At 70.0% G+C, this 57,671-nt stretch carries 41 protein-coding genes and 1 pseudogene (2 of these 42 only partly in view); 22 read left to right on the forward strand and 20 right to left on the reverse strand.

Features of this window, described 5'->3' with window-relative positions:
• The 5 genes from JGU66_11675 to JGU66_11695 all read right to left on the reverse strand — a co-directional run.
• On the reverse strand, window positions 1-789 hold the 5' portion of the coding sequence (locus JGU66_11675) for a symporter (protein ID MBJ6761426.1). Its footprint begins 123 nt before the window's first position; 789 of the gene's 912 nt are visible here — the first part of the coding sequence; its start codon is at window positions 787-789; the stop codon falls past the left edge of the window.
• Complete coding sequence (locus tag JGU66_11680; protein ID MBJ6761427.1) at window positions 786-1,784, reverse strand: haloacid dehalogenase-like hydrolase; 999 nt, start codon at window positions 1,782-1,784, stop codon at window positions 786-788. The genes JGU66_11675 and JGU66_11680 overlap by 4 nt, the downstream gene beginning before the upstream one ends.
• Window positions 1,785-2,011: 227 nt before the next feature.
• Entirely contained in the window at window positions 2,012-3,571 is a 1,560-nt protein-coding gene (locus JGU66_11685) for a hypothetical protein (protein MBJ6761428.1), read from the reverse strand.
• 99 nt (window positions 3,572-3,670) lie between these two features.
• Window positions 3,671-4,396, reverse strand: a complete 726-nt coding sequence (locus tag JGU66_11690; GenBank protein ID MBJ6761429.1) for a 1-acyl-sn-glycerol-3-phosphate acyltransferase — start codon at window positions 4,394-4,396, stop codon at window positions 3,671-3,673.
• 11 nt (window positions 4,397-4,407) lie between these two features.
• A complete protein-coding gene (locus tag JGU66_11695; protein ID MBJ6761430.1) occupies window positions 4,408-5,205 on the reverse strand; it encodes an SDR family oxidoreductase in 798 nt (265 codons plus the stop codon).
• A 196-nt stretch (window positions 5,206-5,401) separates the two neighbouring features.
• Here JGU66_11695 and zwf point away from each other — a divergent pair, with 196 nt between their 5' ends.
• From zwf to JGU66_11715, 4 genes are all read left to right on the forward strand, one after another.
• Window positions 5,402-6,943, forward strand: a complete 1,542-nt coding sequence (zwf, locus tag JGU66_11700; protein MBJ6761431.1) for a glucose-6-phosphate dehydrogenase — start codon at window positions 5,402-5,404, stop codon at window positions 6,941-6,943.
• Complete coding sequence (gene pgl, locus JGU66_11705) at window positions 6,940-7,605, forward strand: 6-phosphogluconolactonase (protein MBJ6761432.1); 666 nt, start codon at window positions 6,940-6,942, stop codon at window positions 7,603-7,605. The genes zwf and pgl overlap by 4 nt, the downstream gene beginning before the upstream one ends.
• A 34-nt stretch (window positions 7,606-7,639) precedes the next feature.
• The gene (gndA, locus tag JGU66_11710) at window positions 7,640-9,076 is read left to right on the forward strand and encodes an NADP-dependent phosphogluconate dehydrogenase (protein MBJ6761433.1); all 1,437 of its coding nucleotides are present in this window, start codon (window positions 7,640-7,642) and stop codon (window positions 9,074-9,076) included.
• Between the two features lie 184 nt (window positions 9,077-9,260).
• Window positions 9,261-10,430, forward strand: coding sequence for an acyl-CoA dehydrogenase family protein (locus JGU66_11715; GenBank protein MBJ6761434.1), 1,170 nt, complete (start codon window positions 9,261-9,263; stop codon window positions 10,428-10,430).
• Window positions 10,431-10,442: 12 nt separating this feature from the next.
• Here JGU66_11715 and JGU66_11720 read toward each other — a convergent pair whose 3' ends face one another.
• The 3 genes from JGU66_11720 to JGU66_11730 are packed head-to-tail and all read right to left on the reverse strand — an operon-like array spanning window position 10,443 to window position 13,537.
• Window positions 10,443-12,077 (reverse strand): AMP-binding protein, encoded by a 1,635-nt coding sequence (locus JGU66_11720; GenBank protein ID MBJ6761435.1) that lies wholly within the window; start codon window positions 12,075-12,077, stop codon window positions 10,443-10,445.
• A gap of 51 nt (window positions 12,078-12,128) precedes the next feature.
• Window positions 12,129-12,983: a tetratricopeptide repeat protein gene (locus JGU66_11725; protein MBJ6761436.1), complete on the reverse strand. Its 855-nt coding sequence runs from the start codon at window positions 12,981-12,983 to the stop codon at window positions 12,129-12,131.
• Complete coding sequence (locus tag JGU66_11730; GenBank protein MBJ6761437.1) at window positions 12,980-13,537, reverse strand: RNA polymerase sigma factor; 558 nt, start codon at window positions 13,535-13,537, stop codon at window positions 12,980-12,982. The genes JGU66_11725 and JGU66_11730 overlap by 4 nt, the downstream gene beginning before the upstream one ends.
• A gap of 433 nt (window positions 13,538-13,970) precedes the next feature.
• Here JGU66_11730 and JGU66_11735 point away from each other — a divergent pair, with 433 nt between their 5' ends.
• On the forward strand, window positions 13,971-14,978 hold the full coding sequence (locus tag JGU66_11735; protein ID MBJ6761438.1) for a cupin-like domain-containing protein: 1,008 nt from the start codon (window positions 13,971-13,973) through the stop codon (window positions 14,976-14,978).
• A gap of 37 nt (window positions 14,979-15,015) precedes the next feature.
• Here the strand turns inward: JGU66_11735 and JGU66_11740 are convergent, their stop codons facing one another.
• On the reverse strand, window positions 15,016-17,757 hold the full coding sequence (locus JGU66_11740) for a CHAT domain-containing protein (protein MBJ6761439.1): 2,742 nt from the start codon (window positions 17,755-17,757) through the stop codon (window positions 15,016-15,018).
• Window positions 17,758-18,249: 492 nt separating this feature from the next.
• Between JGU66_11740 and JGU66_11745 the strand changes: the two genes are divergently transcribed.
• Together JGU66_11745 and JGU66_11750 are read left to right on the forward strand one after the other, a co-directional pair.
• The gene (locus JGU66_11745) at window positions 18,250-19,266 is read left to right on the forward strand and encodes a polysaccharide lyase (GenBank protein ID MBJ6761440.1); all 1,017 of its coding nucleotides are present in this window, start codon (window positions 18,250-18,252) and stop codon (window positions 19,264-19,266) included.
• A gap of 428 nt (window positions 19,267-19,694) precedes the next feature.
• Window positions 19,695-21,533 (forward strand): DUF262 domain-containing protein, encoded by a 1,839-nt coding sequence (locus JGU66_11750; GenBank protein MBJ6761441.1) that lies wholly within the window; start codon window positions 19,695-19,697, stop codon window positions 21,531-21,533.
• Between the two features lie 301 nt (window positions 21,534-21,834).
• On the opposite strand, the gene JGU66_11755 is transcribed toward JGU66_11750, so the two are convergent.
• The 4 genes from JGU66_11755 to JGU66_11770 all read right to left on the reverse strand — a co-directional run bounded on the left by JGU66_11755 (window position 21,835) and on the right by JGU66_11770 (window position 27,857).
• Complete coding sequence (locus tag JGU66_11755) at window positions 21,835-23,328, reverse strand: DHA2 family efflux MFS transporter permease subunit (GenBank protein MBJ6761442.1); 1,494 nt, start codon at window positions 23,326-23,328, stop codon at window positions 21,835-21,837.
• 56 nt (window positions 23,329-23,384) lie between these two features.
• The gene (locus JGU66_11760) at window positions 23,385-24,668 is read right to left on the reverse strand and encodes an HlyD family secretion protein (GenBank protein ID MBJ6761443.1); all 1,284 of its coding nucleotides are present in this window, start codon (window positions 24,666-24,668) and stop codon (window positions 23,385-23,387) included.
• 48 nt (window positions 24,669-24,716) lie between these two features.
• On the reverse strand, window positions 24,717-25,235 hold the full coding sequence (locus JGU66_11765) for a MarR family transcriptional regulator (protein ID MBJ6761444.1): 519 nt from the start codon (window positions 25,233-25,235) through the stop codon (window positions 24,717-24,719).
• Window positions 25,236-25,382: 147 nt separating this feature from the next.
• Entirely contained in the window at window positions 25,383-27,857 is a 2,475-nt protein-coding gene (locus tag JGU66_11770) for an esterase-like activity of phytase family protein (GenBank protein MBJ6761445.1), read from the reverse strand.
• Between the two features lie 96 nt (window positions 27,858-27,953).
• Between JGU66_11770 and JGU66_11775 the strand changes: the two genes are divergently transcribed.
• Window positions 27,954-28,199, forward strand: coding sequence for a hypothetical protein (locus JGU66_11775; protein MBJ6761446.1), 246 nt, complete (start codon window positions 27,954-27,956; stop codon window positions 28,197-28,199).
• Window positions 28,200-28,232: 33 nt separating this feature from the next.
• Window positions 28,233-28,766 (forward strand): metal-dependent hydrolase, encoded by a 534-nt coding sequence (locus JGU66_11780; GenBank protein MBJ6761447.1) that lies wholly within the window; start codon window positions 28,233-28,235, stop codon window positions 28,764-28,766.
• Between the two features lie 7 nt (window positions 28,767-28,773).
• Here the strand turns inward: JGU66_11780 and JGU66_11785 are convergent, their stop codons facing one another.
• From JGU66_11785 to JGU66_11800, 4 genes are all read right to left on the reverse strand, one after another.
• A complete protein-coding gene (locus tag JGU66_11785; GenBank protein MBJ6761448.1) occupies window positions 28,774-29,580 on the reverse strand; it encodes a glutaminyl-peptide cyclotransferase in 807 nt (268 codons plus the stop codon).
• Window positions 29,581-29,612: 32 nt separating this feature from the next.
• Entirely contained in the window at window positions 29,613-31,145 is a 1,533-nt protein-coding gene (locus JGU66_11790; GenBank protein ID MBJ6761449.1) for a virulence factor family protein, read from the reverse strand.
• 212 nt (window positions 31,146-31,357) lie between these two features.
• Window positions 31,358-33,904: a bifunctional lysylphosphatidylglycerol flippase/synthetase MprF gene (gene mprF, locus JGU66_11795; GenBank protein ID MBJ6761450.1), complete on the reverse strand. Its 2,547-nt coding sequence runs from the start codon at window positions 33,902-33,904 to the stop codon at window positions 31,358-31,360.
• A 13-nt stretch (window positions 33,905-33,917) separates the two neighbouring features.
• Window positions 33,918-34,355: a response regulator gene (locus JGU66_11800; protein ID MBJ6761451.1), complete on the reverse strand. Its 438-nt coding sequence runs from the start codon at window positions 34,353-34,355 to the stop codon at window positions 33,918-33,920.
• A gap of 402 nt (window positions 34,356-34,757) precedes the next feature.
• On the opposite strand from JGU66_11800, the gene JGU66_11805 reads away from it, so the two are divergent.
• Both JGU66_11805 and JGU66_11810 read left to right on the forward strand, forming a co-directional pair.
• Window positions 34,758-36,275, forward strand: coding sequence for a trypsin-like peptidase domain-containing protein (locus JGU66_11805; GenBank protein ID MBJ6761452.1), 1,518 nt, complete (start codon window positions 34,758-34,760; stop codon window positions 36,273-36,275).
• Window positions 36,276-36,466: 191 nt separating this feature from the next.
• Window positions 36,467-40,492: a protein kinase gene (locus JGU66_11810; GenBank protein ID MBJ6761453.1), complete on the forward strand. Its 4,026-nt coding sequence runs from the start codon at window positions 36,467-36,469 to the stop codon at window positions 40,490-40,492.
• Here JGU66_11810 and JGU66_11815 read toward each other — a convergent pair.
• Together JGU66_11815 and JGU66_11820 are read right to left on the reverse strand one after the other, a co-directional pair.
• Window positions 40,476-42,338 (reverse strand): OPT/YSL family transporter, encoded by a 1,863-nt coding sequence (locus tag JGU66_11815; GenBank protein MBJ6761454.1) that lies wholly within the window; start codon window positions 42,336-42,338, stop codon window positions 40,476-40,478. The genes JGU66_11810 and JGU66_11815 overlap by 17 nt on opposite strands.
• Window positions 42,335-44,602 carry a PAS domain S-box protein gene (locus JGU66_11820; GenBank protein MBJ6761455.1) on the reverse strand — a complete coding sequence of 756 codons (2,268 nt, stop codon included), beginning with the start codon at window positions 44,600-44,602 and terminating at the stop codon, window positions 42,335-42,337. Before JGU66_11820 ends, JGU66_11815 begins: the two co-directional genes overlap by 4 nt.
• Before the next feature lie 229 nt (window positions 44,603-44,831).
• On the opposite strand from JGU66_11820, the gene JGU66_11825 reads away from it, so the two are divergent.
• The 5 genes and pseudogenes from JGU66_11825 (at window position 44,832) to JGU66_11845 (ending at window position 51,653) form a co-directional block, all read left to right on the forward strand.
• On the forward strand, window positions 44,832-46,241 hold the full coding sequence (locus tag JGU66_11825) for a serine/threonine protein kinase (GenBank protein MBJ6761456.1): 1,410 nt from the start codon (window positions 44,832-44,834) through the stop codon (window positions 46,239-46,241).
• A gap of 249 nt (window positions 46,242-46,490) precedes the next feature.
• Window positions 46,491-47,504, forward strand: coding sequence for a hypothetical protein (locus JGU66_11830; GenBank protein MBJ6761457.1), 1,014 nt, complete (start codon window positions 46,491-46,493; stop codon window positions 47,502-47,504).
• Window positions 47,505-47,717: 213 nt separating this feature from the next.
• Window positions 47,718-48,698, forward strand: a complete 981-nt coding sequence (locus tag JGU66_11835) for a histidine kinase (GenBank protein MBJ6761458.1) — start codon at window positions 47,718-47,720, stop codon at window positions 48,696-48,698.
• 22 nt (window positions 48,699-48,720) lie between these two features.
• Window positions 48,721-50,241 (forward strand): annotated as a pseudogene (locus JGU66_11840) (FAD/NAD(P)-binding protein).
• A 119-nt stretch (window positions 50,242-50,360) separates the two neighbouring features.
• Window positions 50,361-51,653, forward strand: coding sequence for a hypothetical protein (locus JGU66_11845; GenBank protein MBJ6761459.1), 1,293 nt, complete (start codon window positions 50,361-50,363; stop codon window positions 51,651-51,653).
• A gap of 10 nt (window positions 51,654-51,663) precedes the next feature.
• Here JGU66_11845 and JGU66_11850 read toward each other — a convergent pair whose 3' ends face one another.
• Entirely contained in the window at window positions 51,664-52,455 is a 792-nt protein-coding gene (locus tag JGU66_11850; GenBank protein MBJ6761460.1) for a fumarylacetoacetate hydrolase family protein, read from the reverse strand.
• Between the two features lie 244 nt (window positions 52,456-52,699).
• Here JGU66_11850 and JGU66_11855 point away from each other — a divergent pair, with 244 nt between their 5' ends.
• The 6 genes from JGU66_11855 to kynU all read left to right on the forward strand — a co-directional run.
• On the forward strand, window positions 52,700-53,254 hold the full coding sequence (locus tag JGU66_11855; GenBank protein ID MBJ6761461.1) for a Uma2 family endonuclease: 555 nt from the start codon (window positions 52,700-52,702) through the stop codon (window positions 53,252-53,254).
• A gap of 184 nt (window positions 53,255-53,438) precedes the next feature.
• Window positions 53,439-54,881 (forward strand): aldehyde dehydrogenase, encoded by a 1,443-nt coding sequence (locus JGU66_11860; GenBank protein ID MBJ6761462.1) that lies wholly within the window; start codon window positions 53,439-53,441, stop codon window positions 54,879-54,881.
• A 22-nt stretch (window positions 54,882-54,903) separates the two neighbouring features.
• Window positions 54,904-55,332 carry a RidA family protein gene (locus tag JGU66_11865; protein MBJ6761463.1) on the forward strand — a complete coding sequence of 143 codons (429 nt, stop codon included), beginning with the start codon at window positions 54,904-54,906 and terminating at the stop codon, window positions 55,330-55,332.
• Window position 55,333: 1 nt separating this feature from the next.
• The gene (nbaC, locus tag JGU66_11870) at window positions 55,334-55,861 is read left to right on the forward strand and encodes a 3-hydroxyanthranilate 3,4-dioxygenase (protein MBJ6761464.1); all 528 of its coding nucleotides are present in this window, start codon (window positions 55,334-55,336) and stop codon (window positions 55,859-55,861) included.
• Window positions 55,858-56,874 (forward strand): amidohydrolase, encoded by a 1,017-nt coding sequence (locus JGU66_11875; GenBank protein MBJ6761465.1) that lies wholly within the window; start codon window positions 55,858-55,860, stop codon window positions 56,872-56,874. The genes nbaC and JGU66_11875 overlap by 4 nt, the downstream gene beginning before the upstream one ends.
• Window positions 56,871-57,671, forward strand: the 5' portion of a protein-coding gene (kynU, locus tag JGU66_11880; protein ID MBJ6761466.1) for a kynureninase. Its footprint extends 477 nt past the window's final position; 801 of the gene's 1,278 nt are visible here — the first part of the coding sequence; it begins with the start codon at window positions 56,871-56,873; its stop codon lies off the right edge, out of view. The genes JGU66_11875 and kynU overlap by 4 nt, the downstream gene beginning before the upstream one ends.

Consider the following 57,671-nt stretch of genomic DNA (forward strand, 5'->3'; position numbering starts at 1 on the left):
GAGGTAGATGCCGATGACCCCCAGCAGCCGCTGCATGGGGTACGTGGTGCCCGCCGCGCACAGGGCGAGCGCCGGGTTGCCGAACACCGCCGAGATGGCGACTGTCACCCGGTCCGGATCCCGAGGCCCGCCCAGGAAGTGCCCCAGGAACGCCGAGCCCAGGGTCACGAACAGCATGGCGACCACACCCCAGACCTGCAGACGCTTGAGCATCGGGATGCCGGCGAGGATGAGCAGCACGGCGGCGGCGAACAGCGTGATTTTGAAGAACACCGCCACGGGCTTGCGCAGCCACTGCGCGAACTCGGGCTCCCAGTGCTGGAGCGCCAACCCCACACCGAACCCCACCAGGAAGGGCAGCAGCGCCTTCGCGAAGAGCACGCGGAACGGCGGCGCCTCGATGGAACCGGGGAACAGCTGACCGAGCAGCGACAACGAGAGGGGCAGCAGCACGATGGCCGCCAGCGACAGCGTGATGGACAACGCCAGCCCCAAGGGCAGGTTGCCCTTCTGTCGCGCGATGGATGGCAGTGCCATGGGGAGCCCCGGACAGAACGCCATCAGCGCGATGACGCCTCCGGCCAACGGATGCAGCGGCAACACCCGCGTGACGAGCAGGGCCCACAGCGGCACCAGCACCAGGCAGACGAGCATCCCTCTCACGTAGACGGGCTGTCGTATCCCCTGCCCCAGCTCACTCAGCCGCCACGCCAGCCCCTGTCCCAGCCCCATGGCCACGATGAAGCCCGGCATCAGGAGCAGTCCCACCCAGTGAGCCAGCTCCATCACGGCGCCCCCCCGAAGACGGTCTTCCAATCCGAGCGCATGCTCACCACCGTCCACCCACCCGCTCGCGCGGCCCGCAGCGAGGCCCCGTCCTTCTCCGCGTAGGCGAACTCGCGCTGGGCATCATCGTGGTTGATGAGGAGCTGGAACACGGGCCCCGAGCCCTGCTGCGTCGAGCGCAACATCGCGATGTCTCCGCCGTTGCGGACGTTGCCCGCCACGAAGACGGGCTGCTTGCCAATGTGCAGGTCATTGCCCACCGGCTTGCCTTCCTTGTCGTTCACGTGGTCCACGCGCGGCTCGCGCCACAGCACCTCGTGGCCATCGCGCCGCTCGTACTTCTCCACCACGCTGCTGCCGATGACCTGCTGCGGTGGAATCCCATACATCTGCTCGGCGAACGCGCGGACGAAGTCGATGCCGCCCCCCGTGCTGATCCACGTCTGGAACCCATGGGCGCGCAGGAACGTCAGCAGCTCCCGCATGGGCTGGTAGCCCAGCTGCGTGTACGGCACGCCCAGCTTGGGATGGCGCGCGGTGCGCAAGAAGCCTCGCACCTCGTCCATGAACTGCGCCTGCGTGAGGTTCGAGTGGGTGGCCGCGAGCAGCTCCATCAACTCCGCTTCACTGGCCTCCATGAGCGTGGCGACGTCGCCTTCGAGCACCGCCTTGTAGGGCTGCTGGTTGCGCAGCGCGGGGTCCTTCTCCACCGCCTCACGCACCCGCGCCACGAGGAAGGCGCCCTGCACGAGGGGCTTCTCCTGCCAGAGCGTTCCGTCGTTGTCGAAGACCGCGATGCGGTCCGCCACCGGCACGAAGTCCGGGCCGCCCTCCTTCGTCACGCGCGCCACGAAGTCGAGGATGGATTGCTTCGCCGGCCCGTCGTTCCACGAGGGCAACGGGTCCGCCCGCGCGAGCACCGCGAGAGGCCCCCCTGCCACCAGCATGACCGCGAGCACCTTCGCGTGACGAATCCATCCCTGCCGGAGCCCGACCATCGCTGCCTCCGCCGCCCGCCTGGCCTGGATGCAGCGCGCCCCGAGCGGCTGTCCCTCAATCTGGTCGCGAAGAGGGGCGCGTCAACGCTCGCGAACAGTGGCCTGCCCCGTTGGACGCCCGCGCCGCGCCGCCGTCCGCTCGGGAGCAAGCCTGACCCGGACGAGCACGCGGCAGCCCGCCCGCCTCCTCACGGACACTAAGAGAGGCGGGCTAGGGACCGCGGTCGCTAATACCCAGGCGGGTACGGCGGCGGGCGCGTGGGCCCGATGGGACCGGTGGGGACCTCGCGCTTGCGGACGCGGGGCACCGGATCAATGGCGGGCTGCGAGGCCGTGAGCCGGCCCACGGTGAGCTGTCCCTGGAAGCCCTCCGACGTGGGCTTCTCATACAGCTTCAGGTAGGGCTGAGACAGCGGCCCCGACTGGGTGCGCGGCGTGGGCGTGGCTCCCACGACGCCACACTGCAGCTTGCTGTTCCGGTCCAGGTCACAGCCCCAGCGCCGTCCCGCCGCGAAGCCCACTTCCAAGACGAGCAGCGACTTCACCTGACGGAGGTACTGCGCCATGGGCGTGAAGTCCTGGTCCCAAGGAACGCCCGTCACCGTGCGCACGTGCGTGTTGCCCGCGAGCACCACCTGCATCTCGTCCGGCCGCGCCGCGTGGCGCTTCAACCAGACCTCCGCCAGCGCCGCGTCTCGCTCGCCCCCGTTCAGCAGGTCCGTGTCATACGCCACCACCGAGACCTTCAACCCCTGCGCGCGCATGGCCCGCACCTGGTCGATGAGGTCGAAGATGGCTCGGCTGCTTCGGCCATCCTGATACGGCCGACGCCAGAAGCGCCCATCCAACAGCGCGTCCTGGTCCAACGGCGCGCCGGGGCTGCCCAGGTACGCGTCGATGCGCTGCTGCTCCGTCGACGGAATCGACAGCCCCAGCGCCACCGGGATGCTGCGCTCGGCGGACTGCCGGACCAGGACGCCCACCGCCGCGGGCACCTGCGCCGAGCCGAGCTGCTCGCCAATGAGCAGCATCCGCCCCGCGTGGATGACCGCCTCCAGGCCATACACGCGCGACTCCATTTCGGGCGAGAACCCCGAAGGCGCGTCCGGCACCTGGTCCCTCCAGCGCGTGAGATAGAACTCCGGCGTCCGCACGGGCACGGGCACCTGCTCGTTCACGTTGCCGCTGAGCGTCTCAATCGAGGGCGTGGACTCCAGGCGCAGCGCGAGCGCGCGCTCCAGCTCCATGTCCCGCAGCCCGTACTGGGCCCCATCCAGTCCGGTGAAGTGCTCGGTCATGTCGTAGTTGCCATCGCTGGTCCGGAGCCGGAAGAGGTTCGCCACGGCGATGTTGAGCGTGTTCGACGCGGGCCGCAGTGACGTCCCATCCTCCGCCTGGTCGCGGAGCGCGTCCTTGTCCACCTGCCCGCGAATCTCCGCGTCATTGCCCACCACATTGACGCTCATGCGGAAGATGCGAACCACCGACTCGCGCGAGGACACCGCCAGCCCCGTCACCAGGTAGCGGGTGAACGTGCCGTCGCCCGTGTTCCAGTTCATCGGGCCGCGCCAGGTGGTGAAGAACTGGCTGGGGTCCACCGCGCCCCGCTCGTCGTCAATCTTGAAGCCCCGCTCCACCAACAGCCGGCGCGTCTCGTCGAGCGCGACTTCCACGGGCTTCGCGAAGACATGTTCGTACTGCGGAAACTCCGGGTGCGCCGGGCCGTGCAGACAACCCGTGAGCCCCAATGCCAGACAGAGTCCGAGAACCCACCGTGCCAAATTCATGATGCAACTGGGTAACACAAGTCACCGGGCATTTCCCGATACGCCCGTCTCGCAGGGAAATGTCCTTCAATCCGCAACCATCGCGGCCCGAACGCGGGGCTACCGGGAAGATCCGAGGGCCCGCAGGTACTGCTCGCGCACCCGCGTGGCGAGGTCGACGGGGTCGGGTCCGAAGGCCTCGGGCGGCACGGGGGGCAGCACGCGCACGCGAATGGACGCGCGGGGGCTCAGCCAGGGACCGTCTCCCTCCACCAACCCCGTGGTGCCCTCCACCACGATGGGCACCACGGGCACGTGCTCCTCCAGCGCGAGCTGGAACGCGCCGCGCTTGAACGGGAGCAGCTGACCGTTGGTGGAGTAGGTGCCCTCGGGGAAGATGAACACCGGCATGCCCCGGCGCAGCCAGGCGCGGCATGGGTCCAACAGCTGGTGCAGCGACGTGGAGGTGCCGCGCACGACGGGCACGTGCCCCAGCAGCGTCATCATCCAGCCCACCAGCGGCAGCCGGAACAGCGACGCCTTGGCCACGAACTTGAACGGCGTGAACAGGCCCATCACCGCGAGGATGTCCATGGCGGACTGGTGATTGGCCACCAGCACACAGGGGCCGCGCGGCAGCAGCTCACGCCCCTCGATGCGCGTGCGCCAGCCGGGCGAGGCGTGCAGCCACACCCAGAAGCAGACGTTGCAGACCAGCGCATGCAACGCATTGCGGTTTCGGTCCACCGGATACGAGACGAGGAACAGCACCGCGCCGAGCGTGAACAACACCGGCGCGACGACGAGGAACAGCAGCCAGAACCACACCGAGACGACGAACCGCATGCGCAGGACCGTCAGCGCTGCGCGGGCGGCGTCATCCGCGCCGCGAAGTTCATCGCGTAGTTGACCTCCAGGCCGCCGTCGACGACGAGCGTCTGGCCATTCACGTACTCGGAGCCCTCCGAGCACAGCCACTCGATGGGCCGGGCAATCTCATCCGGGCTGGCCACATGGCCCGAGGGCACCTGCTCCTTCACGGTGGCCTCCAGGCCCGCCCACGCATCGCCCATGTAGAAGCGGCTGGAGTCCGTGTCGATGTAGCCCGGGTTGACCGCGTTGACTCGGATGCCCGTGCCGGACAGCTCCGCGGCCAGGTACTTCACCATGATCTCCATGGCGCCCTTCATGGCCCCCAGGAGCCCGTGGAACGGCAGGGGCATGCGCGAGTCCATGCCCGACACCGCGACGATGCGCCCCTTGCGGCCCTCCATCAGCGGCACCGCGCGCTGCGCGCCCAACAGGAAGCTCTTCACCGTGACGTTGAACGTCTTGTCCATCTGGTGGAGCTTCGTCTGCATCAGCGGCGTGAAGACGGTGGAGGCCGCGTTGGCCACGAAGACATCCAGGCCGTGGAACTCTTCCTGGATGGTGTCGAAGACGCTGTGGAGGCTGGCGGGCTCCAGCTGATCCGCCACCAGCACGCGGCAGCGGCGCCCCAGCGCCTCCACTTCCTGGCACAGCGCCTGGGCCTGCTCGGCGTCACGTCGATACGTGGAGACGATGTCATAGCCGGCCTTGGCCAGCCGCAGGGACACAGCGCGGCCCACGCCGCGCGAACCACCGGTGATGAGCGCCACGGGAGATGTCGTCATGGTGCCCCAGGGCATACCACCTTCCCGCCCCTCCCGGACGTCCTCCACCCTGAGCCGGGCCCCTCTCCGGGCATGGGTCCCGCGTCCTGGCCGATGACACTCGGGACGTCGCCCCGGCGTCACTCGGGTTCTTATGCGCTTGCGGCCTCGGCGCGTTACGAACTTAGGTGCCCGGTCGAATGCGAGGAGACGCCGAATGGATGTGAAGGGTGTGCACGTCGAGACCCATCCCCGAGAGGGAGAACCGCTCGTCCGCGCCGGACGTCCGGATCCCTGCACCGTGGTGCTCTTCGGCGCCACGGGAGACCTCGCCCAGCGCAAGCTGTTCCCCGCCCTCTTCGAGCTGGACCGCGCGGGCCTGCTCCCCGAGCACTTCGCCGTCGTCGCCTTCAGCCGCTCCACGTTGGACGACACCGCGTTCCGCGCGCACGTGAAGGCGGGCCTCGAGAAGTTCGCCCGCACGCAGCCCCTGGACGAGGCCACCTGGAAGCGCTTCGCCCCGCGCCTCGAAGGCGTCTCCGGCGCCTATGATGATCCGCAGTCCTTCGTCCGCCTGCGCGAGCGGCTCGCCACGGTCTCCCAGAAGCAGAAGACCGGCGACAACCAGCTCTATTACCTGGCCACGCCCGCCTCCACCTTCCCCCAGATTCTCAAGGGGCTCGCGGACGCGGGGCTGCTGACGCGCCAGACGGATCCAGGCCACCACCCGTGGCGCAGGCTCGTCATCGAGAAGCCCTTCGGCCACGACCTGGAGAGCGCCAAGGCCCTCAACCGCGAGCTGTTCTCGGTGCTGGACGAGCGGCAGATCTTCCGCATCGACCACTACCTGGGCAAGGAGACGGTGCAGAACATCCTCGTGTTCCGCTTCGCCAACGCCATCTTCGAGCCATTGTGGAACCGCCAGCACATCGACCACGTGGAGATCACCGCGGCGGAGACGATTGGCGTGGAGGGGCGCGGCGGCTTCTACGACGAGACGGGCGTCATCCGGGACATGGTGCAGAACCACCTGCTCCAGGTGCTCGCGCTGTGCGCCATGGAGCCGCCAGTGTCCTTTGGCGCGGAGGACATCCGCGACGAGAAGAACAAGGTGTTCCGCGCGCTGCGCCCCGTGGAGGGCGCCGACGTCGCGGACCACGTCGTGGTGGGCCAGTACAAGGGCTACGCGCAGGAGAAGGGCGTCAAGCCGGGCTCGCGCACGCCCACGTACGTCGCGCTGCGCATGCACGTGGACTCGTGGCGCTGGCAGGGCGTGCCCTTCTACGTGCGCGCGGGAAAGAACCTGAAGCGGCGCATGACGGAGGTGTCCATCCACTTCAAGTCCGTGCCCGTGGGCCTCTTCAGCGGCGAGGGCGCCACGTGCCAGCGGCTGCAGCCCAACGTGCTCACGCTGCGCATCCAGCCGCGCGAGGGCATCGCCCTCTCCTTCGAGTCCAAGGTCCCCGGTGAGGACGTCAACATCGCGGGCGTCACCATGGACTTCAACTACGCGGAGAGCTTCGCCAAGCCCGTGCCGGAGGCCTACGAGCGGCTGCTGCTGGACTGCATGCGCGGCAACGCCACGCTCTTCGCGCGACAGGACAGCGTGGAGCAGGCCTGGGCCTATGTGACGCCCATCCTGCGCGCCATCGAGACCGGCGAGGGCGGCACCGTGCACACGTACGAGCCCGGGACGGCGGGTCCGGAGGCCGCCGCCTCGCTGCTGGCCCGCAGCGGACGTCGGTGGACGCCGCTATGAGCGAGCCCCTCGTCGTCGCCCCCGAGCACCTGGCGCGACAGGCCGCCGAGTGGCTGGCGCGCGCGCTCCAGGACGCCCTGAGCCATCAGCCCCGCGTCAGCCTCGCGCTGTCGGGGGGCTCGACGCCCGCGCCCACGTATCGCGCGCTGGCGGGGATGACGCTGCCCTGGGCCCGCGTGGACGTGTACTTCGTGGACGAGCGCTTCGTGCCGCCCGACCATGCCCAGAGCAACTACCGGCTGGTGGAGGACACGCTCCTGCGCCCGCTGCGGCTGCCGTCCTCGCAGGTGTTCCGCATGGAGGGCGAGCGCGAGGACCGCGAGCAGGCCGCGCGCGACTACGAGGCCCGGCTCCCCGCCGCGCTGGACGTGGTGCTCCTGGGCATGGGCGAGGACGGCCACACGGCCAGCCTGTTCCCCGGCAGTCCCGCGCTCGAAGAGCACGAGCGGCGGGTGCTCGCGGTGGTGGGCCCCAAGCCCCCACCGTGGCGCATGACGTTGACGTTCCCGGTGCTGCAAGGCGCGCGGGCCGTGCTGGGGTTGGTGGCGGGCGCGGGCAAGCAGGACGCGGTGCGCCGGGTGTTGGCTGGAGACGCGGCCCTGCCCGCGGCCCGCGTGACTCGCGCGCAGTGGATGATGGACCCCGCCGCTGCGGGACAGTGACGAGATTTCCCAAGGAAGCTTCTGAGGAGGCAGCATGACTGCGGCAAGCAGCCCTCCAAAGCCGGCGCAGTTCGGCGTGGCGGGCATGGGCGTGATGGGCGCGAGCCTGGCCCTCAACATCGCGGACCACGGCTTCCGCGTGGCGGTGTGGGACCGGCATGCGGAGCGCATCGATGAGATGCATCAGAAGTACGGACACCCGGAGATAGGTGGCACGGCGTCGCTCGAGGAGTTCGTGAAGCGACTGGAGCGCCCGCGCCGCATCCTGCTGATGGTGACGGCGGGCGAGGCGGTGGACTCCATGCTGGAGCGCCTGTTCCCGCTCTTGTCGCCCGGCGACGTGGTGATGGACGCAGGCAACTCCTGGTACGAGGACACGCGCCGGCGCGAGCGCCTCTGCCACGACAAGGGCTTCCACTTCCTGGGCGTGGGCGTGTCTGGCGGCGAGGAGGGCGCGCGCCACGGGCCCTCCATCATGCCCGGCGGCCCGGCGGACGCGTACGCGCTGGTGCGCCCCGTGCTGGAGGCCATCGCCGCGCGCACCGAGGCGGGCCTGTGCGTCACCCACGTGGGGCCGGATGGCGCGGGCCACTTCGTGAAGATGGTGCACAACGGCATCGAGTACGCGGACATGCAGCTGCTCGCGGAGACGTACGACGTGCTGCGCCGCGGCCTGGGCATGGACGCCACGTCCCTGGCGGACCTGTTCTCGCGCTGGAACGAGGGCATCGCCGAGTCCTTCCTGCTGGAGACCACCATCAAGGTGCTCCGAAAGAAGGACGAGAAGACCGGACGTCCACTGGTGGACATGGTGTTGGACAAGGCCGGCCAGAAGGGCACCGGCAAGTGGACGGTGCAGGTGGCGCTCAACAAGGGCGTGCCCGTGCCCTCCATCGCCTCCGCGTTGGATGCGCGCAACCTGTCCTCGCTCAAGGACGAGCGCGTGGCGGCCTCGCGCGTGCTCAAGGGGCCGCACGAGTCGCTGTCCACCGAGGAGCGCCAGAACCTGGCGCAGTGGGCGCATGACGCGCTCTACGCCGCGCGCGTGGTGACGTATGCGCAGGGCATGCGGCTCATCCAGGTGGCGTCACGGGAGTATGGCTGGAATGTGTCGCTGGCGGAGATGGCGCGCATCTGGCGCGGCGGCTGTATCATCCGCGCCAAGCTCCTCACCCCGCTGCGCGAGGCCTTCACGCAGCAGCCGGAGCTGCCCAACCTGATGGTCTCCGATGCCTTCGCCCCGGTGCTGGACGGGCTGGCGCCCTCGTGGCGCAAGTTCCTCGGCTCGGCGACGCGGCTGGGCATCCCTGTGCCGGTGTTCAGCTCCAGCCTGGCGTACATGGACAGCTACCGCAGCCCGGAGCTGCCCCAGAATCTCACCCAGGCCCAGCGCGACGCCTTCGGCGCCCACACCTACCAGCGCCGAGACACCCCCGACGCAGGCTTCGTGCACAGCGATTGGAACGCGTGACGCAGCAGGTTGAGACCCGCGCCCAGGTATCACACCTGGGTGCGTGTCACCCCTGTGCCCCTGTCGCAAGGGAAGGCCCCCGCCGTGACGCAGTGAAACAACGTCGGGGGTCCCTCCCCGAAAGTCAGCTCTCTCTGGTTAGCTGGAGGACACCGTTCGGGAACCACCACACCAGGGGTCATCCATGTCGACTGAACCGGGAGCGAAGGTCCTTCAAGAAGTGAGGGCTCTGGCGCCGGAGATCGCCGCCCAGAGCGCGGCCATCGAGGAGGCGCGGACCCTTCCGCCAGACGTCGTCACACGGCTCAAGAACGCGGGCCTCTTCCGGATGTTCGCGCCTCGGAACGTGGGCGGCACCGAGTTGGATCTCGTCTCGGGGCTGGAGGTGCTGGAGGAGCTGTCTCGCGCGGACGGTGCCACGGGTTGGGCCACCATGATTGCCTCGGAGAGCGCGCACATGTTCGTGCTGCTCCCGCGCGAGCAACTGAACGCCATCTACGCGCCCAGCCCCGACGTCACCATGGGCGGCGCCTTCAACGCGCAGGGCACCGCGCGCGAGGTGGACGGCGGCTACCAGGTCACCGGCCGGTGGAACTTCGCCACGGGCTGCAAGCACTCGGACTGGCTGTTCGGCAACTGCGTGCTGTTGGGAGACGACGGCAAGCCGCTGCCCGGCCCCGCGCCCGGGACGGTGCGCACGCGCGGCATGCTGGTGCCCGCGGGCGAGGGGCGCATCATGGACAACTGGTCCGTGCTCGGCCTGCGCGGCACGGGCAGCCACGACGTCGTCATCGAGGCGTTCGTCCCGCACGCGCGCAGCTTCGACATCTTCATGGGCACGCCCAACGTGGAGGGCCCCACGTACGTGGTGCCGGTGCTGCACTGCGCGCTGCACATGGGCGCGGTGGCGCTGGGCATCGCGCAGGGCGCGGTGGATGACCTGATGGCGCTGGCGCTCACTGGCAAGAAGCGGCTGTACGCGCGCCACGCGCTGGTGGACTCGCCCGTGTTCCGCAACCGCCTGGGCCGCGCGGACACCGCCGTGCGAGGCGCGCGCGCCGCGTTGCGCGACCTGGGCCGCCAATACTGGGAGGCGTGCAACACGTCTCCGGCGGTCGCCTTCGGCCTGGCGCCGCAGGTGTCCGCCACGCTCACGTGGGTGACGGAGACGGCCGCGCAGGTGGTGACCAGCTGCTACCACTCGGGCGGCGCGTCCTCCATCCGCGACGGCGCCACGCTGCAGCGCCGCTTCCGAGACATCCACACGCTCATGCAACACGCCTCGGTGGCCGAGGGCTGGTTCACCCAGATGGGCGCCGCGCTCCTCGGCTTCCCCGTCCTCTTCGAGGCGTGAGCGACACGGGCCCTACTTGCGCGACGATGCGCGCAGCTCCGCGCGGCGAATCTTCCCGCTCACCGTCTTGGGCAGCTCGGTGACGAACTCGATTTCGCGCGGATACTTGTAGGGCGCCGTCGTCTTCTTCACGTGCTCCTGGAGCTCCTGCATGAGCTGCGGGGAGCCCACGTGGCCAGGCGAGAGCAGGACATACGCCTTGATGCGCTGTCCGAGCTTCTCGTCGGGAACGCCCACCACCGCGGACTCCGCCACCGCGGGGTGCTCGAGCAGCGCGGACTCCACTTCAAAGGGCCCCACGCGATAGCCCGAGGTCTTGATGACGTCGTCCGCGCGGCCCACGAACCAGAAGTAGCCTTCCGCGTCGCGCACGGCGCGGTCTCCCGTGACGTACCAGTCGCCGCGCCGGCACGCGCGGTTGGCCGCGTCGTCCTGGAGGTAGCCGTGGAACAGGCCCACGGGGCGCTCGGGCGCCACGCGCACGGCGATGTCGCCCTCCCCGCCATCGGCCACCTCGCGGCCCTGCTCGTCGATGACCGACACCGTGAAGCCCGGAGACGGCTTGCCCATGGAGCCCGGGCGTGGCGGCAGCGAGGGGAACATTCCCACCAACACCACCGTCTCCGTCTGACCGTAGCCCTCGCGGATGTGCAGCCCCGTGGCGTCGTGCCACGTCTCGATGACCTCGGGATTGAGCGGCTCGCCCGCGCTCACCACGTGGCGCAGGGATGACAAGTCATGGGCCTTCAGGTCCTGGAGCACCAGCGCACGCCACGCGGTGGGCGGCGCGCAGAACGTGGTCAGCCGCTCGCGCGCGATCACCTTCAGCAGCCCCTCGGCGTCGAAGCGGCCTCGGAAGTCATGCACGACGTTGCACGCGCCCTGGCTCCATGGCCCGAAGAGCTTGCCCCAGGCGCACTTGGCCCAGCCCGTGTCGCTGAGCGTCAGGTGCCGGTCCTCCGGGCCCAGGTCCAGCCAGTAGCGCCCCGTCACCGCGTGGCCCAGGCCGTAGCTGGCGTGCGTGTGCAGCACCATCTTCGGCATGCCCGTGGTGCCGGACGTGAAGTAGATCAGCAGCGGCTCCTCCGCGCGCGTCGGCGCGAATGCGTCCCCGCCGCTGGGCGCGGCCTCGGCCGGCACGTAGCGCCGCCAGGGCGCGGGCGCGTCCCCCACCGCGACCCAGGCCTTCACGCCGCCGGTGCCCACGACTCCCTCGAACCGCTCCAGGCAGCTCGCCTCGGAGAGGACGGCGACCGCGCCCGAGACCTCCAGCCGATAGCGGATGTCCTTCGCCGTCAGCATGGGCGTGCCCGGCATGAACACGATGCCGGCCCGGATGCAGCCCAGCACCAGGAACCACCACTCCGGCACGCGCGGCATCATCACGAAGACGCGATCACCCCGGCCGAGCCCCAGGTCCGTGAGGAAGCGCGCGGCGTGCAGCGAATGCGCCCGCAGTTGCGCGAACGTGAAGCGGCGGGAGTCCCCGGAGTCATCGGACCACTGGAGGGCGACCGCATCGGGCCGCTCCCTCGCGTGGCGATCCATCACATCCGTGGCGAAGTTGAAGAACTCGGGCCGCTCCCACCGGAAGTCCCGGTGGGTGGCCGCATGGTCATTCATGTTGCGCGAAGCGGAACGGGGCATGTCCTGGCTCCTGGGGCGCGAATGTCCCCGGAGCCTGCCACGCCCTCGCGACTACTTCGACGCCTTGCCGTGCAGCGCGCGAAGCCGCTCGGCCTCCTGACGGGCCTCCTGGCTCCAGCCCTGCTCACCCAGCTGGGCCACCTGCTCGAACGAGTCCGCCGCGCGATCCAACAAATCCAGCTCGCGCAGGACGAGGCCGCGGTTCCACAGCGCCTGCGGATGACGCGGCTCGGCACGCAGCGCGCGGTTGAGCAGCTCCAGCGCCTGGGTGAGCGAGCGCTGCTTCAGCGCCACGACCGCCAGGTCGTTGTCGCGATCCGCCGAGGGCTTCTCGCGCTCGAGGAAGGCCTCGGCCTGGCGCAGGTCGCCCCGGAGCAGGTAGGCCGCGGCCACGCCGCGCAGGTCCTCGCGCTCCTCCAGGTCCGCCAGGGGGCGCAGCGGCAGCGCCTCCACGGTGGACTCGGAGCCGCGCATGGGGCCATAGGGCCGCCAGTGGTCGGCGCGCGGATGGCTCAGGCGCTCTTCCAGGCCGCGCGTGCCCATGTCCTCCAGGAACACCACGCCGGGCACATCCGAGGGCGCCTGCCGGTACACGAAGATGGCGGAGAGGCACGCGGCCATGGCCAGCGGGATGGCGGCCTGGTACGCGCGCCTGGCCCAGGGGCGCAGCGGCACCACCTTCGTCTCCGGCTTCTGAGGCGAGGGCGAAGGCGCGGGCGCGGCGGCCTCGGCCTCCAGGGCCGCGCCTCCGAGCGCGCGGGCGGCGAGCATCTCGAGCTGGAGCAGGTCCTTCAGCCCTTCCTCGCAGGCGGGGCAGCGCGGCAGGTGGCTGCGAAACGCCTCGGCCTCCGCGTCACCCAGCTCTCCGTCGATGAAGAGGTGCAGCCTGGTGCAGTTCGCGTTCATGAAAGGACTCCCCGCTCTTGGGCCACCGCCACACTCGGCTGCAGCAGCTCCTTGAGGTCCCTGCGCGCCAGGGTGAGCCAACTGCCCACGGTGCCCACGGGAACGTTGAAATGCTCGGCAATGGCCTGGTAGCGGCGCCCCTCGGCGTGCAGCCGGTAGGCGTCTCGCAGGTGCGGCTTCAGCCGCTCGATGGCCGCATGGAAGGCGTCGTTGCTCACCAGCTCCCAGCTCTCCTGGGGTGTGTCCAGTGAGACCATCGAGTCCTGGACGAGCGCCAGGTGTGGCAGGCCCCGGTTCTCGGTGCGCTGACGCCGGCAGTAGTCCAGGAAGCGGTTGGTCATGGTGGTGCAGAGCCAGGCCGCGGCGGCCGGGTCTGTCCGGTCCTTCAGGTGCTCGTACTCGGGGAGCGCGCGCTCGAAGGCCTCTTGGACGAGGTCTTCCGGGTCCAGGCCCCCCCGAGCGCACAGCCGGCGAGCCACGGCCAGAAGGCTGGGCCGATGTCGCCGGATGAACGCTTCGAAGTGGCGCCGCTCCCGGTTGAAGAGATTGGCCATGAGGCCCACGCTCACAGTACGAGTGGTTTCCCTGACAAAGACGCCCAGCGTCCCAAATCTTGAGCAAAAAAATGCCCGGCGGGGCCAGGTGCCTACCGGGCAGGATGGGTTCAGCGCGACTCAGAGCCGCCATTCCACGGAGGGGCCGTCTCCCCCAGGGGGGGAACGACCGGGGGCGGGGACGGACGCCGCCGGCGCTGCGTCTGCTCGCACGTGGGATAGTTGCTCTTCACGTGGGGCTCGCTGTAGTCGGGCTCAAAGGCGCCGGGTCGGGTGGAATAGGCATCACCGGGCGTCATAGGCGCTCACTCCTCGGGCTGGGGTGAAACTCGAACGGGTAGAAAACGACAGCCATGGCATTCCATAGCATGCCGGACTGCCACTGCCTGCATCGGGTCTTTGGCATCGAATCAGGGAATTCATGGAGTTCCTAATGGGCATGGATGAGTCTCGCCTCCAGGCGGAGTGGCAGGTGTGGCTGGCGGAGAACCTGGCGTTGGGGGTGCCGGAGGAGGACGTGCTGCAGGTGCTGGCCGAAGCAGGCGTGGAGCCCGGCTTGGCGCGACGGGAGCTGGAGTCCATGGGCACGCACCCTGCCTTCCAGGCATGCCAACGGCTGGCCCGTCACTACGGGGGGCTGGAAGCGCTGCTGGACCTCTACAGCGACCTGCGGCGGGGGGACGGGGGTTGGTCGCTGGAGCGGCGCAAGGACTTGAGCGCCGAGGAGTTCTTCGCGCGCTACTACTTCGGGCATCGGCCCGTGGTGCTGCAAGGAATGATGGAGGACTGGCCGGCGCGCACGCAGTGGACGCTGAAGAGCTTGAGGGAGCGCTTCGGGCACGTGGTCATCGAGGTGATGACGGGGCGTGACGCGAACCCGGATCACGCCTCGCAATACGAGCGGCATCGCACCCAGATGACCTTCGCGGAGTACGTGCGCCGCGTGGAGGCAGGGGGCGAGACGAACGACCACTACATGGTCCCTCGCAATGACAACTGGCGGCGCGAGGGATTGCAGGCGTTGACCAAGGACGTGCGTGCGCCGCGTGGCATCATCGACCCGGCGTTGAACCCAGACATGTTGACGTTGCTGTTGGGTCCGGCGGGGACCGTCACCCCGCTGCACCATGACAACCTGAATGTCTTGCTGTGCCAGGTGATGGGACGCAAGCACGTGAAGCTGGTGCCCTCCTTCGAGCGGCACCGGGTCTACCCTCGCAAGGGGACCTTCAGTCACGTGGACGCGGCCCGCCCCGATCTGGAGCGCCACGCGCTGTACTCCGAGGCCACGGTCTTGGAGACCGTGCTGGAGCCCGGTGAGATGGTCTTCATTCCCGTGGGATGGTGGCACTGGGTGCGCGCCCTGGATGTGAGCGCGTCCGTGACGTTCCACCAGTTCCAAGTTCCCGGCGGCAATACACATCTGTCTCCCCCCCCCTGAACAGCGGCCCCTCGCGGGGCTGCTACTCCTCAGACTCTCAGTCTCCCGTCTCCACCAACAACACGAAGCGCGTCCAATCCGCGCGGGCATCCCGTGCGAGCCACTTCTGGCGCTCGTCGCGCAGGGCAATGGCGGGCGGGGCTCCCGCGCGGATCCGCTGACGGACCCCATCGAAGAAACGTCCCGCAGCGTCCGGGATATCCACGGTGGACGCGAGCACCGCGCGTGCCCCCGCGTCGATGAACGCCGCGGGCAGGCTGAAGGGCTCGTGCGTCGCGTTGGTGGTGAGCCGACCCGCGCTGCACGCGGCCAGGAACACCGTGGGCGAGCCATTCAGCTTCTGCTTGCGGACCACATCCGCGGTGAGGGCATAACGGCCGTTGTCCTCGGGAGACAACACCACCAGCGAGGCATCCGACAACGTCGGGTCCACGATGCCGTGCGCGTGGATTTCAATCTCGGTGGCGTCTGTCATCCCGGCCAGCACGCGGGTGGGCGTGGCGTCCGCCCCAGTCAGCAACTCCATCGCGCCCGCCTCGGAATCGGCGGCGGGCATCCACGCCGGCAGCCGGGGAAGCTGGAGCAGCGAGGGCGTCTCCACGCTGGAGACCACGAGCCGTCTGGGATTGGGTGAAGTCATCCGGCCGCCCCCTCGGCCCACGCGGAAGCTCCAGGCCATGTCCGGCGGCAGGATTTCCGTGCGGCCGAACACCGGCGGCCAGGCCAGCACCTCCACCTGATCACAGCTCCGGACGGATTGCAGGAGCGCGGGCGGGATGAGCGTCGAGGAGTCCATCCGCGCAAAGGCCTCCGCGCGCGCGGGCTCGTAGAACCCGCGCACGGTCCCCTGCGCATCCACGGCGACGACCACGGTTCGCTCGTAGTGCACCGCCGCGGCCAGCGCACATCGCTTCGGTACGGGGGCACCCAACTGGCGGGCCAGCAGCTCCAGGGCACGACCGAACTCCTGCGCGCGCCCCGCGTCCACTGCGAGCGAGGAGTAGCTGTAGGCCCAGGCCTCGCGCCCTAGCATGTCGCCATGGGGCAGCTTCTCAGCCTCGTCAATCACACGCGTCAGCATGGCCTGCCCGTGGACACGGTCACTGTCCAGGACGAAGCGGCCCTCAAGGTAGTGACCGTAGACGACGTCCCCGGGAAAGACATTGGGCCCCGAGGACGCGGAGTCCACCGCCTTGCGGACCCACTCGGCGTCCCCCGGCCGAGTCCCCAGCCGCGCCAGCTCCACCATCGTGGCACCGAACATCAGGTCCGCGTTGACGTCGGGGCACTTCGCCGCGATGTCCAGCTCCCGCCGCGCGTCCTCGGGATGCTGATCCAGGTAGTGGATGTGCGCGAGGTTGACGTGGGGCCAGTAGCAGAAGGCGTCGCGGCCCGTGCGCGCGATCCACTCCTCCAGATAGGCACGCGCGCTGGCGAAGTCGCTCCGCGAGCGCGTCAGGTGGACGAGCATCTCCAGCGACTGCGATTCGAGGTTCCACTCGCGGAGCTGACGCGCCCAGGCCCACGCGATGCGTGCATGGCGCTCCGCCTCGGTGACGCGCTGGAGCTCCACGTACAGCCGCCCCAGCTTCACCTCCAGGTCCACGCAGCGGGCGGACAGCGCGCCCTCTCGGCAGACCTTCAGGGCCCTGAAGAGCCGCTGCTCGGCCTTCCACCACTCACCGTCAGCGTGCTCCTTGCGAGCCAGCTCGCTCTCCGCGATGAGGTTGAACCAAGGGTCGGACTGCTTCTTCGCCCGAGCCAGGAACTCCGCGAAGTGTCGCTGCGCGCCCCCCGGGCGTATCAATGCCGCGCCCATGAAGAGGTCGTCGTCCGCCGTGGCCTTGAACTTGTCCAGCACCGCATCCGGCGGAGTGCCCGTGCGCACCATCTCCGCATAGGCGTTCGCGAGCGGCGCGCGACGGCTGAAGTCCAGGGTGGATACGCGCTTCACGTAGTCCACGAGCGAGGTGCCGCCCTGCAGTCGATCCAACTCCTGCGCCAGGGGCATCAACGCGAGGGCGCGCTGTTTGGAAGGCGCCGCGCGGAGCGCTTCATACAATCCCTGCCGGACGGTGCTGGGCAGACTGCGCGCCTCGGCGAGCGGGAGGGGCGCCTGGTCATTCTCCATCCACGCCCGCATGCTCGCGGTCGCGGCCTTCCACTCCCGAGCGCGCTCCAGTGTGCTCTCCCGCAGCCCGATGCCTTGCGCGTGGGCCTCGCGGCTCCAGCCCTGCTCCTTGAGCGCCGCCACCTGCTCGAACGTCTCGGAGGCGCGCAGCGTGAGGCCCATCTCACGCAACACCAGGGCCCGGTTCCACAGGGCCTGCGCGTGCTGCGGCTTCTGCGCGAGCGCGCCATCCAACAGGCGCAACGCTTGCTCGTAGTTGCCTCGCGACAGATAGACGGCGCCCAGGTCGCTGTCTCGATCCGGTGACGCGGGCAGGCGCTCCAGGAAGGACGCCGCCTGGTTCCACTCACCTTGGAGCGCGTACGCGGCCGCGATGCCCGCCCAGTCTCCCTGCTCCTCCATCTTCGCCAGGTCGCGCAGCGGGATGGGCTCGGGAGGAACGGGACAGCCTCCCGCAGTGGCTCGGGTCCGGTAGCGGTCCGCCTCGGGATGACTGAGTCGCGCCTCGATGCGTGCCGCGGCGCGGCGCTCGGCCCAGAACTCCTCGGGGACACCTCGCGGCGGCATGCGCACCACCGCGACCGCGACGGCAATCACGAGCGCGGCCAGCGCCAGGGCCCAGAGCTTGTCGTACGGCGGCTTCAACATGCTGCCCCCTCGGGCACGGACCCCAGAGTGCTGCCCATCCGCGCCCTTCTACACCAACATCCACTCACCGCCGACCTCCGGGCCTACCCACCCCATCCGAAACCCCGTGGCTTGGACTCGGCACCCCAAGCTCCCCACGCGCCCGATCCCTACAACGCTCAGGGCCGCCGTTCTTGAGGGCGCTCGTCACGCCCGCCTCCTTCTCGGGCCGGTTCGTGAGCCCTCCGCCGCAGGCTCGTGCCACGAGCGGACACGACCTTGCGCGTCTTGCGCACCGCGTGGCGAGGCACCGATGGCCCGCATCCAACGGGAATCATTGGTCTCGCGGGCTCGCATGAGGAGCAGGCGACGAACTGTCGTCCCCGAGTGACAACACGGTGGGCATGCGGACAGGGGCCTGCGTGCGCGCCCCTTGGCGACAGGCCGGGGGCGGGAAGGACTCGGCGCCGCGAAATGTCTTCTTCATTCAACCCGGAAACGAAAGGACTTCGTTTGAAGCAACTCCTACGACTCGTCGCCGTGGTGCCCTTTTTGCCGCTGCTCGCCTCCGCCAACCCGCTGTGGAAGGGCGACTTCGAGACGGGCAATACGTCGCAATGGACCCGCGAGCAGAGCGTCTCCGCCAGCCGCCTTCAGGTGGTGACGGACGTCGTTCGCGAGGGCCGCTATGCGCTGAAAGCCACCGTCCAGAAGGGCGATGACCCCATCAACGGCAGCGGCAACCGCAACGAGTTGCTGTACCTGAGCCAAGAGACCCAGGGCGACGAGTACTTCTACAAGTGGAGCACGCTCTTCCCGAACAACTACCCGAGCGCGGACTCGTGGCAGGTGTTCACGCAGTGGCACCAGGAAGGGTGCTGCGGCTCTCCCCCGCTCGAGTTCTTCGTGCGCGGTGAGCAGATGAACATGCGCGTGGGTGGCGTGAACGGGCCCATCCTGTGGAAGGCGCCCATCGATCGCGGCAACTGGCACGACTTCGTGCTGCACGTGAAGTGGTCGCCGAATCCGAAGGAAGGCTTCGTCGAGCTGTACCACAACGGGACGCTCGTGGTTCCGAAGACCTTCGGCGCCAACCAGTTCGGCAGCGACAAGAACTACCTGAAGCAGGGCCTGTATCGCGACGCTGCCATCGGGCCCGAGGCGTACGTCTACCATGATGGTTTCGTCATGGGCACGTCGCTGGAAGACGTGATGCCCGCGGGGACGCAGCAGACGCCCGCGGCGGATGCCGGTTCGTCTCAGACGCCCGCGACCTCCACGCCGGACACCAGCACGACGCCTCCGGCCACGCTGACCCAGCCGGGCCAGGGGACGACCGCGACGCCCGTCAGCACGCTCGTGCCTGGGGGCACGAACAGCAACGTGATGAATGACGGCGCGCAGGGGCAGGGATGCAGCGCCACGGGCGGAGCGGCGGGAATGCCGGCGCTCGCCGCGGCGGGGCTCTTCACCACCGCGTTGTTCCGGCGCCGCCGTCCGGCGCTCGCGAAGAACATCACGCGTCGCTAACCGAGACTCACGCATGAAGCATCACAAGGCCCGGTGCGCCCCATGGCGCGCCGGGCCTTTTCGTTTGTGTCGGACGGGCTCACGCACCGAGCACCGCACGTCTTCGTGACAGCGTGCACAGTCCATCCATCAAGCACTGCCACGCGTTCGGATCCACTCAACCGCCGGAGAGAGCAAACAGACGAATTCAGGAGTCCGAGGGCCACACCTGGAGCCGTGGAGACAGCGTGGATCTACTCCTATCCATGCCGACTGCATCCGGCCGCCGGGGCCAAGCGCGGCCTCCGGGGTGAATGTGACTGCGTTCGCCAAGCCGCCCCGCAATGCACGATTGGACGCACTCTCGCACAGACATTCGCGGGTGCCGCTGGAACATCCCGTGGGATATCGTCGAATGCTCGCGGCGGGCTCTTCCGCGCTCGGTGCCCATGTCCACTTTCGACTCGACCAAGACCCTGCTCAGCGACCTCCTCACCAAGGTCGTCAAAGGGAAGCTCCAACTCCCTGACTTCCAACGCGGATGGGTCTGGGATGACAAGCACATCCAGTCCCTGCTCGTGAGCATCGCGCGGTCGTTCCCGATCGGCGCCGTGATGCTTCTCGAGACGGGCGGCGAGACTCGATTCCAGGTGCGCCCCGTCGAGGGCGTCGACCTGCCGCCCAACACGAGCCCGGAGGAGCTGATCCTTGACGGGCAGCAGCGGCTCACATCGCTCACACAGGTTCTAAAGCTCGATAAGCCGGTCGCTACGCGTGACGCCAAGAAGCGAGAACTCAAGCTTCACTACTACTTCGATATCGAGACGGCGCTCCGGGGTCCGCAGGAGCTGGAGGAGGCGATCGTCACCGTCGACGAGCAGCGCACCCAGCGAGAGAACTTCGGCCGCGATGTGAAGCTCGACCTGAGCACGCGCGAGAAGGAGCTCGAGGCGTTCCACTTTCCGTGCAACCAGATCCTTGATTCGAGCCAGTGGGAGTACGCGCTCGTCCAAGCGGACCCTAAGAAGTTCACGCGGTTCATGGAGTTCCGACAGAAGGTCCTTGAGCCGTTCCGCAACTATGCGCTGCCAGTCATCAGTCTGAAGAAAGAGACCTCGAAGGAGGCTGTCTGCCTCGTGTTCGAGAAGGTGAACACGGGCGGCGTTCCGCTCTCCGTCTTCGAACTCATCACGGCAACGTGGGCCGCCGATGGCTTCAATCTGCGCGACGACTGGTTCGGAGGAGGGAGCAAGCACGGGCGCCAGGCTCGCCTCGGCAAGAAGCCGCTGCTTCGGGATCTCCAGCCGACAGACTTCCTCCAGGGTGTCTCTCTGCTGCACTCGCTCGAGAAACGCACGCAGGATCTCGCCGCCGGACGGTCCGGCAAGGAGGCCACGGGCGTCACAGCCAAGCGCGAGCACATCCTCGAAATGCCGCTCAGCGCATTCACGAAGTGGGCTGACACGCTCACCAAGGGACTTGAGGAAACCGAGCGCTTTCTGCGCAGCGAGGGCTTCCACCACCCGAAATTCCTTCCGTACCGCACCCAACTCACGCCACTGGGCGCCGTCCTAGCGCATCTCGGTGAGCGCTGGCTCGAGCCACAGATCAAGACGAAGCTCGCGCGCTGGTTCTGGTGCGGCGTTCTGGGCGAACTCTATGGTGGCGCCGTCGAGACGCGCATCGCGCTCGACGTGCAGCAGCTTCTCGCGTGGATCCATGAGCCTTCGGCTCCAGAGCCTTCCACCATTCAAGCCGCAGGCTTCAACCCCAATCGCCTCGACACACTCCGTTCACGCACCAGCGCCGCGTACCGAGGCCTCTACGTGCTCTTGCAACGTGAAGGCGCGTGCGACTTCTTCTGGAAGACGCGCATGGTCGATCTCGACCGCGACGACGCAAGGCTCGACATTCACCACATCTTCCCCAAAAAGTGGTGCGAGGAGCACGACATCTCTCCGCGCATCTACAACGCGATCGTCAACAAGACAGCCATCTCGTACAAAGCGAACCGGATGATCGGCGGCAGCGCGCCGTCGAAGTATCTCGAGCAACTCCAGAAGCACGAGCAGGTGCAGTTGAATGACGTCGAGATGGACGCCATTTTGAAGAGCCACGTCATCGACCCGGCACAGTTGCGAAGCGACGCGTTCAAGTCGTTCTACACGACCCGGAAGGCGGCGTTGTTGGCCATCGTCGAGCGCGCGATGGGCAAGGTCTCGGCCGAAGTCTCGGGCATTGTCGCGGATGACGACGAGGACGCAGACGAAGAGAGCGAGGCCGCGTGAAGATGCGCACGAAGGACGTGCCGCACTCTTGTCAGCGTTCGCAACGTTCCTCGCACCCGCGCACTTCGTGCCGCGGGCAACATCGTGTCGCCTGACCACGAGCGCAAACCTCTCGGAACCGTGGGCAGCAGTGAATCCCTCCCTGGGGCTTCGATTCAACCGAGGTCGACGCTCTCTGACAGCAAGAGCGCGATAGCGCGCGGGTCCGCCAGTCAATGCTCCAGGGTCCAGACATGCGAAGGCCCGGCGTGCCTTGGGGCACACCGGGCCTCGTTCGCAGGGTCGGTCCTTCGGAGGCCGCTTAGTGCGCGCCTTCGACCTTCACCGTCGGGTCCGGCTTCTGGAGCATGAAGACCAGCAGCAGGGAGGCCGCGAAGATGGCCGTGAGAATCACGAAGTTGGCGTTGAAGGCTCGCACCAGCGCCTGCGCGTTGATGCGCATGTTGAGCAGGCCATAGGCCGCTCCACCGGGATCCAAGATGCCTCGCCCCGCCATCATCGCCTTCGCGGTGGCGAGCTGGTCCTGCGCCGTCTGCCCGTACACATCCACGTGCGAGGTCAGCGCCGTCACGTTCGCCTGCGTGCTCCGGCTGAGCGCGCTGCTCATCCACGCCGTGCCGATGGAGCCACCCAGCTCGCGCGTCAGGTTGAAGAGACCCGCCGCGTTGCCGCGCTGCTCCGGCTTCAGGTTGCTGAGCGCCAATACCGACAACGGCACGAACACGAAGCCCAGCGAGCAGGCTCGAATGAACACGGGTGCAATCAGCGCCGCCTCATCCACCGAGGACGTCATGTGCCCGTTGGTCCACAGCGACAGGCTCATGCCGCAGATGCCGAAGGCAATCAGCATGCGCCCGTCCACCTTGTTGCCGAACTTCCCGATGATGGGCATCAGCAGGATCTGGATGGCGCTGCCCTTGAGGAACACGAGCCCGATGTCGAGCGCCGAGTACCGCATCACCGTGCCGCAGAAGAGGCTGAACAGGAACGAGCCCGAGAACAGCGCCGTTCCGATGAGGAAGTTCACCCCCGTGGCCGCCGCGTAGGAGCGGTTGAGGAACACCCTCAAGTCCACCACGGGCTGGGGTGTCTCCAGTTCGTGGACGATGAAGGTGATGAGCGCCACGCCCGCGATGACCGCCAGGAAGGTGATGGTGCGGCTCTCGAACCAGTCCTCGCGGTTGCCCTCCTCCAGCACGTACTGGAGCGCCGCCATGCCCACCGCGAGCAGCGCGATGCCATTGCGGTCCACCTTCTCCAGCGAGACCTCGAAGTGCGGCTGCTCGATGTGCCGCCACGCCATGTACGCGGCGAAGATGCCCACCGGCAGGTTGATGAGGAAGATCCAGTGCCAGCTCGCCGCCTCGATGAGCATGCCGCCCACCGTGGGCCCGAGCAGCGGCCCCGTCACCGCGCCGAGCGCGAACAGCGCGCCCGCCATCGAGTGCTCATTGCGCGGATAGCGCGCGAAGAGGATGGCCTGCGACGTAGGGATGATGGCGCCGCCGCCCATGCCCTGGAGGATGCGGAAGACGACCAGGGACGGGAGGTTCCACGCCAGGCCGCACAGCACGCTGGCCGCGGTGAACATCAGGATGGAGAAGGTGAAGTACCGCCGATAGCCAAAGCGGCGCTGGAGCCATCCCGTCATCGGGATGACCACCACGTTGGCCATCATGTAGCCCGTGGACACCCAGGCGATCTGATCCAACGGCGTGCCGAAGCTCGCGCGGATGTCGCTCAGGGCCACGTTGACGATGGAGATGTCCAGCACGGACATCAGCGCCGCGGCCATGGCGGCAATGGTGATGCCGGCCTTTGAGCCGGTGATGACGTCGCGCTGGTCCACGGTCAATCCACCTTCTTCGACGCGTCCACGGAGGCACGCTCGGCATGCGTGCCCTGGGCCGGCGTCACGCGCGTGTCCACCGTCACGACCGTGCTCATGCCCGGCTTGACGGGCAGGTCCTTGAAGTCCTCATCGAAGCGGATGAGCACGGGGATGCGCTGCACCACCTTCACGAAGTTGCCGGACGCGTTGTCCGGGGGCAGCAGCGCGAAGCGAGCGCCGCTGGCGCCGGCCAGGCTGTCCACGTGGCCGTGGAAGACATGCCCGCCAAAGGCATCCACCTTCACGGACACCGGCTGACCCGGGCGCATCTCGCCGACCTGGTCCTCCTTGAAGTTGGCCACCACCCAGATGTCGTTCTGCGGAACGACGGCCATCAGCGGACGCTCCGGGCCCACCATCTGCCCGACCTCGACCGTGCGACGGCTGATGACGCCCGACACCGGGGCGCGCACCTGCGAGTACGACGCCGCCAGCTCCGCCAGCGTCAGCGCCGCGCGCGTCTGCTTCAGCCGCGCCTCGGCCAGCTTCAGCGCCGCCTGCGCGGACTGCACCTGCACGGGGCCCGTCTGCGCGGCCACCAGCTTGCCCTGCGCCACCTCCAGGCCACCCGACGAGTTGGTGATGCCCGCCTCGGTGGACGTCAGCCGGGCGCGCGACTGATCCAACGCCGCCTTGGACGTGTCATAGCCCGCCTGCTTCGAGTCCAGGTCCGCCTGCGACAGCGCCCCCTGCTCGTGCAGCGACTTCACGCGGTTCAGGTCCGTCTCCGCCAGCCGGAAGCGCGCCTCGGACGAGGCCACATCCGCGCGCGCCTGCTCCAGCGCCGCCTTGGAAGAGTTGATGCCGCTGGAGGCCTGGGTGACGCCGGCCTGCGCCTGGCGCAGGTTCGCGCCCGCGTTGGCCTCGGTGATGGAGAGCTGGGCCTGGGCGTTGGCCAGCCCCGCCTCGGCGCTCAGCACGTCCGCGTGCGCGACCTCGACCTTGGCGTCCAGGTCCGCGCGGTCCAGCTCCACCAGGATGTCACCGGCCTGGACCAGCTGGTTGTCCTTCACGAGCACCCGCGCCACCTGTCCCGCCACGCGCGGAGACACGTTCGCGATGCGGCCCTCGACCTGGGCGTCGTCCGTGGACTCGCGGCCATGGGTCATGAGGAAGTGGGTGCCGCCGCCCAGCACCGCCACGCCCAGCAGCGCGGGGAGCACCATCTTCGCGCGCGAGCGCGGAGCGGGCTTGGAGCCAGTGTCATTGGGAGCGTTCTCGACTGCTGCGATCCGGGTCGTCATAAGGCGTTGCTCGGTGTTGCGGTGAAGAAGAAGGTGGGGAGAGGGGCGTCAGGGGTCTCGGAGCGCGGGGATTCCCGAGGACACTTTCGCCAACAGGTGTTGAAGGGTGGTGCGCTCGTCCATGCTCAGGGGCGCCATGAGCGCGGCGATGCGGCTGTAATGGTCGGGCAGCATGCCCTGGAGGACGTCACGCCCCTTGGGCGTCAGGTGGACCGTGTACATCCGGCGGTCCTCGGGGTGGTCCTGCCGCGACACCAGCGCGTCCTTCTCCAGCGTGTCGAGCAGGCCCGTCATCGTCGCGCGGCTGCAGCCAGACAGGTCCGCCAGCTCCGCGGGGGACAGCCCGTGCGTCTCCTCGCTCTCCTCCGCGAGGAAGAGCTGGATGAGGACGACGAAGCGTCCCTGGGACAGCCCATGCCGCGTGAAGTGCGTGTCGTACGCGTCCGACATGTCGTGGGCCAGGCGCAGCATCGTCAAGCACGTCTCGATGGCACTCGGGTCCAACTGAGGGAAGCGCTTGGCGAGCCGGTGGAGCCGCTCGTAACGCGGCACCGTTGGAAGACTCATCAGGACTCGCGATTTCGGTAGCAAAGCGCCGCATCTAGTAAGGGGCCTAACGATTTTGCGCAAGATGATTTGCGACCCCGCGGAGCGGGTGCGCGTGAGGGCAGAAAGGCGTCTCCATCGCACCGTGTGCGCCTCGGGGGCGCGGCGCTACAGGCCTCCCAGCGGCTCTCCCAGCTCCAGGCGGACGAACTCGCTGTCGTCCGGCCGGCCGCTGCCCAGGTGACGCCCCACACTGAAAGGGAAGTTGTTGTCGTTGAGGAGGCCCACGTGCCGCGGGTCGAAGACAAGCACGGCCTCGGTGGTGATGAAGGGGAAGGCGAACCGGTCTCCGAGCCCCAGGTCCCCCACTTCCGGGTGCGTGAGGTGGAAGGGATTGGCGATGTTCAGCAGGTCCACCGCGAGCCGCTTCTTCACGGGCTGTCCGTCCCCGGTGAGGCGGACTTCGTACAGGGCCTTGTAGCCCGCGAGGTCTCCCTGGGTGTTGTCCCGCTCCAGCATCACGCCTCGGTCCTTGTCGAAGAGGACGAAGTCCGTGGCGGACGTGCCTCGCGGCGCCAGCGCATAGCGATGCGTCACGCCGGTGTAACGGCGATGGGCCAGGTCGAACTCGTGGATGAGGAGCGTGCCGCTCGTGTCGTCCGCCAGGGGCTTCTCCAGGACGGGCAGGAGCGTGGCGCCGTCCCGACTCAGGGCCATGGCCTCGAAGCCGCCGCTGGCGCGCACGCGGAAGGGGTGCTCCTTCGCGGTGACGCGATAGGGCCACGGCAGCCCGCCGAGCCACGGCGTCGTGCCCGTGCCCTCGGGCTGGAGGTTGCCGCCATCGTCCGAGCCGGCGACGGTGGGGTCCGCGTAGACGGGGAAGTCTCCCACGAGGCACACGGTGCGCACCGAGGGGAAGCGCTCGTGCACGCGCAGCAGCGTGCGGAAGTCGAAGCTCTGCACGTCCGCGCGCGCGGCCAGCCCCGAGGCGAGGATGGCGCCCGCCACCGCGTCCGCGAAGGGCTCGGGCCCCACCGTGCGAGCGGCGAACTCGTGGCGCGGGTTGAGCTTCGTCTCGATGTTGAAGCGCACGCGCTCCGCGTTGCGCGCGCGCTTCATCGCGTCCGGATGCGTGGAGCCGGCACCCGCGCGGTAGTAGTCCGCATAGAAGTCCACGAGCGCGAACACCTGCCGCAGCGTGGGCGGCACATAGGCATCGCGCAATCCGTGGCGCTTCGCGAAGGCCACCGACACGGGGGACAGCTTCTTGTCATTCGTCTGCGCGGGCTGGCTCGGCAGGAGCTTGTCGCAGACGAAGGTGGACTGGAGCTTCGCGACGGTGAGCGTGCGGATGAGGACCTGCGTTCCGGGCGTGTATGGCGGACCGTTCGCGCGGCGGCACTTCTCCGCGGAGAGGAACGGGTCGTGCTCCAGCACGGGAACACCGTCCGACGTGATGCCGGTGTCCAGCTCCAGCGTCGTCATCAAATTGTCGAGCGCCGCCTCCATCGCGGGCAGCGTGTTCTCCGGACGAAGGCCTCGCGCGCCCCGGTGGCCCTGGGCATCGAAGCGGCTCGCGTCCAGCAGCCCCTCCGGCGTGAGCAGGTCTCCCGGGACGCCATCCTGGTTCGCGTCGTACGCGCGCACCGCCTGCCACAAGAGGTCCGGCCGGTCGCTGATGAGACCGTCCACGCCGCGCTTCAGCAGCGCCTGCATCGCCTCCGATGCGTTCACCGTCCAGGGCACCACGGCGTAGCCCGCTTGCTGGAGCTTCTTCACATCGAAGAGGTCACTGGCCGCCGCGGAGAGCCCCGAGCCTGGTGGCGGAGCCAACCGGTCCGATGTGCCCGTCGCGCTATCGCCGTCATCCAACAAGTGCCAGTCCGGAGAGAAGACAGGCGCGCGGCGCTCGCCGTGAGCGAACGCATGCGCGCGCATCGCGTTCATCACCCGCACGGCGGAAGCCTCCTCCACGAGAGGGTTCTGGGGCGTGCGCAGCGCACCACCTTGCTGGAAGTCAGGCAGCGGGATGGGCGCTTCCAAAAGATGGCCCTGCGCGTCCGCGTGCAGCAGGAAGGGACCGAACTCGTCGCCGAACCAGAGCGTGCCGTCGGCAGCGCGCTGCATGGATTCGATGTCGAAGTCCGCGCCGGTCAGCACGCGCTCGGGGGTGAAGAAGTTCGTGAGCGCGAAGCCCGCGTGGTGGTTCGGGTCGCTCAGCTCGATGAAGCCTTCCACCGCGAGCTTGCCCGTTCCTCCTTCGTGCGTCTGGAAGTCGGGGCGCAGCGTGTAGACGCGCAGATTGAAATCCGCCGAGTTCTCCAAGCTGCCGTAGCCGTTGTCCAACATGGCGAGGAACGAGCCATCGCCGTTGTCGAGCACCGCCGAGAACCCCTGCACGGGCTGCCGCTCCATGAAGGGCACGGTGATGCCGTTCTGGGGCGAGGGCCCGATGTACCGCCCGGACGTCGGACCGGGCGCCCACGTGGCGGCCTCCAGGACCGCGCGCCCCACCAGCGTCGGCTCGGGGACGCGCTCGGGTGGGGCGGGCCTGCCTCGCGCGCACGCGGTGGCGAGGGACAACGCGAGCACGGACGTGAACAACGACGTGCGCTGCAGGCGGCGACGCGAGGACACGGACATGGCGGCACCCTGCCCCACCGCGCGACGCAGGGCCAGCGTCCAGACAACCCCACTCGCGAGGTCGCGCCCCGCGCGCGGGCGGGTTACATCGGGAGCGTGCTCGAGGTGAAGGACCCCACGGTGCAAGCAGCGCTGCTCCGCGCCTGCGAGGAGGCCGGACTCCCGACGGCCTACCGAGGCTGTGTCCAGCCGCTGCTGCGCGACCCGGAGGGCGAGTGGCCCCCTTGCTGTGGCGAGGGCTGTCTTCCCTGCGCGGCCACGCTCGCGGATGTCGCGGTGCGCACCCTGGCGTTGCTCGGCACGCCTCGGCGCTCGCCCGTGTCCAACGCGGGCGCGTCATGACGCGCGGGGCCCGCGGCTCGTACGCTCGCGGGCATGAACCCCATCGTCCATGCCGAGCTGTCCTGGCTCGTGGGTCAGGGCCTCCGCGAGCGTCGCGACCGCGTCCTCGTCACCTGCGCGGGGCTGGCTCCGGACCTGGATGGGCTGTCATTGCTCGGCGGGGGTGAGGCCTACACGCGCTATCACCACGTGCTCTTCCATGGGTACGCGGGCGCATTGCTCACCGCCGGCGTCTGCGTGGCGCTCGCACGGCAACGCGGTCGCATGGCCCTGCTCGCACTCGCGGCCTTCCACCTGCATCTCGTGTGTGACCTGGCGGGGAGCGGGCCTGGGTGGCCCATCTTCTACTTCTGGCCCACGAGCCACGTGGAGTGGTTCTGGAGTGGCCAGTGGGGCCTCGCGTCGTGGCAGAACACGCTCATCGGCGCGGTCGCGACGGTGGCGTGTCTGGTCTGCGCGGTGCCGCTGCGGCGCACGGCGGTGGAGCTGCTGTCTCCTCGCTGGGATGCGGAGGTGACGCGCACCGTGCGACGCCGCCTGCTGGGGGAGCTGCCTCCGTCCCGCTGACGGCGCATCACGGATTGGCCGCGGGCTCCAGCTTCACCTCGAAGATGCTCGGCCACAGCTTGCCCGTCAGGAACATGCGCCCCGTGCCGGGCTCCAGCGCGATGCCGTTGAGCACCGCCTCGTAGCTGCTCACCCGCCCCTTCACCGCGCGCGCCAGGGCCGAGGCGTCGATGACGGCCAGCACGTTGCCCGTCGCGTAGTCGATCTTCAGGATGTACGTGCTGTGCCAGACGTTGGCGTAGACCGCGTCGTCCGCGCACTCCAGCTCGTTGAGCTGGTCCTGCGCCACGCCGTACATCGTCACGCGGACCGAGGACAGCTCATGGAAGTCGCTCGGGTCATGGAAGCGAAGCAGGGCACTGCCGTCGCTGCGCACCAGCTTGCCCTGCCAGTAGCACAGGCCCCAGCCCTCGCCGCTGTAGCTGAGCGTGCGCTCGCGCGTGGGCTGCGGGCCATTCCAGACGTACATCTTCTCGTCGCGCCACGTGAGCTGGTACAGGCGCTGTCCATCACTGGCCAGCCCCTCGGGGAAGACGCCTTCGAGCCGCTCACTCCACAGCGGCGAGGCCTGGTCCAACGTGATGCGGCGCAGGTCGCCTTCCTCGCCGGTGCTCTCGAACAGTTGTCCCTGGTGGAACTGGAGTCCCTCGGTGAAGGCCCCCGTGTCATGGGGCCACGCCTTGACGATGCGGGCCACGAGCATCTGTGGGGCGGGGTCCGGGTTTCCGGCATCCGGCGTGTTGTGATGCGAGGGCGCGCAGCCCGCCACGAGCCACCCGACGAACAAGACCGCGGACCGGACGACAGCGCGCATGCGACTCCTCGAGGCTCCAGGACGGGCGGACCTTAGCGTGCCCAGGCGGCCAGTGCCTCGGTGATGATGCGCGCTAGGTTCGCGTAGTCCCCGTCGAAGTGGTGCCCGCCCTTGAGCGCCTCGATGTGCACGTTCGTCCTGCCAAGCAGCTGGGGGCACACGCTCTCGTCCGCCTCCTCGGCGCTGTAGAGGCACAGCACGGGAAGGCTCCCCAGCGATTGGAGATCCGGCAGCACCGCGTGCGAGGGATTGCCCTTCCCGCCGAAGATGTCCGTGACGTGCACCTCGAACTCGGCTTCGCGCGCGGGCGCGATGAGCGCCAGCATCCGCACCTGCGTGCGCAGGTCCGGAGGGAAGCCCGCGGCGATGGCCGGCACCACGTCCGCGCCGCGCGAGTATCCCAACAGGAGCACCCGCTGCTTGCCCCACGCGGACAGGTAATAGCGTGCCGCTCGCGCGACATCGGTCGCGGTCTCCCCGGGCGTGCGGCGCTTCCAGAAATAGCGCAGCGAGTTCCACCCCACCACGGGGATGCCCTGCTCGGACAGCGCGCGCGCCACTTCCTTGTCCAGGTTCGCCCAGCCACCGTCGCCCGTGACGAGCAGCGCCAGCGTGTCGCCGCCCGGCTTCACCGCGGGGACCTCAATCAATGGCAAGTCACTCACGGACTCCGGCGAGGGAGCGCGCACCGACACGGTGGACGCATCGGGCACGAGCCCCGCGTCCGCGCCACCCAGCGGCGTCGCGGGCGGCGGCAGGCGCTCGGACTCCAGCGGCGCGGCGACAGCGTCGTAGGCAGTTCCCAGCGCCGGCTTCCAAGACTCGACGGGCGCACGGTGCAGGCTCGTCGTGCCCGGGACGATCATCACCTGCGCGCCCTTCATGTCTCGGGTGTAGTCCTGGAGGACTTGGACGGGGTGAGCTGCATCCTTCTGGGCGACCAGCACCACCCATGGCTCGGCGAGGCCCCGCGCGGGCTCGAAGTGCTCACGTGAGCCGCCACCGGGGCGCGTGTGCACCAACCCCGAGCCCGAGCAGAAGGCCGCCGACGTCTCCAGGTCCGACGCGAAGTCGATGCTCACCGCGCCGCGAAAGGTCCCCGGAGGAGCCTGCGCCAGCGCCGCGTAGGCGACGGCCGCGCCGGGGCCCTCGCCCACCACGATGGGGTGGAGGTATTCGGGCAGGGCCGCGTGCTGTTGATAGCCCTGGCTCAGCACCTCCAGGTCTCCTGCGGGATATGCACAGCGTCTGCTCTTCTCCACCGTGCGCACGTACGCATTCGCGTCCACGCCGAGCACGAGCGCGCCCCTCGCGGCCAGCGCGCTCGCGAGCTCCGCGCCACGTCCCTGCTCGGGTGAGCCATCCACGAGCAGCAGCGCCACCGTGCGCGGTGCGCCCTCCGAGGGACGGACGACCGTCACGCGTCCGAAGCGCCCCCCCACTTGAAGTGTCTCGCCCAGACCGCGCGCGCCTCCATCCGGAGTCCCCGCGTCCAACCCCTTCGCGCCCGCATCGCTGCCGCTGGTCACGCCTCCGTCATTGGCCTTCCGCGCCGCGGCCAGCATTCCCGAGTCGACACCTCCATCCGAGATGGAAGCCACGCCCGCGTCGATGGGCTTTCGCGCCTCGGACCGTTTCCCCGCGTCAGCGCCCGCGCTCGCTGTGCCCGCGTCCGCGGATCCACCGTTCGCCGGCACGGGGGCGCGGTCTGACAGGGATTGCGCGCTGGCGACCATGGCCAGCACACACCCCACGATGAACCCCAGCGCTCGGTTCCTCATCTCGCCACCACGCCGCCCAGGCCCCGCGACACCAGCGAGGCGACTCCGGTGAGCACTCGCGGCAGCGCGAGCCCTCCCGGTGAGGCCAGGTAGCGCGGCGCCCACTCGGGACGGAACTTCTCCTTGTACTGGCGCAGCCCCTGGAAATTGTAGAAGTGCTCACCGTGTCGAAAGATGAGCGAGCCCAGCCGGTGCCACATGGGCGCGAGGCTGCGGTCCTCGAAGCCGCTGAAGGGCGCCATGCCCAGGTTGAAGCGGTGGTAGCCCGCCGTTCGTCCCCAGAGCATCAACGAGGTGAAGAGGAAATCCATCACCCCGTGCGAGGTCCCCGGCTCATAGCGCATCAGGTCCACGCTCAGCTCCTCCTTCGCCGAGGGCGCCCACATGTTGGCGAAGCCCACCATGTTCCCGTCGCGCCGCACCACCGCCAGCGGCCCTTCCTCCAAGTACCCCGGTGAGAAGTAGCCCAGGCTGAAGCCCTTCTCGCGGGTGCTCTTCTCCGCCAGCCACGCATCCGAGATGGCGCGCAGCCGCGGTATCAGCTCCGGCACCTGCTCACGCGGAAGCACCTCGAAGGAATAGCCCTCCCGTTCCATGCGCCGATGACCATGCCGCAGGGTTCGGCGCTCCGGGCCCTCCAGGCTGAAGTCGGCGAGCGGCACCGTGGCCTCTTCGCCCAGCTTCAGCAGCGACAGGCCCAGGTCCAGGTAGCGCGGCAGCGTGGTCGAGCTGACTTGATAGAAACACGTCCAGCCGTGATGCCTGTCGGCCAGCTCACGGAAGCGCCACGCCAGCTCCGTGGCATCGCCCTCCGGCCCCACGGGGTCTCCCATGGAGACCCAGCTCCGCCCCGACACGCCGTACATGAGGAAGGCCGTGTTCGCGTCGTTGAGCAGCAGCGACTTGTCCCCCAGCAGCGCCAGGTAGGCCATGGCCTCGGACGCGCCCATCACCAGCGGGCGCACGCGGTTCAGCTCCTCGGAGGTCGGCGGGTGCGCGCGCCCGCCCGCGGGCTGGAGCAACATGGCCACGCCGAACACCAGCGCCACGCTGACCACGCCCACCGTGGCGCGCAAGAAGCGCGGCGCGTCTCCGCTGAACGTGAAGCGCCACCACAGGTCATGGCTGTAGTCGACGTGCCGGTACGAGAAGAACCCCAGCCACACCGAGGCGCCCACCACCGCCACCGTCGCCAGCAACCACCCGGGGCTGAACGCCTCGCCGAGCAACGACGTGTGCCGGTAGAACTGCCGATGGAACGGCGCGAGCGCGCCCGCGAGCAGGAGCAGCAGCGTCGCCTCCTCGTAGTCCACGCCCTTCACCACCGAGAACACCGCGCCCGCCACGAGCAGCACCTCGGTCATCACATAGGCGCCGTCCAACCGGCGCTGCAGCCCTCTCGCGAGCAGCAAGAGCCACACGCCCACCACGCTGCCCAACAGGTGTGAGACCTCCAGGAGCGGCAGCGGCACCAGGTGGCGCAGCACCGACAGGCGTTCCGACTCGGTGGGCGTGGCGCCGGAGAACAACAGCACCGCGCCCGCGATGAACGCCCCCGTGGACGCCACCCAGGGGACCACCGGCGCGAACGAGGTGTGCACCAGCTTCGCCAGTCGCTTCAGGTGATGCCCGCGCCGCGCCAGCTCGTTGCCCGCCAACATCAGCGCCGCCAGCATGAAGGGCAGCAGGTAGTAGACGACGCGGTAGATGAGCAGCGTGCCCACCAGGAGCGGCGTGGGCACGCGCGGCGACAGCGCCGTCAACATCACGCTCTCGAACACGCCCAGGCCCGCGGGCACCTGGCTCGCGATGCCCGCCAACTGCGCCAACGCGAAGAGCGCCGTGAGCGCGGGCAGCGACATGCCGGCGTCACCCGGCAGCAGCACCCACAGCACCGCAGCCGCCAGCACCCAGTCTGCGCAAGACACCGCCAACTGCGCCAGGGCTCGCGTGGGGGTGGGCAGCGACAGCTCGAGGCCTCGGATGCGCAGCGGCTGGCGCACGCGCGCGCACGTCACCACGTAGCCCACGAGCAGCGCCCACAGGGCCACGCCCAGCCCTCGCGCCAACCCCGGCGAGAGCGCCACCACCCCGCCGCCTCCCTCCAGCAAGAGCGAGGTGCCCAGCACCGCCGACAGCCCCACCCAGAAGGTGAGCGCGTTGAAGGCCGCCACCTGCGCCACGTCCAGCGCGCTCAGCCCCCAGGCCGAGTACAGCCGGAAGCGCACCGAGCCTCCGCTCAGCAGCGACACGCCGATGTTGTGGCCGAACGCGTAGCCAACGAAGGACGTGAAGCCCACGCGCGGGTACGGCAGCTTGCGCCCCACATGTCCCAGCGCCAGCACGTCGTAGAGCGTGAGCGCGAAGTAGTTGAGGACCGTCACCGCCAGCGCCAACCCGATGCGCCAGCCTGGGATGGCCTCCAGTCCCGCCACCACGTCGCCGCGGTGGTAGTGCGACAGCTCGCGGCGCAGCACGAAGCCCGCCACGCACAGGAGGACGATGGGAAGTAGGGCAGTGAGGACTCGCTTCACCCGGTGCATGGCGGAGGACCTGTCAGCTGGGGACAGGCAGCGCGGCCTCCACCACCGCTCGGAGCGCGTCCATCTCGAAGGGCTTGTCCAACACGCACGTGGCGCCCAGCCGCCGGGCCTCCTGATGGAGGTTCGCATCCCCAAACGCCGTGATGAGGATGACGGGCGTGGTCCACGCCTCGCGGCGCAGCCGGGCGAGCACCTCCATGCCCGAGTAGCCCGGCATGCGGACATCCGTGATGATGAGGTCCGGGGCGCGCGTCACGTCCGCGAGCAGCCCCTCGATGATGGCCCGCACCAGGTCGGGCCCATCTTCCGCCTCCACCACTTCGTAGCCCTCGCGCTCCAGCATCCTCCGGATGAGCGCGCGCATCTCCGGCTGGTCCTCCGCCACGAGGATGCGCGGCGGCTCGCGATCCCCGTCGTCCCGCGGGCCCCGCTCCCGCGTGAGCAGCTCCATCCACTCCTGATTCATGCCGATGCCCTCCGGGCGAGGTGCGGGTTGGAGTGCGGGGATGAGCATCCGCCGTGCCACCTGCCCCCGAGGGCATGGGGCGGGATGCCCCTGGGCGAAATGCCCCGTCTGGGGCACTTTGCCCCGCCCCGCATCACCCTCCGGGACGACTCCTCCTGGGGAAACGTGTTGGCCCGGGGGCTGCAATCAGGTCCACACGTCGGACCGGATGCGGGGCAGTTGAGCGCGCCCATCCCAAGGCAGCTGGGCCGCCGGTGACTCCCGGTGTCGCTGGCGGAAACGGGACCGCTGCCTCTTCCCAGGGCGCCATTCGCCCGCATCCGGACCGACGTTTTCCCCTTCCGAGCGAGGGCCTTCCCTCCGCTCGCATGTCCAGGAGAACGCATCATGGCTACCTCTTCTCCGTCTCGTCGCCGCGCGGCCCGTGCCCTGGTGCTGGTGCCCGCGTTCGCGCTGGGGGCCTGCAACGCCTCGACGCCCTCCAAGGCTGCGCCCCCGCATCCTGCGCCTGAGTCCTCCACCGCCCTGCAAGGCGCCGTGACGCCCGCGGGTGCACGCGTGGAGCCCGCCGTGTACGCGGCCGTGCCCGGAACACCCGGCGCCATGGTCTCGCTCGCCCCGCTGGTGGAGTCGGTGAAGGGCGCGGTCGTCAACGTCGAGGTGCAGTCCCGAGCCCGCCCCGCGATGGGAGGTGGACGCATGGGCTTGCCCCCCGGCCTGGCCGAGCGCTTCGGCATGCAGAGTCCCTTTGGCGAAATGGGCGGAACGCCCGCGCGCCAGGGGCTGGGCTCGGGCTTCATCATCGAGCCGTCCGGCACGGTCCTCACCAACAACCACGTGGTGGAGGGCGCCGACACGGTGCGCGTGAAGCTGGAGGACGGGCGCGCCTTCGACGCCGAGGTGCTCGGCCGCGACGCGCTCACGGACGTGGCCCTGCTCAGGCTCAAGGGCGCGCCGAATGACTTGCCCTCGGTGGCGCTGGGCGACTCGGACGTGCTGCGCGTGGGCGATCCGGTGATGGCCATCGGCAACCCGTTCGGCCTCGCGTCGAGCGTGAGCGCGGGCATCCTCTCCGCTCGGGCGCGCGACATCCACGCGGGCCCGTACGACGACTTCCTTCAGACGGACGCGGCCATCAACCCCGGCAACTCGGGCGGGCCGCTGTTCAACATGAAGGGCGAGGTGGTGGGCATGAACACGGCCATCATCGGAGGCGCCACGGGCATCGGGTTCGCGGTGCCCGCCAACCTCATCCGCGCCGAGCTTCCGCAGCTCAAGGACACCGGCATCGTGCGCCGGGGCTGGCTGGGGCTGGCGGTGCAGGACCTCACGCCGGAGCTGGCGCGCGCGCTGGGCCTGGAGGCGCAGAAGGGCGCCGTGGTGGCCGGACTCAACGCGGGTGGCCCTGGCGCGCGCGCGGGCCTGCGCGAGGAGGACGTCATCACCTCGGTGGGCGAGCACGCGGTGGACTCGGCGGGCGCGCTGACGCGGGCCGTGGCGCTGCTCAAGCCGGACAGCGAGGTGACGGTGCGCGTGCTGCGCGGAGGCAAGCCGGTGGAAGTCCAGGTGGCCCTGGGCACCCGGCCGGCCCAGCGCGGCGAAGAGGAAGTGACGCCGCGCGACGCGCCGCCGCCGCTCTCGAAGCGGCTGGGCCTCCAGATTGGCGAGTCCGCCGAGGGCGAGGGCGCGCAGGTCATGGCCGTGGAGCCCGGCAGCGCCGCGGAGCGCGGGGGGCTCGCGCCCGGGATGCTGCTGGTGCAGGTGGGCGACCGGAAGATTGCCAGCGCGCGCGAGGCGGCCGAGGTGCTGACGCGCGCCAAGCAGGGCTCCGCGCTCCTCTTGCGCGTGCGCATGCCGGGCTCGGACGGAGTCCTCCTGCGCGCCATCGAAGTGCCCGAGCGATAGCCCTCCGCCGGCTCCGGGAACATCGGAAGCCGGCACCTGGGCGAATCGTCCGGACGCCAACAGAAGTGGACCGGCGCACCCGGCTCGCGGCCCGTACCGGGAACCACGCCTGACCCCTGGGAGGCCCCAGGACGCCTGTCCGCGCGCCGGGGGTTCGGCTTCCGCACCACTCCTGGCGTAGAGTGCCCCCCGTGCCGCGCTGCCTCACATGCGGGCGGCGCTGGGAAGGCTCCCACGCGCCCTGCCCGCCGAGTGCATCCCCTCTTGGGGTCACGCGTTCCGACGCGCTTCTCCACCTTCCCGAAGTCCCTGGGTACGAGCTGGAGCACGTCATCGCGCGCGGCGGCTTTGGCGTGCTGCTCGCGGCGCGGCGCAACCCGGACCTGACGGACGCCCAGCCCCGCCGCGTGGCCCTGAAGCTGGCGCGCCCCGGCAACGCGCTGGCCGAGGCCCAGCTCGAGCACGAGGAGAAGGCGCTGCGGGTGCTCGGGCCGCCCACCGTGCCTCGCCTGTACGAGGCCCGCACCCTGGTGGACGGCTCGCGCGTGCTCGCGTTGGAGTACGTGCCCCTGCCCACCCTGGCGGACCGGCTGGCGCTCGTCTCCGGGCCGGTGGCGCCGCATGAGTTCGTCCGCCGCGCCCTGTCGCTGCTGTCGGCGGTGGACACGGTGCACGCGCACGGGCTGGTCCACTGCGACCTCAAGCCCGAGCACGTCTTCCTGGATGACCCGCACCAGCGCGTGCGCCTGTTCGACTTCGGCCTCGTGCGGCGCGCGGTGGTGACCGCCGCGGAGGAAGAGGGCTCGGTGGGTGACACGAGCACGTTCGCGGGCACCGCCGAGTACATGGCCCCCGAGCAGTGCGCGGGCTTCACGGAGCTGGACGCGCGCACGGACGTCTACGCGCTCGGCGTCATCCTCTACGAGCTGCTCACGGGCCGGCCGCCCTTCTTCGGTCCCGCGTCCGAGGTGCTTCAGGCGCACCTGTCCCTGCGCCCGCCACCGCCGTCCGAGTTCGCGCCGGTGGCGCCCGCGGTGGAAGAGGTCGTGCTGCGCTGTCTGGCCAAGGAGCGCTCCCGCCGCCCCGCCGACGCGGCCGCCGTCGCCGACGCGCTCAACGAGGCGTTCCATCGCACCGGCCGTCCCGCGGAGCCGTCCGCGCTCCGACCACTGGCCTCTGGCGATGCGCGTCCCGCGCAGGCGCGCCGCTCCGTGGCCATCCTCTTTCTCACCTCGCGGGCCAACCCCGTGGCGCTCCAGAAGGTGCTCGTCTCGTACGGCGGCCACATGGCCTACTCGGACGGGCCGCACATCGCCGGCGTGTTCGACCCCGACGTGGGCGAGAACCCCGTGCGCCGGGCCATGCGCGCGGCGGAAGGACTGGCTGAGCGCGGACTCGCTCCCGCGGCCCTGGTGGACGTGGCCGCCGTCACCGTGCAGCGCCGCCCCACGGGTTCGCCGCGCTACCTGGGCACCATCTTCTCGCGCGAGGACCGTTACCCCACGGGCCCGGATGCACGCGGGCTCCTGCTCTCCCCCGCCGCCGCCGAGGCCGTGCCCGAAGTTCCCTGCCTGCCAGTGCCCGGCCGCCCCACGCTGCTGCGCCCCGCGCCGCCCGGCGCCGCGCCCCGGCCGGATGTCACGGTCCTCCAGTTGGGCAGCGAGGTGCTGCTGGGCCGCGACGCGGAGCTGGACGTGCTGCTGGAGAGCGCCCGCGCCGCGGTGACGGACTCGGCGCCCACCATCGTCACCGTGCTGGCGGATCGCGGGCTGGGAAAGAGCCACCTGTCCGCCACGCTCGCCCTGCGCCTGCGCGTCGCCCTGCCCCACGCGCGCGTCTACGCCACGCGAGCGCGTGAGCCCGTGCAAGGCGACCCCGAGGGCACGCTGCGCACGCTGCTGCGCTGCGCGCTCAACGACTTCGAGCGCGACGACACGGACACGGAGGAAGAAGGACGCGCCGCCATCTACGAGCGGCTGGGGCCTCGGCTCGGCGCGGAGCTGTGGCCCGGCGTCGCGGCGACCCTGGGCTGGTACGCGCCCGGTGGCCCGGAGCTGCACAGCTGGGCGGCGGCCCCGGGTGCGCTGCGCTCGCTGGCCATGCGCGCCACCGGTGAGCTGCTGGCCGCCAGCGCGCGCGAGCGCCCGCTGTGTCTCTTGGTGGACGACGCGCACTTCGCGGAAGAGACCGCGCTCGATGCGCTCGAGTACGCGGGGCTGGCCGAGGCGCGCGTCCCGCTCTGGGTCTGCGTGTTGGCGCGACCGGGCTTCGAGAGCAGTCGCCCCACGTGGGGCACGCGCGCGGCCAGGCAGCTCGTGCGGCCCTTGCCACCGCTGACGCCCGAGCACGCGCAGGCGCTGTGTCGCACGCTGCTCAAGCCCGTGGAGAACGTGCCCGCGCAGGCGGTGGAGCGCATCGTCGAGCGCGTGCAGCGCGTGCCCCTGTTCCTGGTGGAGCTGGTGCGCGGCCTCAAGCGCCAGGGGCTGGTGCGCCAGCGCGCGCCGGGCGGCAGTTGGTATCTCGTCACGGATGAGCTGGACCGAGTGCCGGAGCTGCGGCTGGTGGAGTGGCTGGCGGACCGCGAGCTGGGTGCCCTTCCGCCCGCGCTCGCCGCGCACGCGCGCCTGTGTGCCTTGTTGGGCACGGACTTCTCCCCCGGCACCGCGGAGGGCGTGGTGCGCGAGCTGGAGCGCGACGGCGCCGCGGCCCAGTTCCCCTTGGACGTGGGCCATGCCACGCGGCGGCTCCTGGACTCGGGCCTGCTCGTGTCCCACCGACTGGAGGGACTGAGCTTCCGCAACGAGCTGGTCCGCGAGGCCGTGGCCGCGGGGCTGCCCGCCGCCGAGCGCGAGCGGATCCACCACGCCGCCTATCGCTACTACCTGAGCCCCGCTGGAGCCGCGGAGCGCCAGCGCCTCCCGCGCCTCACGCAGCACGCCGCCGCCGCTGGGCTGCGTGAAGAGGCCGCGGCACTCGCCATCGACCTGGCCGAGTCTGCCCGGGGCCGCCATGCCTTCCTCGACGCGGAGGCCATGTACACGCGCGCGCTGGAGCTGCTGTCCCCCGAGGACGAGCTGCGCGGCCTCACCGCCCTGCGCGGCCGAGGGCTCATGCGCTACCGCATCGGGCGGTACGAGGACTCCCTGGCGGACTTCGCCGCCGCGCGAGAGAAGGCGCGCCGCCTGGGCGATACGCGCGTGGAGGTGGAGCTGCTGTTGGACGAGGCCATGGCCCTCGACTGGGTGAATGACTACGCGCGCAGCGAGGCGCGGGCCCAGGAGGCGCAGGAGCTGTCCGCCACGGTGCAGTCGCCTTATGTGCAGGCGCGGTTGCTCCTCGCGCTCGGCCGCGCGCAGTTCCGCAAGGGAGATTGGCAGGACGCGCTCATGCCGCTGGAGGCCGCGGCGGATCGGGCTCGGCGATTGGGGGATGCGGGCTACGAGACGCTGGTGGTGGCGCTGCTCTTGATGGCCGTCATCCTCCCCAACCTCAACGACATCGACGGCGCGGGCAGCGTGATGGACGAGGTCATCGCCGCGTGCACGGAGCGCGGAGATCGCTTCCATCTGGGCTCGGCCATCAACAACCGCCGCAACCTCTGGGTGGCGCGCCGAGACCTCTCCAACGCGCTGAAGGACCAGGAGCGCTTCATGCAGTTGGGGCGCGAGCTGGGCGTGGTCGGCTGGGAGTACTTCGCCGAGCACAACCTGGGCGAGCTGCTCTACCAAGCGGGAGACGTGGAGGCCGCGGCGCCTCACATCGCGCGCGCCATCACGCTGGAGCGCCGTCACCCCGAGGTGGCGCCTCGCCCGTGGGCCCTGCTGCTGCAAGCGCGCGCCATGGCCTGGACGGGCCGCCACGCCCGCGCAAGAGAGCTGCTCACCCAGGTGCGCACCGTGCTGGGCGACGGCCGCCACGGCGTATCGCTGAGCCCCTCGGAGGAGGTCCTGTTCGTCATGGTGGAGCTGTGCACGCGCGAGGCGAGCGCCGAGGACTGGCGAGCCCTGCGCGACCGCTCCGCGCAAGCCTCCGTGGAGCAGGAACCACTGGAGGTGCTGGAGATGATGGGGCTGGCGGCCCAGCGCCGAGGCGACCGAGCCGAGGCCGTGCGCGTGCTGGAGGAAGCACTGGAGCGCGCGGCGCACATCCCCACGCTCATGGAGAGCCGCATCCGCCGCTCGCTCGCGCGAGTGCGGGACGTCAGCCCGGCCGCATGACGCCGAGCGCGAGCAGTGCGGCGATGAGTAGACCCATGAGGGACTCGCCCGCGATGGCGCCCGCGCCCACGGCCGGCACGTGATGCACGGTGGCTTCGGGCCACCGTCGCCGCGCCGCCACCACCAGCCCCGCGCCCAGGCACAGCGTCACCGCGAAGGACGCCGGGGTAATGAACCCGATGCCCATGGCCACCGGAGACGGCAACCACCGGGCCGCGCGCCCTCGAGCCGCCAGGGACAGGGCCACGCCCACCGCGAAGCCCACGCCCGCCGCCAACCCAGCCTGAGGCGGCAGCCCCGCCAGCCCTTGCACGGCCACCTCCGCGACCGCTCGGAACTGCTGCGCCGAGGGCGCCGGCAGCGCGGCCGAGCCCAACCCATACGCCCCCACCAACAAGAGCCACGCGGGCACGCCCACCGCCGCGCCCGCCAACACCCCCAGAAGCTGCGCGATGAGCTGCCGCCGAGGCGAAGCGCCCAGCACATGTCCCGCCTTGAGCGACCACATGCTGACCCCCGTCTGCGCCGCCGCGCCCGCCACCACCGAGCCCACCGCGACGTTGGGCCCCATCGCGCTCTGCACGCCTGAAGTCACCGAGAGCGCCCCGGCAGCGCCGAGCCCTCCCGAGCCCACCGCGCTCGGAACCAGTGCTCCCGCGAGCGCCTGGGACAACTGCCCCATCTGCCCCACGGGCGACACGTCCGTCTGCCCCGCGCCTCGCGCGCACACCGCGCACAGCGGCAGCAGCAGCACCAACGCGAGCAGCAGATGCCGCGCGCCCAGGCCGAACAACCCAGCGCCCAGTCCCAGCGTCAGCAACACCGCGCCCACCGCCACGCCGCCCGCCCAGCGAGGCAGCGCGCCCGCCTCGGCGCCGCCCAGCGCGCGCAGGTCCTTCACCACGCCCAGGAAGTCGCGCGCCTGCGCCACCAACGAGGCCACCGCCGCGCCCACCAACAGCCCCACGCCGGGCCACACCAGCCACGCGGCGAGCGCCTCGAAGCCCACGGTCGACACGCGTCCGCTGCTCACCAGCCATGGCGCGAGCACGCCCCAGGCCACGCCCGCGCCCGCCAACATGCTCAAGCCCAGGTGCAGCCCCGTCAGCATCCCCACCGCCAGCAGCATGGGGCTGATGCCCACGCCCCAGCCCAGCGTGCTCAGCGGCACGCCCCCGAGCGAACCCGGCGGCACCCACTGCGAGGGCAGCAACCCGCGCGCGTCACGCAGCCAGGTGATGGCCATGGCCACCGCGCCCGCGCCCGCCAGCGTTCGCCCTCGGCCCGAGCGCTGCGTGGCACCGGGCGGACGCGTGGCATGCAGCGTGGAGATGAGTTCCGCGGTCGCCGTGCCAGTCGGGAACGGCAGCGCCTCCTCCACCACCAGACGCCTGCGCAGCAACGCCGCGGCGAGCACCCCCAGCGCGCCCAGCGCCACGCCCCACGCGGCGACTCCCCAGCCCGACACCGACACGCCCACCATCATCATCGCGGGCACCGCGCCCAACAGCCCCACCGCCGCGGGCATCGCGCCCACCGCCGCCGCGGCCGTCTGGGTGATGTTGTTCTCCAGCGGCGTGTACGGCGAGCCACGTCGCCGCGCGAGTGAGGCCAGACCACTGAAGCCCAGCACCGCGGCCAGCAGCGAGCCGCTCTCCCACATGCCCGTCTTCAGGCCCATGTAGACATTGATGAGCGCCAGGAGCGCGCCGATGAGCAGCCCCGCGCCCACCGCGCGCACCGTCAACTCGCGAGGCGCCTCGCCCGGAGCCTCGAGCCCGTGCGGCGCGACGGATGGCTCCGACGCCTCGGGCGCGCGGAGCCGCTCGCCGGCCGGAGCGCTCATCGCCCGCCCTCCGCCGACCTTCCCACCAGCTCGCGAAGCTGTCCCAGGTCCAGCGGTTTGCTCAGCTTCAAGTTGGGCACGTCGCGCAGGAAGGACACGGTGCGCGGCGTGAAAGCGCCGCCGGTCATGAACACCATGCGCCCGGCCTGCTCCGGCGCGCAGCGCCCCAGCTCGTGGTACAGGTCCATGCCCGTCATCCCCGGCATCATCACGTCGCAGAGGATGAGGTCGAAGCGCACGCCCTCGCTCACGAGCCGCAGCGCGGCCTGGGCGCTGTTGGCCGTGGCCACGTCGTGCTCGGTGGACAGCGAGCGCTGCAGCGCCAGCGTCACGTTGGGCTCGTCATCGACCACCAGGATGCGCGCCCTCGCTCCGGGGTGCACAGGCGCGACACCGCGCGGGCCCACCTCCGGCTCTCGCGCCGCCGCGCGCAGCACCACGCGGAACGTGCTGCCGCGTCCAGGCTCGCTCTCCGCGTGGATGGCGCCGCCCATGGACTCGATGATGCCGTGGCAGATGGACAGCCCCAGCCCCGTGCCCACGCCCACCGCCTTCGTGGTGAAGAACGGGTCGAAGATGCGCCCCAGCACCTCCGGCGTCATGCCGATGCCCGTGTCCCGCACCTCCACCACCACCCGGCCCGCCTCGCCCGCGCGGATGACGACGCGGATTTCATGGTCCTGCGTGGTCGGGCTGTCCTCGGGGATGGCCTGCGCCGCGTTGAGCAACAGGTTGAGGAACACCTGGCACAGCCGCGACTCGCTGGCCTCCACCGACGGCACCGGCTCGAACTCCGTCACCAGCCGCGCGCGGTGGCGGATGACGTTGTCCGCCATCTTGCACGCCAGCTCCACCGCGCGCCGCACGTCCACCGGCAGCGTGCGCGACTCCTGCTCGCCGCGCGCGAAGACCTTCAGGTCCCTCACGATGCTGGCGATGCGCTCGGCGCCCTCCGCCGTCTCGCGCACGAGCTGCTGGAGCGAGGCCACGCTGCCCGGCTGCGGCTCGTGCGGCTCCATGCGCTCCAGCCCCTCGCGGATGAGGTGCAGGTTCACCAGCATGTAGGCCAGCGGGTTGTTGATTTCATGCGCCACGCCCGCGCCCAGCGTGCCCACCGAGGCCAGCCGGTCCGCCACCACGAGCTGCGCCTGGAGCTGTTTGCGCTCCGTCGTGTCGCGGTGGACCATGATGTTGGCGATGACGCGCCCCTCGGCGTCACGCAGCGGCACCACCACCGATTCGCAGTAGCACGGCGAGCCGTCCTTGCGCCGGAACTCCAGCTCCCCGGTCCAGCGCCCATGGACCTCCAGCGCCGCCAGGATGGCGCCGGTGCGCCGGTCCGGCTCGTGCGGATGCAGCACGCTGAAGAGCGTCTGGCCCAGCGCATCCACCTTGCCCCGGCCGAACATCCGCTCCGCGCTGCTGTTCCAGTCGATGATGCCGCCACCCAGGTCCGTGATGACGACGCCGTCGTAGATGCTCTCGAAGATGAGCGCCTGCCGGTGCAGCTCCTGCTCGGCCTGCTTGCGCGCGGTGATGTCCATCACCGTGCCCGTCACGCGCGCTGGCTGCCCCGAGGCGTCACACAGCACATCGCCCTTGCAGGAGATCCACCGCGAGCCGCTGCCCATGGGGACGATGCGGTACTCCACATCCACCTGGGACTTGAGCTGGAGCGCGGTGGCCAGCGCCTCGCGCACCCGAGTCAGGTCCCCCGGGTGCACCACTTCCTCCAGGTCCATGGCGCGCGCGGACAGCTTGCCCACCGGCAACCCCAGGAGCCGGTCCACCTGCTCGCTCCACGTCACCAGCCCGCTGTGCGCGTTCCAATCCCAGATGCCCACGCGCGCGGCGGACAGGGCCTGGCGGAGCTGCTCCTCGCGCTGCTCCAACAGCTCGCGCTTGGAGAAGCGGAACACCGTGACGGTGCCAATCTGAAGCCGGTCTCCCTCCGCCAGCTCCGCCGTGGTGACGGGCATCCCGTTGAGGAACGTCCCGTTGGTCGAGTCCAGGTCCGTGACGTGGCAGACGCCCTCGGAGGTGCGGATGATGCGCGCGTGCTTGCGAGACACGCCGTGGTCATCGATGCGCACGGCCGCGTCGGAGCCTCGGCCGATGACATGCTCTCCGGGCTCCAGTCGGAAGGCCTTGCCAATGGCGGCCGGAGTCGTCGTGCTGATGAGGATGAGGCAGGCCCCCGTCGACGTGGGGGGTGCCAGCGCCAGTCCTGCGCACGTCGTCAACTCGTCCAGCATCATCGTCATGAGAGCCAGCCCCCGGGGTGCTGGAGAATCCACCAGCCCCCGTCCGGTAGCGTCCAATGGCCGCGGGAGGCAGAGCCCTCAACCATACTCCAGTGGACGTCCCATCCGCAGGCGTGCACCCGGCTGACCAATGGTGAACGCACGCCCCCGCGGGGTCGAGGGATGCCCAGGCACCGAGCCCGGCCCCTGCAGTGCGTCTTGCTTTCGCGGTGCTAGGGTGGCTTTCCTCATGGCGGTGGATTCCGAGAGCACCTTCCGCATCCAGGCGCGCGCGGACCTGCACGCCACGGCCCGGACGCGCGGGGCGGCCCCGCCGACCCAACACGGCCCGGGAACGCTCGCGGGCGAGTACGTGCTCAAGGTGCTGCTCGCCTCGGGGGGCCATGGCAGCGTCTACGAGGCCGAGCACCGCATCCTCGGACGCCGCGCCGCGGTGAAGGTGATGCACCCGCACCTGGCCGACCAGGGCGAGATGCTCCAGCGCTTCGTGCGCGAGGCGCGGGTGGTGAACCAGATTCGCCACCCCAACATCGTGGACGTCTACGACTTCGGCCTCATGCCGGACGGCAGCCCGTACTTCGTCATGGAGCTGCTCGCCGGCCGCACGCTCAGCCAGGTGGTGCAGGAGCGCGGGCGCCTGCCGGCCTCCCGCGCGCTGGCGTACCTGGAGCCCGTGTGCGCGGCGCTGGAGGCGGCGCACCGCGCGGGCGTCGTCCACCGCGACCTGAAGGCCAGCAACATCCTCGTCGTGGAGGAGGGCGAGCGCCCGCGGGTGAAGCTGCTCGACTTCGGCATCGCCAAGCTCATCGAGCAGGAGCCCGGGCAGGAGGGCCTCACCATCGCGGGCCAACGCCTGGGCACCGCCCACGCCATGGCCCCCGAGCAGTTCCGAGGCGGCGCCATCGGTCCGCCCACGGACGTCTACGCGCTGGGCGTGCTGCTGCATCAGCTGCTCACCGGTCGCTATCCCTTCCAGTCCGAGGACCGCATGGAGCTGGAGCGGCTGCACCTGGAGGCCCCGCCGCCGCGCCCCAGCGCCAGCGCTCCCGTGTCCCCCGCCGTGGATGCCGTCGTCCTGCGCTGCCTGCACAAGGACGCGTCCCGGCGCTATCCCAGCGTGAGCGCGTTCCTCGCCGCGCTGCATGAGGCCGCGGACGAGCCAGGCCTCGCGAGCGGCCGGCCCCGCCCCGCGCTCGCCGTGCACGCCGAAGTGGTGATGCACGAGTCCGTCCAGGACGACGACGCCGTCTACGCCTCGCTCGCCATCGCCCTGGACGCGCTCGAGCAAGGGCTGCGCGCCGCGGGCTTCCTCCTCGCGCTCCAGACAGGCACCACCCTGCTCGGCGTGCGGCCGATGGAAGGCTTCACGCCTCCAGCCAACAGCCCCGCCCGGCTCCAGGAAATCCTCCGCGCCTTGCGCGCGCTCCACGCGGACGCCCAACGCCTGGCGGATGCCGCCCGCTCCCGCGTCCACCTCTGCCTGCACCTGGGCGAGGTGGAGACGCGCGGAGAGGCAGGCGAATCCGAGGTCGTCGGCGGGCCCGTCACCGACGTGGGCGCCTGGCAGACGCGCGCCCCCGGCGGATTCGCGGTCACCCGACCCGCTCAGGCCGCCCTGGACGCCCAGGCCGCCGAGTAGACAGCCCAAGACACCCAATTCACTGACAACCCCTGGGTTTTGTGGGCGTTTCACGTCCATGCCCCTACTTCCTGTCGTCCAAATAAGGACTGACAGCGCAATTTTGTCGCTGGGGTGTATTTCTTTCCTTCGGAGAATCCGTCACGATTCCCTTGCCTGACAGCTACAGCACTTTTTTACCGAATTGCTGTGCCTAAGGGGCAGTCGGTGACAGACCCACCTGTCACTACATCACGGGGGAAGACCATCATGCGCCTCACACCAGTCAAGTCGTCTGGAAGTGGATGCAGCAGCGAGGGTTTGAGCCAGGGCGTCCGCCGCCCGAACCTGGGAGCCAGCCTTGGATGGGGCTTGTTCCTGGTGGCCTGCGCGGCGGGCTGCGGGCCCGAGTTCGAGGCGGATCGCGGCTCCAATGCCCGACCCGAGGCGACGTGGGAGAGCCCGCTGGAAGGCACCAATGGCTTGTCGACCAATGGCCTCTCCACCAATGGCTTGTCGACCAACGGGCTCTCCACCAATGGCTTGTCGACCAATGGGCTCTCCACCAATGGCTTGTCGACCAATGGCTTCTCCTCGTGGTTCGACGCGAGCCCCGCGCAGCGCGACATGGTGATGCGCTACGTGGTGCGCTGCGCGGTGCCCAACGGACAGTCGCGCAGCTACACCAGCCCGACGACGGGCGTGACGTACACGTGGGATGGCAACCTGGGCCTGCTGCCTGGATGGGCCTCGGGACTGCCCGCCACGGAGACCGAGCAGCAGGTGCTGACGGCCTGCCTGGCGGCGCACGCCAACAAGTACGGCGTGCAGATTCCCATCTCCGTCCTGGGCCGCGACGCCACGGGCGCGGTCGTCTCCTACACGACCCAGGAGCTGGCCACGTACAGCGAGCACGAGGCGTGCTTCTTCGGAAACATCTTCACCGGGGACGGACTCTTCGCGGCCAATGACCGGGCCTATCTGAACTCCAGCGAGAGCACCTCGCGCGCGTGCGGCCTGTCCTCCTGGGACAACAACACGGACTGCCTCCCCGTGGTCCACGTGGGCGCATGCAGCGACTTCTGCACCAAGGGCTCGGATGGGACGCGGCCCTACTACACGCAATGCACCTACGCCGGAAAAACCTATCAACCGCTGACCACGCGCATCCGTCCGTCTGAAATCTTCCGGTGCGGCGATGGTGTCTGCCAGTTCACCGAGCACTGCGGCACGGGCGCCACCTACGACTCCTGCCGCGCCGATTGCGGCACCTGCCCTCCCTAGGCTCCGAGGCGCAGGTCCGCGAGTCGACAGCGATTGAACCCTCCCGGGCAGCCTGTCAGCACAGGCCCGCGCGGGAGGCCCGCGAGGATTCTGTCGGCATCCACAAGCGCACCTTGCCGGCCTGCTCGCGGCGGTGTTGGATGCCGGCCGGGACCGCCCCGCGAGAAAGGGCCGCGATAGCGGCGGGCGGCCCGGGCGTCGGAGCGGGCCGAGATGACGTTACGAGCGAGGGTGACGCATCTGTCAGCGGTGACGCAGCGGCGGGGCTCGCTCCGGCGGGCCTTCCAGGCGCTGTGCGAGCCGCGCCCAGGCACCCCTCCCCCCGAGGAGGAGGACCTGCACCTGAGCGAGGAGCGGGTCCGCGAGCGCACCGCCGCGCTGGAAGCCGCCAACGCCAAGCTGTCCCGCAACCTGGAGCAGCTGCACGCCACCCAGGCGCAGCTCCTCTTCGCGGATCGCCTCATTGCCCTGGGCCGCATCGCGGCGGGCGTGGGCCACGAAATCAACAACCCGCTGGCCTTCATCCTCAGCAACCTCGAGTACATCCACCAGGAGCTCCAACAGAAGGAGCGCCTGACCGAGCAGGACCGGCAGGAAATCCTGGAGGCGCTGGCGGAGACGCGCGACGGCGCCGAGCGCATCCGCCTCATCGTGAGGGACCTCCAAACGCTGTCGCGCGCCGAGGACGTGGGCAGCGGGCCAGCGGACGTGGGCGCGGTGGTGCGCACGGCCGCGAAGATGGCCATGCACGAGCTGCGGCACCGCGCTCGGCTGGTCCTCGAGTGCGACGGCATGCCGCCCGTGCAGGGCAACGGCTCGCGGCTGGGACAGGTGTTCCTCAACCTGCTGCTCAACGCGGCCCAGGCCATCCCTCCGGGGCACGCCGAGCAGAACGAGGTGCGCATCGTGGCGCGCCACGGCCTGCCCGGGCAGGTACTGGTGGAGGTCAAGGACACCGGCTGCGGCATCGCGCACGAGCACCGCGAGCGCATCTTCGACCCGTTCTTCACCACCAAGCCCCTGGGCGTGGGCACCGGCCTGGGCTTGTCGGTGTGCCATGGCATCGTCACGTCCCTGGGCGGAGCATTGACGGTGGAGAGTGAGCCGGGCCGAGGCAGCACCTTCCGGGTGATGCTGCCGGTGGCCGGCGCGTTCGCTCAGCCCGCGCGCCCGCTGGTCGACGCCGTCGCCTGAAACACCTTCCCGTGTATCGCGGTTGACGGATGCCGCCGGGACTGCGCGGACATAGGATTGTCCGGTGCGAGCACGGACATCCTGGGATGTATTCATCGTGGGGGGCGGAGCCAGCGGGACGCTGTTGGCCCTCCACCTGCTCAAGAGCGCCCGCGCGCCCCTGCGCGTGGCCCTGGTGGAGCGACGGCCTCGCCTGGGGCGGGGGCTCGCCTACGGCACGGACAATCCCCGTCACCTGCTGAACGTCCCCGCCGCGCGGATGAGCGCGCTGCCGGATGACCCCGAGCACTTCCTGCGCTGGGTGCGGCAGCAGACCCCCGCCACCGTGCCGGGCGCCTTCGTCGCGCGGCACCTCTTTGGCCAGTACCTGGAGGAGCTGCTGAACGAGACGCGCGCCCAGGCCGCGCCCGGCGTGGTGCTGGAGGTCCTGCCGGGCGAGGTCACCGACGTGACCGCCGAGCCGGACGGGCTGCGCTGGACGCTCAGGGATGGCACCGGGTGGACATCGCGCACGGGCGTGCTGGCGCCGGGCAATGCGCTGCCGGCGGACCTGCCCGTGCCTGACGGAGACCTGTACGCGAGCGAGCGCTACCACCGCTCGCCGTGGGCCGAGTCCTCGCTCCAGCGCATCGACGCGCACGCGCCAGTGCTGCTCATCGGCACGGGCCTCACCATGGTGGACGCGGTGCTGTCGCTGGGCGACCAGGGCCATCAGGGACCGCTGCACGCGCTGTCTCGCCACGGCCTGCTGCCGCACGTGCACCGCCCCGTGGGCGCCCAGGCCCCCGCCCTGCCCGAGTCCCTGCGCGTGCGCGAACTCTTGCGCGCGGTGCGCCGCGAGGTGACGCCCGACGCGAGCGCGACCGCCGAGGCTCCACCGCTGCGCGTGCGCGAGGTGCTGCGCACGGTGCGCCGCGAGGTGGAGGCGGCCGGGATGGACTGGCGCGCGGTGGTGGACTCGCTGCGGCCCGTGACGATTCCGCTGTGGCAGCGGCTGGAGGCGCCGGAGCGCCGCCGCTTCCTGCGGCACCTGCGCTCGTACTGGGAGGTGCATCGCCACCGGATGGCGCCGGACGTGGGCGCGGCCATCGATGGGCTGCGGCGCGAGGGACGGCTGACGCTGCACGCGGCGCGGGTGCGCGGCTTCCAGTGGAACGGCGACGCGGTGGACGTGCGCCTGCGACAGCGAGGCACGCGCGAGGAGTCGACGCTGCGCGTGGGGCACGTGGTGAACTGCACGGGCCCGAACTCGTCGCTGAGCGCGCGGAGCCATCCGCTGTTGCGCCACGTCGTGGACGCGGGCCTCGCGCGGGAAGACCCGCTGGGTCTGGGCCTCGTCACCGAGGCGGGCGGCGTGCTGTCCCACCCCGGGGGTGAGGACTCCGAGCGCCTCTACACCCTGGGCCCGCCGCGCCGCGGCGACCTGTGGGAGACGACGGCCATCCCGGAGATCCGCGTGCAGGCCCGTGAGCTGGCGGAGCGCCTGCTCCAGCGACTCGCGGCGGTGGAAAGCCCGGGTGAGCCTGCTCGCCCGTCGCGCTGACAGCCGCATTTTCCACGACGAGCGAAACGGGCCACCACGCCAGGTGGCCAGGACGCAAGGGAAGTCCTCGGGCGGGGAGTTTCGTGCGAACCTCGGGGCCCCCTCCCGGAGTTCCCCGCATGTCCCTGCAACACCCCCTCCGCGCCGTGACCGGAGGTGTGCTCATCATCGCCATCGCGAGCCTCGGGGCGCTCGCGTCCTGGAGGCTGCGCATCACACCGCTCGCGGAGCGGCTCGTGCGCGACACGAACGCGCTGGTGGACGCGGAGCACCCGAGGCCCTCGCACGTCACGCCCGCGCTGCCCGGGAGCTTCGCCGCGGCCGTGGCCCCGCTCCTGCCCGAGCTGGCCCGTGTCTATGAGAAGGCGAAGTCGCTCAACGAGGAGCAGCGCTCGCGGTGCGAGGCCGTGGCGGATGGAACGGCATCGCTCGCCGCGTTGCCCGCCGAGTGCCGTGAAGCCCTGGAGCGACACCGGCCGCTGATGCAGCGCGTGCTGGAGGCCACGCACGCCGACCAGGGCGGACTGCCCGAGGAACTCTGGCTTCAGCCCGTGCAGAACGACCGGCTCCCGGACCAGGAGCCCGTCATCCTGTTCCAGATGGTGCGGCACGCGGCGCTGGAGGCGCGGTTCCAGCTCGCTGACGGCCATGTCGAGGCGGCCGTGGACACGTGCCTGGACGCGCTCGCGCTCAGCCGGGAGCTCGCCCTGGGCGGACTCATTGGACAGATGATCTCCGTGAACGGCTACCGCGTGGCGTATCGCGCGTGCGCGGACGCGATTGATGCGGCCCCCGCGCGGCGCAAGCGACAGGCCGCCGCGCAGCTCGTGCGGCTGGGCGAGGGCTTCCCGCCGCTGTCCCTCACGCTCCGGCAGGAGTCGGTCATCCTCCAGTTCTCCGAGTTCCGAGGGCTGATGCCCGACGAGCTGGTGGAGACGATGGAGCCCTCGGCGCGAGACCTGCTCAACCCGGCGAAGCCCCTGGCGGAGGATGAGCGGAGCGCGGGCTGGCAGTGGCCGCTGCGGCGGCAAGTGGCCTGGCACCACGAGGTGGAAGGCTTCGGGAAGCTGGAGGCCATCGCGGACCTCCCGCCGACAGCGCGACGCAAGGCCTTCGCCATCCTGGAGACGCGAGAGAACGCCGCGTGGCTTCAGGTGGGGCGCCCCTCGGTGGGTCAGTATGGCCAGTACGCGGACAGGCTGGACCTGCGTCGGCTCCGCAATGATGCGCTCATCGCGCTGGCCGAAGTGGACGCGACGCGCGCCGAGACGGGCCAGTGGCCCCGCGAGCTGCCCAACGGCGTGTCCTCGCTCATCATGGAGCCCGTGGGTCCCAACGAGCTGGTGCTCAAGCCGTGCGGCACCAGCCTGGCCGAGTACGCGCTGCACGCCACGGCGGACACGCAGCCCTGACGTGACGGGGCTACTCCGTCGCGGACACTTCCACGTCGCCGAGTCCGTCCACGGTGAGGCGCACGTGGTCTCCGGGCTTGAGCATGTGGGCCACGGTGGCGGCGCCGGACAGCACGATGCTTCCCGCGGGCAGTCCCTCGCCGCGCTCCGCGAGCAGCGCGCACAACTGCACCACGGACAGCACCGGGTCTCCCGAGATGGCGTCCGAGCGGGCCGACTGCACCACCTGCCCGTTGACGGCCATGCGCATGTCCAACCGCGCCACGTCCAGCTCGCGAGGCGGACGCTCCAGCGTGCCGAGCACGAACAGCGACGACGATGAGTTGTCCGCCACCACGTCCGGAAGGCTGAAGTACTTGAAGTCGATGTAGCGCGAGTCGAGCACCTCCATCGCCGCGAACACCGAGCCGCACGCGTCCAGCGCCTCCTCGCGCGTGATGGTTCCGCGCAGTGGGCGCGCGATGCGGAAGGCGATCTCCGGCTCAATCTTCGGGTGGATGCCCGCGCCCACGCGGATGACGCCGCCCGCGGGAATCTGCATCACATCCGTGAGCACGCCGTAGACAGGCGACTCCAGGTTCATCTGCTTGCGCTTGGCCTCGGAGGTGAGGCCCATCTTGAGGCCCACCACGCGCTCGCCGCGCGACAGCCGCATCCGGATGCCCTCGGCCTGCACCGAGTACGCGAGCGGCAGGGCCAGCTCCGGGAGCAGCGAGCGGGTCAGCGGTGGAATCTCGCGCCGCTCCAGTCGCGCCGCATCCAGAACCTTCGCCATCGCCACCGCGTCCACGCTCATGTGCATCGCCTGCCCTTCCTCGTCGGAATCCATCGCGCCGTCCAAGCCTCCCGGACAGCGGGGCGCGAGCTTCTGGCAGCCTCCACCCTCGCGCAAGCACACCGTGCGCGCGACGTTCGCGGGTGGTGCCTTGGATTCAGGTGAGAACCCAGCACGGAATGTCTCATCCACCCTACCTCACATGTCGGATCCCCATGCTATCGCCCACAGTATGGATATGATGATGGGCGTCGAGGGGAATGGGAGTCACATGGAACGCAAGCCCGCCACCTACGCGGACCTGGAAGCACTTCCAGACCACGTGGTCGGTGAGTTGATCGACGGAACGCTGTACGCGAGCCCGAGGCCCGCGTCGCCGCATTCGTTCGCGACCTCTCATCTCTGCGTGTCCCTCGGCAGCCCGTTCGATCAGGGGCGCGGCGGCCCTGGTGGCTGGCACATCTTGTTCGAGCCCGAGCTTCACCTGGACGACGATGTGCTCGTGCCGGACCTCGCGGGATGGCGGCGTGAGCGCATGCCTCGCGTGCCCCGCGTCGCCGCGTTCCAACTCGCCCCGGACTGGGTCTGTGAGGTGCGCTCTCCCTCCACGGCCGTGCTGGACCGTCACGTCAAGCTGCCCATCTACGCGCGTGCGGGCGTCACGCATGTGTGGCTCGTCGATCCCGATGCGCGACTGCTGGAGGTCTTTCGCCTCGACGCGGGGCACTACGTCCTGGTGAGCACCCACGCGGGCTCCGACGCCGTGCGCGCGGAGCCTTTCGATGCGGTGGCGCTGGAGCTTTCGTTCCTCTGGAGCGCGGAGTAGCGGGCAGGCGACAGCGCATACCGGAAGCTCCTCGGCGGACCGTCGTATCGCTGGTGACAGATGAGTGAGCGGCGTACATTGCGCCGCGCTTCGCACAGCTGGCTGCGAGCCTCGCCCCGGACACTTCGGGGAAGCGGGCCCGCGTCATCGCATCGCGCGGCGCGTCACGACGGAGGGCTCGGCCTTGGAGAAGGTGCTCAACTACATCGGTGGGGAGCTGGTGCCCGCCACGGGCGGCGGCTGGCTGGAGAAGCCCGAGCCCGCCACCGCGCGGACCTACGCACTCGTGCCGGACTCGGATGAGGCGGACGTGCACCACGCGGTGGAGGCAGCCGCTCGGGCCTTCCCCTCCTGGTCCGCCCTCTCCGCCGCCGAGCGCTCGCGGCACCTGCGCCGACTCGCGGACACGATTCGCTCTCGCCTGGACGTGTTCTCCCGCGCGGAGTCCATCGACACCGGCAAGCCGCTGTCCGTCGCGTCCACGGTGGACATCCCGCGCAGCATCCTCAACTTCGAGTTCTTCGCGGACGCGGCCACCCAGTTCGCCAGCGAGTCGCACGCCATGGACGGCGTGGCGCTCAACTACACGCTGCGCTCGCCGCTCGGCGTGGTGGGCTGCATCTCGCCGTGGAACCTGCCGCTGTACCTGCTCACGTGGAAGATTGCCCCCGCGCTCGCGGCGGGAAACTGCGTGGTGGCCAAGCCGTCCGAAGTCACGCCCATGACGGCGTTCCTCCTCGCCCAGGCGTGCCGTGACGCGGGCCTGCCGCCCGGCGTGCTCAACCTCGTGCACGGCCTCGGTCCCAAGGTCGGCGCGGCCATGAGCGTCCATCCGGACATCCGCGCCATCTCGTTCACCGGCAGCACGCGCACCGGCGCGGAGATTGCGCGCGTGGCCGCGCCCGCCTTCAAGAAGCTGTCGCTGGAGATGGGCGGGAAGAACCCCAACGTCCTCTTCGCGGACTGCGACTTCGACGAGGCGCTGGCCACCACTGTGCGCTCGTCCTTCGCCAACCAGGGACAGATTTGCCTCTGCGGTCCGCGCATCTTCGTGGAGCGCCCGTTGTACGCGCGCTTCCGGGACGCGCTCGTGGAGCGCACGCGCTCGCTGCGCGTCGGTGACCCGCTAGAGTCCACCACCGACCAGGGCGCGCTGGTGTCGCAGCAGCACTTCGACAAGGTGCTCGGCTACGTGGCGCTCGCGAAGCAGGAGGGCGGCCGCATCCTCACGGGCGGTCAGCGCGCGAAGGTGGAGGGCCGCTGCCACGACGGCTGGTTCGTGGAGCCCACGCTGGTGGAAGGCCTGGACGCCGCGTGCCGCACCAACCAGGAAGAGATTTTCGGGCCGGTGGCCACCCTCATGCCCTTCGACTCGGAGGAGGAGGTGCTCGCGTGGGCCAACTCCACCCGCTATGGCCTCGCTGGCAGCGTGTGGACGAAGGACCTGTCACGCGCGCACCGCTTCGCCGCGGGCCTGCACAGCGGCATCGTCTGGGTGAACACCTGGATGCTGCGCGACCTGCGCACGCCGTTCGGTGGCGTGAAGGAGTCGGGCGTGGGCCGCGAGGGTGGCTGGGACGCGCTGCGCTTCTTCACCGAGCCCAAGAACGTCTGCATCAAGCTGTGAGTTCGTTCCCCTGGAGACATGCGTGAGCACCCGCGAGCGAGTCGACTCGTCCAAGGCCCCGGAACCGGTGGGCCTCTATCCCCATGCGCGGCGCGTGGGCAACCTGCTGTTCCTCTCCGGCGTCGGCCCGCGCGAGCGCGGCAGCAAGAAGATCCCCGGCGTGGAGCTGGATGCAGAGGGCAACATCACCTCGTATGACATCGAGACGCAGTGCCACTCGGTGTTCCGCAACGTGCGCTACATCCTGGAGGACGCGGGCTCGTCGTGGGACCGGCTGGTGGACGTGACGGTGTACCTCACCGACATGAAGAAGGACTTCCCCACCTACAACCGCCTGTGGGCCGAGTACTTCAAGGACGCGCAGCCCTGCCGCACCACGCTCGAGATCAATCGGCTGCCCACGCCCATCGCCATCGAGCTCAAGTGCATCGCCACCCTCGGAGATGAATGACATGGGACGCCTGACGCCCATCAACTTCAAGAAGTGGATCGACGAGCACCGCCACCTGCTCAAGCCCCCCGTGGGCAATCAGCAGGTGTGGGCGGACCGCGAGTTCATGGTCACCGTGGTGGGCGGCCCCAACGCGCGCACGGACTTCCACATCAACGAGGGCGAGGAGTTCTTCTACCAACTGGAGGGAGACATCACCCTGCGCGTCATCGACGAGGGCGAGGTCCGCGACATCCCCATCCAGGAGGGCGACATCTTCCTGTTGCCGCCCAAGGTGCCGCACTCGCCGCAGCGTCCGCCGGGCACGGTGGGGCTGGTGCTGGAGCGGCGCCGGCAACCGCAGGAGCTGGATGGCTTCCTGTGGCGCTGCCCCCAGTGCGGCACCACGCTCTATGAAGAGTACCTCCACGTCACCAACCTGGTGACGCAGCTGCCGCCCATCTTCCAGCGCTTCTACGGCAACCCCGAGCACTGCACCTGCAAGCAGTGCGGGACGCGCGTCACCCAGGCGAACAAGCCGGCGAAATGAAGATCGACATCCACACGCACATCCTCCCGGCGGAGCTGCCGCGCTTCGCCGAGCGCTACGGCTATGGCGGCTTCATCACCCTGGACCACCACCAGCCGTGCCGCGCGCGGATGCTGCGCGACGACGGGAAGTTCTTCCGCGAAATCGAGAGCAACTGCTGGGACCCGGTGAAGCGCATCGAGGAGTGCGACGCCATCGGCGTGCACGTGCAGGCGCTCTCCACCATCCCGGTGATGTTCAGCTACTGGACCAAGCCCGAGCACGGCGAGGACCTGGCGCGCTTCCTCAATGACCACCTGGCCTCGGTGGTGCGCGCGCACCCCAAGCGCTTCGTGGGACTGGGCACCGTGCCGCTCCAGTCACCCGAGCGCGCGGTGCGCGAGCTGGAGCGCTGCGTGCGCGAGCTGGGCTTCGTGGGCGTGCAGATTGGCAGCCACGTCAACGACATGAACCTGAGCGACCCGGCCCTCTTCCCGTTCTTCCAAGCGGCGAGCGAGCTGGGCGCGTCCATCTTCGTGCACCCCTGGGACATGATGGGCGAGGCGAAGATGCAGAAGTACTGGCTGCCCTGGCTGGTGGGCATGCCCGCCGAGGTGTCGCTGGCCATCTGCTCGCTCATCTTCGGCGGCGTCATGGAGCGACTGCCCAAGCTGCGGCTCGCGTTCGCGCACGGCGGCGGCTCGTTCCCCGGGACGCTGGGCCGCATCCAGCACGGCTTCGAGGCGCGGCCGGACCTCGTGGCCGTGGACAACCCGGTGCCGCCGCGCGAGTACCTGGGCCGCTTCTGGGTGGACTCGCTGGTGCATGACGCGGACACGCTGCGCGGCATCGTGAAGCTGTTCGGCCCCGACAAGGTGGCGCTGGGCAGCGACTATCCCTTCCCCCTGGGCGAGGAGCGGCCTGGGACCCTGATTGAATCGCTGACCGAGCTGTCGCCCGCCGCGCGCGAGGGCCTGCTCTGGAAGAACGCCCTGGCGTGGCTGGGACGCTCGCGCGAGGACTTCGCACCATGACTTCGCATCGCTACGAGAACACCGAGGCCTTCGCCCGGCGCATGGACGCCGAGGACGCGCTGGCCTCCTTCCGCGACGAGTTCCTCTTCCCGCCCAGCCCCTCGGGCGAGCCGTCCATCTATCTGGCGGGCAACTCGCTCGGGCTGCAGCCGAAGCGCGCGCGCCAGTACATCCAGGAGGAGCTGGAGGACTGGGCGCGGCTGGGCGTGGAGGGCCACGTGCACGGGCGCCACCCGTGGCTGCCCTACCATGAGCTACTCACCGAGCAGGTCGCCCGCATCGTGGGCGCGCAGCCGCAAGAAGTCGTGGTGATGAACACCTTGTCGGTGAACCTGCACCTGATGATGGTGTCGTTCTACCGACCCACGCGCGAGCGCTACAAGATTCTCATCGAGGCGGGCGCGTTCCCGTCGGACCAGTACGCGGTCGCGTCCCAGGCGCGCTTCCACGGCATGGATCCAACGCAGGCCGTGATGCTCCTCCAGCCGCGCGACGGCGAGGCCACGCTGCGCACCGAGGACGTCCTGGAGACGCTGGCGCGACACGGGAAGGAGATCGCGCTGGTGATGCTGGGCAGCGTGAACTACCTCACCGGACAGTCCTTCGACCTCGCGGCCATCACCCGCGCGGCCCACGCGCAGGGCTGTCAGGTGGGCTTCGACCTGGCGCACGGCGCGGGCAACCTGAAGCTCGCGCTGCATGACACCGGGCCGGACTTCGCGGTGTGGTGTTCCTACAAGTACCTCAACGGCGGCCCCGGCAGCCTGGGCGGCGTGTTCGTCCATGAGCGCCACGCG

This window comes from Myxococcaceae bacterium JPH2 (assembly GCA_016458225.1).
Taxonomy (GTDB): domain Bacteria; phylum Myxococcota; class Myxococcia; order Myxococcales; family Myxococcaceae; genus Citreicoccus.

Bases quoted from the DNA above. Each gene is read 5' to 3' on its own strand.
- pgl (MBJ6761432.1), top strand. From the start codon at position 6,940: ATGAGCGAGCCCCTCGTCGTCGCCCCCGAGCACCTGGCGCGACAGGCC.
- JGU66_11835 (MBJ6761458.1), top strand. From the start codon at position 47,718: ATGACGTTACGAGCGAGGGTGACGCATCTGTCAGCGGTGACGCAGCGG.
- JGU66_11855 (MBJ6761461.1), top strand. From the start codon at position 52,700: ATGGAACGCAAGCCCGCCACCTACGCGGACCTGGAAGCACTTCCAGAC.
- JGU66_11850 (MBJ6761460.1), bottom strand. From the start codon at position 52,455: ATGCACATGAGCGTGGACGCGGTGGCGATGGCGAAGGTTCTGGATGCG.
- JGU66_11815 (MBJ6761454.1), bottom strand. From the start codon at position 42,338: ATGAGCGCTCCGGCCGGCGAGCGGCTCCGCGCGCCCGAGGCGTCGGAG.
- JGU66_11845 (MBJ6761459.1), top strand. From the start codon at position 50,361: ATGTCCCTGCAACACCCCCTCCGCGCCGTGACCGGAGGTGTGCTCATC.
- JGU66_11690 (MBJ6761429.1), bottom strand. From the start codon at position 4,396: ATGCGGTTCGTCGTCTCGGTGTGGTTCTGGCTGCTGTTCCTCGTCGTC.
- JGU66_11695 (MBJ6761430.1), bottom strand. From the start codon at position 5,205: ATGACGACATCTCCCGTGGCGCTCATCACCGGTGGTTCGCGCGGCGTG.
- JGU66_11715 (MBJ6761434.1), top strand. From the start codon at position 9,261: ATGTCGACTGAACCGGGAGCGAAGGTCCTTCAAGAAGTGAGGGCTCTG.
- JGU66_11780 (MBJ6761447.1), top strand. From the start codon at position 28,233: ATGAACCCCATCGTCCATGCCGAGCTGTCCTGGCTCGTGGGTCAGGGC.
- JGU66_11735 (MBJ6761438.1), top strand. From the start codon at position 13,971: ATGGGCATGGATGAGTCTCGCCTCCAGGCGGAGTGGCAGGTGTGGCTG.
- JGU66_11765 (MBJ6761444.1), bottom strand. From the start codon at position 25,235: ATGAGTCTTCCAACGGTGCCGCGTTACGAGCGGCTCCACCGGCTCGCC.
- JGU66_11720 (MBJ6761435.1), bottom strand. From the start codon at position 12,077: ATGCCCCGTTCCGCTTCGCGCAACATGAATGACCATGCGGCCACCCAC.
- JGU66_11875 (MBJ6761465.1), top strand. From the start codon at position 55,858: ATGAAGATCGACATCCACACGCACATCCTCCCGGCGGAGCTGCCGCGC.
- JGU66_11760 (MBJ6761443.1), bottom strand. From the start codon at position 24,668: ATGACGACCCGGATCGCAGCAGTCGAGAACGCTCCCAATGACACTGGC.
- JGU66_11685 (MBJ6761428.1), bottom strand. From the start codon at position 3,571: ATGAATTTGGCACGGTGGGTTCTCGGACTCTGTCTGGCATTGGGGCTC.
- JGU66_11825 (MBJ6761456.1), top strand. From the start codon at position 44,832: ATGGCGGTGGATTCCGAGAGCACCTTCCGCATCCAGGCGCGCGCGGAC.
- gndA (MBJ6761433.1), top strand. From the start codon at position 7,640: ATGACTGCGGCAAGCAGCCCTCCAAAGCCGGCGCAGTTCGGCGTGGCG.
- JGU66_11805 (MBJ6761452.1), top strand. From the start codon at position 34,758: ATGGCTACCTCTTCTCCGTCTCGTCGCCGCGCGGCCCGTGCCCTGGTG.
- JGU66_11830 (MBJ6761457.1), top strand. From the start codon at position 46,491: ATGCGCCTCACACCAGTCAAGTCGTCTGGAAGTGGATGCAGCAGCGAG.
- JGU66_11820 (MBJ6761455.1), bottom strand. From the start codon at position 44,602: ATGACGATGATGCTGGACGAGTTGACGACGTGCGCAGGACTGGCGCTG.
- JGU66_11785 (MBJ6761448.1), bottom strand. From the start codon at position 29,580: ATGCGCGCTGTCGTCCGGTCCGCGGTCTTGTTCGTCGGGTGGCTCGTG.
- JGU66_11770 (MBJ6761445.1), bottom strand. From the start codon at position 27,857: ATGTCCGTGTCCTCGCGTCGCCGCCTGCAGCGCACGTCGTTGTTCACG.
- JGU66_11800 (MBJ6761451.1), bottom strand. From the start codon at position 34,355: ATGGAGCTGCTCACGCGGGAGCGGGGCCCGCGGGACGACGGGGATCGC.
- JGU66_11725 (MBJ6761436.1), bottom strand. From the start codon at position 12,983: ATGAACGCGAACTGCACCAGGCTGCACCTCTTCATCGACGGAGAGCTG.
- JGU66_11680 (MBJ6761427.1), bottom strand. From the start codon at position 1,784: ATGGTCGGGCTCCGGCAGGGATGGATTCGTCACGCGAAGGTGCTCGCG.
- JGU66_11750 (MBJ6761441.1), top strand. From the start codon at position 19,695: ATGTCCACTTTCGACTCGACCAAGACCCTGCTCAGCGACCTCCTCACC.
- JGU66_11755 (MBJ6761442.1), bottom strand. From the start codon at position 23,328: ATGGCCGCGGCGCTGATGTCCGTGCTGGACATCTCCATCGTCAACGTG.
- nbaC (MBJ6761464.1), top strand. From the start codon at position 55,334: ATGGGACGCCTGACGCCCATCAACTTCAAGAAGTGGATCGACGAGCAC.
- mprF (MBJ6761450.1), bottom strand. From the start codon at position 33,904: ATGCACCGGGTGAAGCGAGTCCTCACTGCCCTACTTCCCATCGTCCTC.
- JGU66_11730 (MBJ6761437.1), bottom strand. From the start codon at position 13,537: ATGGCCAATCTCTTCAACCGGGAGCGGCGCCACTTCGAAGCGTTCATC.
- JGU66_11740 (MBJ6761439.1), bottom strand. From the start codon at position 17,757: ATGTTGAAGCCGCCGTACGACAAGCTCTGGGCCCTGGCGCTGGCCGCG.
- JGU66_11790 (MBJ6761449.1), bottom strand. From the start codon at position 31,145: ATGCTGGCCGCGGCGCGGAAGGCCAATGACGGAGGCGTGACCAGCGGC.
- zwf (MBJ6761431.1), top strand. From the start codon at position 5,402: ATGGATGTGAAGGGTGTGCACGTCGAGACCCATCCCCGAGAGGGAGAA.